Here is a 57,671-nt window from a genome sequence, read left to right as displayed (position 1 = left end):
ATGCCGTGGGGTTCTGGTGTGATGACTCAATTTGAAAATAGTCTCTATGCCGAGTCTTTGCCTGTTGATCAATACAATCAAAAATGGTGGGAGTTGAAGAAGAAGTATCAAGGTATCGTTCCTCCATCGGAAAGAGGAGAAGAGTATTGCGATGCGGCATCAAAAACTCATATCAACAATGACCCCGCACAGTACTATGACTATAGCTTGTCTACGGTTATCTTGTTTCAATTGCATAATTATATAGCGGAGAATATCTTGAAACAAGATCCTCGTGCTACGAACTACTATGGTTCCAAAGAAGCAGGTGCGTTCTTGCAAAATATCTTATCTAAGGGAGCTACCGAAGACTGGAGAAAGCTAATGAAAGAAAACACGGGGGAAGAAATCAGTGCCAAAGCCATGCTTAAATATTTCGAGCCGTTGATGGCTTATTTACAAGAAGTAAATGAAGGACGAGCCCATACATTAGGCGACTCACCAATGTAAGCTTCTGCATAAGGGAAAATGAACAAAGGCTACGAATTTCGTAGCCTTTGTTGTTTTATGGAATTCTAAGTTACACGAACTAAAAATCCTTTCTTATGGAACTCGGATTGCTATGGCTAATCAAGCTACTTTTGTAATTCACTCGAGCACATGGAAGAAGAAAACAATAGCCAGGCAGATTCAAATCAACATACTGCATGGTCTGAAGAACAAATCAATCAATGTATTGCGGTATTAGAATCACTTACCGTTGATACGAATCAGATCTTTGAGATCCCCAAGGCGCAGCGTTTGGCTTTATTGATGGCTGCTGGAAAACTGTCGAGACCGGATAAGGAAGAACTCCTGAAACGGAAAAAAGGAGCAAGGAAATCAATCAAAAAGAAGCAACAAGAAAAGGACAAACAGGCCCGTAAGAATACTGGAATAAGGAGTGCAAGAGAAGCGTCAATATTTGTGGCACCCAAAATGATTGCGCTAACTGGAGAAAATGAACAAGAAACGGTTTTGGAATCTCCTAGAGAATGTTATGTCTGTAAAAACAGTTACCATACACTGCATCACTTCTATGACACCATGTGCAAGTCTTGTGGTGATTTTAATTATGCCAAGCGTTTTCAATCTGCTGATATGACGGAGCAGGTGGCTTTGGTTACTGGGTCGCGACTCAAGATCGGCTATCATATTTCTTTGATGATGCTTAGGGCAGGAGCAACCGTAATAGCCACTACAAGATTCCCTAAAGATTCGGCTCTGAGATATGCCAAAGAACCAGATTTTAAGGATTGGAGTCATCGGCTCAAAATTCATGGACTAGACCTTAGGCACATTCCTAGTGTTGAAATATTTTGTAATTTCATTGAACAGCAATATGATCGATTGGATGTATTGATCAACAACGCAGCGCAAACGGTTCGGAGACCCGCCGGTTTCTATTCACATCTCATGCCTACTGAGCAGCAAGCATTTGAGGAGCTTCCTATTCACGCACAAACTTTGCTTTCTGATCATGAGCAGTGTGTGCAGGAACTAAAAGAATTGAGTGCTGATTTCAAGCAAGGTCAAAGTAGGAACATACCCGTTTCCTGGCATGGCAAACAGCTTGGGATTGGCTTAAGTGCTTCTGCACAATTGTCTCAGATTCCCTATAGCATTGACAATTCGCTCACGGTCGAAGAAGTATTCCCAGAAGGCAAACTGGATGCTGATCTGCAGCAAATAGACCTAAGGAAAACCAATAGTTGGCGTCTAAAGCTCGGTGAAGTAGATACTATCGAAATGCTTGAAGTGCAATTGGTGAACTCCGTAGCTCCCTTCGTTCTCAACAACCGACTGGTGAATTTGATGAAGAAAGAGAATACCGGAATGAAGCACATTATCAACGTATCTGCCATGGAAGGAAAATTTCATCAATTCCATAAAGAGTCACGCCACCCTCATACCAATATGGCTAAAGCGGCATTAAATATGATGACTTTGACTTCTGCGGCCGAATTGCACAAGCATGGAATTTATACCAATGCCGTTGATACCGGTTGGGTTACGGATGAAGATCCTGTAGAATTGGCCAAACGCAAAGAGGAACTACACGATTTTCAGCCGCCATTGGATATAGTAGATGGAGCTGCCAGAGTCCTTGATCCTCTATTTGAGGGTATTAATACAGGCAAGCACTGGAATGGTAAATTTTTGAAGGATTATAAACCGACTTCGTGGTAATAAAAAAGCCCCGCAAACGCGAGGCTTTCTTTGTGGAGTCGGAGGGAATCGAACCCTCGTCCAGATAAGGTCATATTGGACCGTCTACATGCATAGTTGAAACTTAGGATCTCGTAGGAGAGCTGGCGTTCAACAACCCACTTTTCCTACCAGTTACTTTAGCTTCGCTATCGGTTAGCAACTTCGCCTCAAGCTAGTCTTACTAGGTGACACCCCTTGATCCTGCTCATAAGACAAAAGCCTGGAGGGATGTGTCTGTCTTGACTCTTAGCCAAGATTAATAATTTTCGCTATCGCAAAAAATTAAGCAGCCATGGCGTAATTAGATTCGCCAAATAGAATATGAGTAAATTGATCACGTGTGCTTACTCAACACCCGACATGCAAGTACAATATCCACACTTACTGTCAAAACCGGTCGACCCCATAAATCAATGAACAACAATTAGCCATCGGCTTTTTGCGGTTGCAAACTTAGTGGATTATACGAGAATATATGATTAGGAGATGCTAGATTTTATAAATTCAAGTACTTAATAAAATCTCATGAATTGAACCTTTCAGCAAAGAATACGACTACTTATTGATGATGCGCGAAAAATCAAACCTGCTAGACGAATGGCTGGTGCTAAATGCACAGCAGGGTGATGAGATAGCTTTTCGCCACTTGGTCACCAAATGGCATAAAAAGCTGCTATATCAATCCTACATCAGAACGAACGATTGGGAACAGTCTGAAGATATTGTGCAGGATGTTTGGCAATGGTTGATAGGCAATCTGCATAAACTCAAAGATGTAAGTAAGTTCAGCGCATGGATTCGGACCATAGTAGATCGACGATCAATTGATTGGGTACGAAAGCATCAAAGAGAAAGAGCGAATCAAAAGCAATATGTAAATGGAGCTGATCAAATTGATAACATTAGTATTACAGATTTTGCAGATAGTACTTCAGCATCTAGTGAGGGCCTGATCAAAGCGATGGAAAATACCTTGGAGCAATTGAATCCGGATAGTAAACTGATTTTGGTGCTTTATTATTTAGAATCTAACTCCATCGAGTCTATTGCTGGCATCTTAAGTATACCAAAAGGAACCGTCAAATCAAGACTGTTTCATGCTCGTGAAAAATTAAAGAAATTATTAAAACCACAGAATCATGAAAAACCAGAATGAAGAGATCGATGAAATGATCAAAACGGCGCTTTCTAATGAAGAAGCTGCCTATTATGAAAATCTAAAAGAACAATCGCCATTTGAAATGATTGGCGGACTGCTCGAAGGAAAAATGAAATGGTGGACCATCGGAGGTGGTATTATCTCTCTTGGCTTTGTAGTATTATCTGTATTTTGTTTATTAAAGGTACTTGAGATCGAGGAGACCAATTCTCTTATTCGATGGAGTTTAGCTTTAATAGGGGCTATGACTGTCCCTACGATGCTGAAGTTGTGGAATTGGCATCAAATGCAGCGCAACGCTATCCTTCGCGAAATCAAAAGATTACAGCTGCTGTTGGCGCATAAAGACTAAAATGTTAGTGCACTACTTGAACGAAAGCGATATTCGTTCAAGTAGTCATTTCACTAGTATCAAATCGGGTTTTCTATTGACGGACTTTGCGGAGTAAAGGCCTCGTAGCCATTTTCGGTGATATAGAAACAATCTTCGAGTCTTACTCCAAGTTCACCATAAAGATAAATTCCCGGCTCATTCGAGAAGCACATACCTGGTTGCATAGGAGTAGTGTTGCCTTTGACAAGGTATTCCCACTCATGAAAGTCCATTCCTATGCCGTGACCAACCCTATGAAAGAAATTTTCATACCCATTGCCAAAACCATATTTATCTACAACCGCCCGTGCCGTAGCATCCAAGAGTTCGCATGGCACGCCCGCTTTGGCTTTTTCGTAAACTGCCGTTTGCGCTTCTTTCACAATATTCCAAATGTCTTGTTGGCGTTGGGTTGGTTTTCCGAAGGTTGTAGTTCTGGTAATGTCTGCCTGGTAGCCACCCAGCTTACATCCACCATCTATTAGAACCATGTCTCCCTCTTTCAATTGTTGCACCGTTTTGCTTCCATGTGGAAATGCGGTGTATTCACCAAACATAGCACCTGCCCAACCTGCTTCCGTAGCACCTAGAGCTGTACTAGCCTCTGCTACAATAGCACTCAAATCATATTGTGACATGCCTTCTTTGAGTTTTGAAAAACCAATTCTATAAGCTTCAAGTGTGATTTCATTGGCCTTTTTCATCAATGCTAACTCCTTAGTTGTTTTAATAGCTCGACATCCTGCTGTGATTGGCTTGGCGTTGATGAGAGTGGCTTGCCCTAAATAAGAGGAAATGCCATCCGATTGAAAAAATCTAACATTCTCTTCAATTCCTAAGGTGGCTGTAGCACCGCTTTTGGCCTTGAATAGTTGAGCAACTAACTCAAACGGATTTTCATGTTCTTCCCAACTGGAGACATCTCCTTCGAGCGTGATCATTTCTTCTAATCGTTCTTTTTCGAAAGCAGGCCCTATATATTGAAGTGTTCCATCAGAAAAAATGAGAACTCCTGTTAGCCGCTCACTTGGCCACCATTTAATTCCAGTAAAATACTCTAGTGAAGTACCTGATTCGATGAATATGCAATGAATTTGATGTTGCTGCATAAGTTGTGCAGCCTTTTCAATTCGTTGAATTCTATCTTCAGTATTGATATAGTCTACTCCTTCAACGATAGATTGAATTTTTACTTTTTTGTCAGTATGATCCGAAGTGGTGCATGAGGTTGAACCAATTAGCGCAAGACCCGACCCAGCCATCGCACTATTTTCTATAAATTTTCTTCTATTCACGTTTGGTATTTTCTTTAATGGAAAACCAATTTAGTGAAAATCCTAAATTTGAAGGTGAAGAGTTGATGAACGGTCAAAAAAAAATCCCGCTACGAGCGGGATCAGTATTTTTAGAAGTATACAGGACACAGTCCATCTTTCTTGCTGAACTTCAATGGTATTCTATAATTTAAGAATATTTCATGTGAACCAGCTGTGTAAGTTCCCAAGCTCCCAAATGGTATATCGTAGGCATAACCAATTCTAAAGTTTTCATTCAGCACCAATTGAGTCATTAACGAAAACGAATCTTGATAGCGATAGGAAACACCTGCATAAACAATTTCGTTGATGATGAAATTTAAGTTAACATCAAACGCGACTGGAGAGTCATCTTGCAAACGAAGCAAAACTGAAGGGCTAATCTTTAGATTACGACTTATATCTTTAACGAAACCAGCATTGATATAGTAGTATCTTGAAGCCTTGCCTTCCGATGGGATAGCGCTGTCTCCGCCACCATCAATCACGTCAGGGGTAAGAAAGTAGGGAATAGAAGCTCCTATGAAATAATCTCTATTCGCAAAGTAAATCCCCATGCCAAAGTTAGGATTAAAACTTTTTGTAAAGACTGATAAGGGATCGTCTTGTTCAAACCAGTTTATTTGATCCAAGTTCGACGTCCGCTGGTCAAAGCCTCCTTGAAGCCCCATGGCAAGGATACCTTTGCTCATTCGAATTTTGTAAGCAAAACTGCCGTAAACACTATATTGCTCATGTACACCAACTACATCTCTAACCACATTCAAGCCGACCCCAACATTCTTCTCACGGAGTGTTGTATGAGCAGTAAGTGATTGATAAACCGGTGCTCCATCAATATTAACCCATTGATTTCTGTTGGTCAATATAGCAGAGAACAAGTTTAGGCTACCTGCATACGCAGGGTTTAAAGCCAGACCATTATATGGATACGTAGAAAATACAGGTCTCTGCTGAGCCATAGTTAGCTGGCATACACAAACCAATACACCTATTAGAAGTCCCTTTACAATTTTCATTTATTACTATTTGACCAATTCTAAATATCCTTGGTATACATCTCCATCGTTGCCTTCACCTTTGTCAAAAATATAGAAATAAGTTCCAGAAGGCAAGCCATCACTTCCACCACCTACTCCAGTATTTCGTTTACCGGTGAATACATTTCCACTAACATCGTCTTCATATCCTGATGTCTTGTAAACCAAAGTACCTGATCTCGTATAGATTTTTATATTATTATTAGGGAATCTATCCGCACAGGAGATTCTAAAGTAATCATTCTTGCCATCTCCATTGTCAGATACCCCGTTAAATATTTCAATATCTGTTTCTATTGTGAAATTGGCTTGATAAGAACAATCTTGATCATCTATCACCAATACTTTGTAATCTCCCGGATTCAATCCACTCATCAATTCGTTAGTACTAATGATACTTTCAGTATCCGTTGGATCAATTGGTGTAGTGTCATCTGTTCCACTTGCTTCTGCCCAATATTGATTTTCAATACCTGAAGTAACGAACGAGGCGAATGTAAGTGATGCTTCACCATTACCTGCGTAATCGTCAGTGCCAAATTCTAATTCAGAACACGTAGACTCAGTGGTTTCAACTGTGAACTCTGGATCTACTCTTGCATCTACAATTTCGATGGATGCGGCATCTGATACACATTCTGAAACTAAGTCAGTGGCTCTTACAGTGTAAGTGCCCAAGTCTAAACCAGCTGCACCGAATGTAGAACTAATGGTCGCACCGCTATTATCCGTCCACTCAAATGTGTAGCCAGATACAGTTCCTGATGAATCAATGGCTGCAGTTACTGCTCCATTTGGAGTAATACAGTTGGTCACATCGCTGATAAGATCAACAAGCGGTGTTGGTACAAGCTCGATGTCTGAGTTAATAGTAATGGACTCAGAAATTGAACAACCTGTGATTCTATCAATCATTTCCACTGTATAAGTTTGTCCTAACAATTCGTGTAGTGTAAGCGTAGAGTCCATTACTGCATCAGACAAGCTGGCACCGTCGTGCCAGTATATAGTATATCTGGAGGCACTTTCTGGACCAGGAGTCACAGTAGCTTGTCCATCTGCTCTTACATTTTGAAAATCACATTTAGTCAATGGATGGTCTTCAACAATGGTCATTTGCATGTCATCTTTATCGGATCCGATAGTAATAAAGGTTGGTTCTGAGAAACAGCCTCCATCAGTATCCTCAACCATCACTGTATAGTCACCATCTACAATGTCATCAGCAAAGTTTCCAGCCATCTGATCGGTTGGATCAAATGGGAGAGGAGAAGAGTCGCTTCCATCGATTAGATAGTATTCAAATACGGCCGTAGGGTTCAATGAATTTAGAACATTAATAGCCAGTGCTCCATTTGGATCTATACAATTTTCATTTGGAATAGTGGTGATACTTAGAACCAATGGGTTATTAGTGTCATTGATCATTCCATAAGTCTCAGACGTAGTACAAAGTGTTGTCAAATCTTGTACTTCAACCGTGTAGGAACCAGCATCTAAATCTGTGTATAGTGGATTGGTACCAGGTCCAGGTATGCCAGAAGCACTTGTCCAATCGAAGCTATAATCACCCAAGTTAGTAGACCCATCTGCCGTAACAGAAAGGAAACCATTACCATTGCCTGGAGTTAAATCGCAATTGTTTTGTAATTCGAAGTCAACCAGTGCAACTACTGGATTCACACTTTCATCTTCAACGATAAACTCAAAGACTTTCGAAGTACAACCAGAATTTCCATTGGTGGCTTCAACATAATAGGTGTCAGCTGCAAGTCCAGTTTCATTGGCAGTGGCTCCGCCTGTCCAAGCAGTGTGGCCAGTAGCATCATAAGAACCCTGATACCAAGTATAGGTATAGTCTCCAGGTGTGTCAGGTGAAATATTAGTGATATTTATTGCACCATTCACATTAGCTCCACACATGGTGGTTGGTGTGACAATCACATCAGCATTAACATCAATTATTATATCCACTGGATCGAATGGTAATACATAACTATCTGTAACCGAACAGCCTGTAAGGCCATCAGTAACTGTGACAGTGTAGGTGCTTGTTGTTCCTTGATCAAGGTTCGATATCGTTTGAGTGATTTCACCTCCTGGTGCCCAAGAATAAGTAGCTCCATTAGCTAAGGTGGTCGCATCAGGTACTACCGTAATCTGCCCGTTTCCTCCGACACAATATTCATCTGAGCTATCCAGAGTAAATGAAACTGTGGGTTGTACCGTATCATCTTCAATTACAAAGTCGACTATATTACCCTCACATTGAGTGGCTGTATTGACGAAGTATACTTCATAACTGCCAGGATCCAATTGATCCACATGCCAATTAGCAACATTGTTGAAAACATAACCAGGATCATTATTCTTGGCAAATGTATAAGTGAAGTCAGCAAGTGCTCCACCGCTTATTGTTGTTATTTCGAATTCCCCATTATAGCCACCTCCAACACAGTTTGTGTTCGGATCAATGTTGAATGCTGTAACTTCATAGGTAGGGATTGTCTCAGAAAGAGTAATAGTTTGATCCACGAAACAAGTATTGTTAGGATTTGTACCATCGGTTACTCTTAAAGTATAAGTTCCACCATCTAATCCAGAAATTGTACCACTGTAGCCCGCACCTATAGTTCCAGATATTCCGACAATACCAGCTCCGGTCACCTCATTAGTACCTGGAATGGCTGTAGCACCCACATACCATTGGTAATCGTAGCTACCAGCCGGGGCGACACCACCGACTGTATTTTGAATGACCCAGTCAATAGCTCCATTACCTTCATTGACATCAGGGTCACAACTTGAATCTGTTATGTTCTCAGACAAGCTAAGGCCAGGTGCTTCTGACTGATCTTCAATTTCAAAGGCAATTTGACCTGTATTACATCCGGAAGCGATATGAGTTGCCTTGATGTAATAAGTTCCAGGAGCTAATGTGTTGATCATTGTCGTATTGGATGGTACTCCCATATCAGTTAAAGGACCATCCGAGTACCACGTGAAATTGTAATCATCAACATCACCTGAAGTGACATCAGCATCGGCGATAGTAATGGTGCCGTCGGCTCCTCCACAATCAGTAACATGTACTATGGATGCATCTATGTTAGCTTCATTTAGTGTGTGCGTGGCCGGCACATTAGTGATAGTGAAAGTAGTGGTAGAGAAACATCCGTCATTATCATCGTCAGCATCATTGTCAGTAACTAGTACGGTGTACTGTCCAGGAGAGAGGTCAGAGATTGTTTGATCGTTACCACCAGTGATCACCGCAGATCCTTGGTCAGTATTAGTAAATGCAACGGCAGTGATTTCGGTATCGGTGTCAGTTACATCAGTACCTCTGAACCATCTGAAGGAGTAGTTAGCTACGCTAGCCCCACCGACGATCTGTACAGTCAGATCACCATTACCGATGTTGGTACCTGGAGATACACAATTAGTATCAGGGTTTTTGTCAAACAACTCAGCGATAGGATCGACAGAGATGTCATCGATGGTGAAGTCAGTTAATCCGCTAGAACATCCCGTAGCATCGATAATTTGGACTTGGTAGTCACCAGGTTCCAGATCAGTAACTAAAGGATTAGAACCTACCTGTGTACCGCCATGGGCAGCGCCACCTGCTTTAGTGAAAGTGAAATCGAACCCAGTAGTATTGCCTTGAGGCACACCATTGATAGCCACATCAAAGATTTGGAATTGACCATTATATCCACCACCAGAACAGTTGTCGTTAGGTGTGTTGGTAAAATCAGCTCCATCGGTAGCGATAGAGATGGTCGGTTGCTCTTCGATGAGTTCGAAGGTCGCATCGACAAAACAATTGTCGCTAGTATTTTGTTCATCAATGACTCTCAAGGTGTAGAATCCACCATCAACGCCACTCAAAGTACCCGAAGATACAGCGGCAGCAGCCCCCACGGCTCCGTTTATAGAAGCTCCGTTGACTAGAGCCGTACCACCGGCTACAGAAGTACCTGCATACCATTGGTAAGAGTAGTTACCACCATCATCGTTAGTTATAGACCAGTTAATCTCTCCATTTCCTTCGTTTGGATCTGTATCACAGCTGGTATCAATGGTGTTAAGAGTTAAACTAAGCGTTGGTACCACCGTTTGATCTTCGATCTCGAATTCGAACAGAGAAGTCATACAACCATCGTTCGGTGTACTAGCTGTATACTCGGCTTCTACGAAGTAAGTACCAGCAGCCAGGCCAAGGAGTTCATAGTCATTGGCAGCAGTAGCGATAGGAGTAACTGCGTCATCTTCATACCAAGTGAAATCATAATCATCTCTATCTCCAGAAGTAACATGGGCATCTTGAATAGTTGCAGAACCAGTTCCTCCACAGTCTTCTACATGAGCTAAAGTGATGTCAGTAATTTCATGCACATCTGGCACATTAGTGATAGTGAAAGTAGTGGTAGAGAAACATCCGTCATTATCATCGTCAGCATCATTGTCAGTAACTAGTACGGTGTACTGTCCAGGAGAGAGGTCAGAGATTGTTTGATCGTTACCACCAGTGATCACCGCAGATCCTTGGTCAGTATTAGTAAATGCAACGGCAGTGATTTCGGTATCGGTGTCAGTTACATCAGTACCTCTGAACCATCTGAAGGAGTAGTTAGCTACGCTAGCCCCACCGACGATCTGTACAGTCAGATCACCATTACCGATGTTGGTACCTGGAGATACACAATTAGTATCAGGGTTTTTGTCAAACAACTCAGCGATAGGATCGACAGAGATGTCATCGATGGTGAAGTCAGTTAATCCGCTAGAACATCCCGTAGCATCGATAATTTGGACTTGGTAGTCACCAGGTTCCAGATCAGTAACTAAAGGATTAGAACCTACCTGTGTACCGCCATGGGCAGCGCCACCTGCTTTAGTGAAAGTGAAATCGAACCCAGTAGTATTGCCTTGAGGCACACCATTGATAGCCACATCAAAGATTTGGAATTGACCATTATATCCACCACCAGAACAGTTGTCGTTAGGTGTGTTGGTAAAATCAGCTCCATCGGTAGCGATAGAGATGGTCGGTTGCTCTTCGATGAGTTCGAAGGTCGCATCGACAAAACAATTGTCGCTAGTATTTTGTTCATCAATGACTCTCAAGGTGTAGAATCCACCATCAACGCCACTCAAAGTACCCGAAGATACAGCGGCAGCAGCCCCCACGGCTCCGTTTATAGAAGCTCCGTTGACTAGAGCCGTACCACCGGCTACAGAAGTACCTGCATACCATTGGTAAGAGTAGTTACCACCATCATCGTTAGTTATAGACCAGTTAATCTCTCCATTTCCTTCGTTTGGATCTGTATCACAGCTGGTATCAATGGTGTTAAGAGTTAAACTAAGCGTTGGTACCACCGTTTGATCTTCGATCTCGAATTCGAACAGAGAAGTCATACAACCATCGTTCGGTGTACTAGCTGTATACTCGGCTTCTACGAAGTAAGTACCAGCAGCCAGGCCAAGGAGTTCATAGTCATTGGCAGCAGTAGCGATAGGAGTAACTGCGTCATCTTCATACCAAGTGAAATCATAATCATCTCTATCTCCAGAAGTAACATGGGCATCTTGAATAGTTGCAGAACCAGTTCCTCCACAGTCTTCTACATGAGCTAAAGTGATGTCAGTAATTTCATGCACATCTGGCACATTAGTGATAGTGAAAGTAGTGGTAGAGAAACATCCGTCATTATCATCGTCAGCATCATTGTCAGTAACTAGTACGGTGTACTGTCCAGGAGAGAGGTCAGAGATTGTTTGATCGTTACCACCAGTGATCACCGCAGATCCTTGGTCAGTATTAGTAAATGCAACGGCAGTGATTTCGGTATCGGTGTCAGTTACATCAGTACCTCTGAACCATCTGAAGGAGTAGTTAGCTACGCTAGCCCCACCGACGATCTGTACAGTCAGATCACCATTACCGATGTTGGTACCTGGAGATACACAATTAGTATCAGGGTTTTTGTCAAACAACTCAGCGATAGGATCGACAGAGATGTCATCGATGGTGAAGTCAGTTAATCCGCTAGAACATCCCGTAGCATCGATAATTTGGACTTGGTAGTCACCAGGTTCCAGATCAGTAACTAAAGGATTAGAACCTACCTGTGTACCGCCATGGGCAGCGCCACCTGCTTTAGTGAAAGTGAAATCGAACCCAGTAGTATTGCCTTGAGGCACACCATTGATAGCCACATCAAAGATTTGGAATTGACCATTATATCCACCACCAGAACAGTTGTCGTTAGGTGTGTTGGTAAAATCAGCTCCATCGGTAGCGATAGAGATGGTCGGTTGCTCTTCGATGAGTTCGAAGGTCGCATCGACAAAACAATTGTCGCTAGTATTTTGTTCATCAATGACTCTCAAGGTGTAGAATCCACCATCAACGCCACTCAAAGTACCCGAAGATACAGCGGCAGCAGCCCCCACGGCTCCGTTTATAGAAGCTCCGTTGACTAGAGCCGTACCACCGGCTACAGAAGTACCTGCATACCATTGGTAAGAGTAGTTACCACCATCATCGTTAGTTATAGACCAGTTAATCTCTCCATTTCCTTCGTTTGGATCTGTATCACAGCTGGTATCAATGGTGTTAAGAGTTAAACTAAGCGTTGGTACCACCGTTTGATCTTCGATCTCGAATTCGAACAGAGAAGTCATACAACCATCGTTCGGTGTACTAGCTGTATACTCGGCTTCTACGAAGTAAGTACCAGCAGCCAGGCCAAGGAGTTCATAGTCATTGGCAGCAGTAGCGATAGGAGTAACTGCGTCATCTTCATACCAAGTGAAATCATAATCATCTCTATCTCCAGAAGTAACATGGGCATCTTGAATAGTTGCAGAACCAGTTCCTCCACAGTCTTCTACATGAGCTAAAGTGATGTCAGTAATTTCATGCACATCTGGCACATTAGTGATAGTGAAAGTAGTGGTAGAGAAACATCCGTCATTATCATCGTCAGCATCATTGTCAGTAACTAGTACGGTGTACTGTCCAGGAGAGAGGTCAGAGATTGTTTGATCGTTACCACCAGTGATCACCGCAGATCCTTGGTCAGTATTAGTAAATGCAACGGCAGTGATTTCGGTATCGGTGTCAGTTACATCAGTACCTCTGAACCATCTGAAGGAGTAGTTAGCTACGCTAGCCCCACCGACGATCTGTACAGTCAGATCACCATTACCGATGTTGGTACCTGGAGATACACAATTAGTATCAGGGTTTTTGTCAAACAACTCAGCGATAGGATCGACAGAGATGTCATCGATGGTGAAGTCAGTTAATCCGCTAGAACATCCCGTAGCATCGATAATTTGGACTTGGTAGTCACCAGGTTCCAGATCAGTAACTAAAGGATTAGAACCTACCTGTGTACCGCCATGGGCAGCGCCACCTGCTTTAGTGAAAGTGAAATCGAACCCAGTAGTATTGCCTTGAGGCACACCATTGATAGCCACATCAAAGATTTGGAATTGACCATTATATCCACCACCAGAACAGTTGTCGTTAGGTGTGTTGGTAAAATCAGCTCCATCGGTAGCGATAGAGATGGTCGGTTGCTCTTCGATGAGTTCGAAGGTCGCATCGACAAAACAATTGTCGCTAGTATTTTGTTCATCAATGACTCTCAAGGTGTAGAATCCACCATCAACGCCACTCAAAGTACCCGAAGATACAGCGGCAGCAGCCCCCACGGCTCCGTTTATAGAAGCTCCGTTGACTAGAGCCGTACCACCGGCTACAGAAGTACCTGCATACCATTGGTAAGAGTAGTTACCACCATCATCGTTAGTTATAGACCAGTTAATCTCTCCATTTCCTTCGTTTGGATCTGTATCACAGCTGGTATCAATGGTGTTAAGAGTTAAACTAAGCGTTGGTACCACCGTTTGATCTTCGATCTCGAATTCGAACAGAGAAGTCATACAACCATCGTTCGGTGTACTAGCTGTATACTCGGCTTCTACGAAGTAAGTACCAGCAGCCAGGCCAAGGAGTTCATAGTCATTGGCAGCAGTAGCGATAGGAGTAACTGCGTCATCTTCATACCAAGTGAAATCATAATCATCTCTATCTCCAGAAGTAACATGGGCATCTTGAATAGTTGCAGAACCAGTTCCTCCACAGTCTTCTACATGAGCTAAAGTGATGTCAGTAATTTCATGCACATCTGGCACATTAGTGATAGTGAAAGTAGTGGTAGAGAAACATCCGTCATTATCATCGTCAGCATCATTGTCAGTAACTAGTACGGTGTACTGTCCAGGAGAGAGGTCAGAGATTGTTTGATCGTTACCACCAGTGATCACCGCAGATCCTTGGTCAGTATTAGTAAATGCAACGGCAGTGATTTCGGTATCGGTGTCAGTTACATCAGTACCTCTGAACCATCTGAAGGAGTAGTTAGCTACGCTAGCCCCACCGACGATCTGTACAGTCAGATCACCATTACCGATGTTGGTACCTGGAGATACACAATTAGTATCAGGGTTTTTGTCAAACAACTCAGCGATAGGATCGACAGAGATGTCATCGATGGTGAAGTCGGTAGTAGTACTAGAACATCCCGTAGCATCAGTAATAATGACTTCATAATCACCAGGTTCTAAGTCAGTGATGAGTGGATTAGTACCTACCTGCGTACCTCCATGAGCGCCACCTGCTTTAGTGAAAGCGAAATCAAACCCAGTAGTATTGCCTTGAGCCACGCCATTAACAGCCACATTAGTGATTTGGAATTGACCATTATATCCACCACCAGAACAGTTGTCGTTAGGGGTGTTACTCGATCCGGCTGCGGCAATTGTGATAGTTGGAATATCTTCATCTAATTCGAAAGTAGCATCGACAAAACAATTGTCGCTAGTATTTTGTTCGTCAATGACTCTCAAGGTGTAGAATCCACCGTCAACACCACTCAAAGTACCCGAAGATACAGCGGCAGCAGCCCCCACGGCTCCGTTTATAGAAGCTCCGTTGACTAGAGCCGTACCACCGGCTACAGAAGTACCTGCATACCATTGGTAAGAGTAGTTACCACCATCATCGTTAGTGATAGACCAGTTAATTGCTCCATTTCCTTCGTTTGGATCTGTATCACAGCTTGTATCAATGGCATTAAGGGTGAGGCTAAGCGTTGGTACCACCGTTTGATCTTCGATCTCGAATTCAATCATTGGGGTGTTACAGCCAAACAATACGTGCTCAGCTTCTACAAAGTAAGTACCAGCAGCCAGACCAAGGAGTTCATAGTCATTGGCAGCTGTTGCTATAGGAGTAACCGCATCATCTTCATACCAAGTAAAGTCATAATCATCTCTATCTCCAGAAGTAACATCAGCATCTTCCACAGTAGCTGAGCCAGTTGCACCACAGTCTTCAATATGAGCAATGGAGGTCAGCGCATCAATGGTATGTTCTTGAGGGTCTGTGTTGATGGTGTAAGTTCCTTCAACGGAGCAGCCTGAATATACATAAGATGCCGGACCTGCTCCTCCAACGATTCTATAAATTTTTACGATGTAGTCTTCTGGGCCCAGATTGGATAGAGTAGAAGTGGTCTCATGCTGCTCAACCAATAATTCATCTCCAGGATAGGTTTCTGCACCTACTACAAACCATCTAAATTCAAAGTCCTCGGGACGGTCGAATGGACCATATGTGTCTTCAGCATCTTTTTTCGCGACTACAGTGATTTCACCATCTCCAGGGTCTCCATCACATACTGTGTTGTCTGTAATTGTAAAACCATCAATGAATGGTGTATAGGCACGTTGCTCAATAGTTTCCACTGCGCTTGCAGAAAAACATCTGTCAGTATTGGCAGGAGCAAAAGCAGGATTATTAATCTGTCTGGCAACTGCGGTATAATCCCCTGCTGGCAACCCTGTGAACTGAACCACATCTCCTGGATCATTATCTGCCGCGGCTCTACCTGATGATAAATTGATTAACGGATAGGTAATGCCATTAACAGTATAGTTTGCTAATGGATCTGCTGGTACACCATCCCCAGCATAGAGATAGATGTCATATTCAGATATATCATCGAAGTTGCCATCTGAATATCCTGGAGTAAGTATATCTATATCTGCAGTAGCCCCACTAAGTTGACCGGTAATACCATCTGCATCTGTAAATGAAGCAGGAGAAGAAGTGGTAGAAATTCTCATTGAGACTCCATCTGTATTATTACTCACAGTACCCGTTGCTCCACTTGGTAATGCAGCCACAGTTTCACCATCATCAAAGCTGAAACCATTTGTCGCCGTATAGGTTATGAAAATACTTTCAGAAATACCGACTTCAGCACTTCCATCGTCTGGACACTCTTCCACATGTTCAACCGCAATTGTAGTTGTAGCTTGCTGCCCAACAAATGGTAGGTCATAAACAATCTGATATCTACACTGTGTAGACCCTGTATAATCAACAATTAATGAGTACAATCCGGATTCAAGGCCAGTTAAAGTAGTAGTACCTGTATTACCGTCTGTGTTATATCCCGCAGGATTGATTGGGGATATGCCATCGATGCCATTTTGGACTTCGTCAGTATAGTCATCGGAACCTTCCCACCATTCAAAAGTAATATTCGCATCAGCTCCTAATGTGGCATCAATGGTTCCTGTAGCAGATGCACAGTCTGTAGGTAATATGCCATAGGCAATATTTACAGCTGGGGCAGCTGGAGTCAAATCATCTATAAATTGAGTAAATGGGTCACTTTTACAACCGGAATTAGTTTCAGTGGCAATAACTGTGTAATATCCAGATACTTGCCCTGTTAAAACTGGGTTTACACTATTGGCTTGTAGTACTGTACCAAACTCATCTTGTCCTTCATAGAATTCATAAGTGTAGGAAGGTGTAAAGTTAATTGGCGCTCCACCTCCATCGGAATAAGTAAGTCCTATGGCTGTTACTTCAACTTCACCGTCAGGTGTACAGTCGGTTTGATCCTGATTGACATCATAAGTCAAACTCATTATTGGTGTTGCTCTTCTAATTACGACTTGCTCCGTAGTAAAACATCCCAAGTTGTCGTGTGTTACTTTAACCGTATATGTACCATCAGGTAAGTTACTTATGATATGATCATTAGTATTTGGGCCTGCGTCTTGAGTTGCCACCGACCCTGCAATGGCCCCTGGAAGTAAATTGGCAGGCAATGTATTAGTTCCAGTAAACCATTCAATGGTAAAGCCAGTATTATCTGTTACTGGGGAACCATCATAGGTGGTGATATTCGCTGTAACCTGTCCGGTCGGAGTTGCTAAATCACAACTAAAGTCATCTTGAGTTACAGATACGGTCGGAACTATGGCAATCAAATTCTCAGTCAACTCGATAGTGACAGGAGCAGAGGTACATCCAGTAGTATTGTTGATGGCTTCTACGGTATAGAATCCGGCACTTAGGTTGGAGATGATGCTCGTAGTAGATCCAGTTACATCAATGGTAGAGACTGGAGTTTCTCCTTTCTGTGTATAGATATCGTCTGCATCGTCGATCACGTTGGCTGGATCGTTAGAAGCTCCGAAGTACCAAGTGTAGGTAAAGTCAGCGACTGGGTCATTATCAGCACCGGCTACCACATCAAGTAATTGGATGACTCCATTAGGGTCAGTAGGTCCGCCACTACAAGAAGATACTTCAGTAAGCAATACATCTGTACCAGCAGGGCCAGTGTCTGCATCGGTAATTACCGGAGTAGTAATTACTTCACCGATGATGAATTCATAAGTTTGGCTACAACCGGTTACCAGACTGGTAGCTTCGGCTGTATAAGTACCTTTGGGTAGGTTATCAATATTGGCTGTAGTTGTACCAGCATCGTTAGTCACAAGTACTTGGTCGTAATCCGCTTCGAGGTTACGAGGATTGATATCAATTTGGTTGGCCACATCAGTATTAGCTCCTACATAGAAAGTAAAGTTGAAAGTATCTCCACCGCTAGCTGCTGTGATATCAATGTTACCATTGAAGTTGTCATCACAATTGGTCTGATTGGTATTGTTGGCCTCACCCATGAGGATGGTAGCCAGACTTTCAGTCAATTCGATAGTTACCGGATCAGACACACAACCCGTGGTAGTGTTGGTCGCTTCTACGGTGTAGAAGCCTGCACTTAGGTTTTGAATGTGATTAGAAGCAGACCCTACGATATCGATGGTAGAAACCGGAGTTTCCCCTTTTTGCGTATAGATATCATCATTGTCATCGAGGACATTGGCCGGATCGTTAGAAGAGCCAAAGTACCAGGTGTAGGTAAATTGAGTGGCAGGATTACTTTCTGCTCCGGCTACTACGTCTAGCAATTGAATTGCTCCATTAGGATCAGCTGGTCCACCGCTACAAGAAGAAACCTCTGTAAGCAACACATCAGTGCCTGCCGGTCCAGTGTCAGCATCCGTGATTACAGTAGTGGTGAGTAATTCACCAATAACGAACTGATAAGTTTCACTACATCCAGTGACATTACTTACCGCCATAGCTGTATAAGTACCTTTTGGCAGGTTATCAATATTAGCAGTAGTCGTACCTGCATCATTGGTAACCACTACCTGATCGTAATTAGCTTCCAGGTTACGAGGATTGATATCAATTTGATTAGATACATCTGTATTAGCTCCTACATAGAAGAAGAAGTCGAAAGTATCTCCACCGCTAGCTGCTGTAATATCGATACTACCATTGTAGTTGGTATTACAGTTCGACTGATCAGTGTTGTTGGCTTCACCCATGAGGATGGTCGCTAGATTCTCAGTCAACTCGATAGTGACAGGAGCAGAGGTACATCCAGTAGTATTGTTGATGGCTTCTACGGTATAGAATCCGGCACTTAGGTTGGAGATGATGCTCGTAGTAGATCCAGTTACATCAATGGTAGAGACTGGAGTTTCTCCTTTCTGTGTATAGATATCGTCTGCATCGTCGATCACGTTGGCTGGATCGTTAGAAGCTCCGAAGTACCAAGTGTAGGTAAAGTCAGCGACTGGGTCATTATCAGCACCGGCTACCACATCAAGTAATTGGATGACTCCATTAGGGTCAGTAGGTCCGCCACTACAAGAAGATACTTCAGTAAGGAGTACATCGGTACCAGCAGGTCCGGTATCAGCATCAGTGATTACCGGAGTAGTGATTACTTCACCGATGATGAATTCATAAGTTTGGCTACAACCGGTTACCAGACTGGTAGCTTCGGCTGTATAAGTACCTTTGGGTAGGTTATCAATATTGGCTGTAGTTGTACCAGCATCGTTAGTCACAAGTACTTGGTCGTAATCCGCTTCGAGGTTACGAGGATTGATATCAATTTGGTTGGCCACATCAGTATTAGCTCCTACATAGAAAGTAAAGTTGAAAGTATCTCCACCGCTAGCTGCTGTGATATCAATGTTACCATTGAAGTTGTCATCACAATTGGTCTGATTGGTATTGTTGGCCTCACCCATGAGGATGGTAGCCAGACTTTCAGTCAATTCGATAGTTACCGGATCAGACACACAACCCGTGGTAGTGTTGGTCGCTTCTACGGTGTAGAAGCCTGCACTTAGGTTTTGAATGTGATTAGAAGCAGACCCTACGATATCGATGGTAGAAACCGGAGTTTCCCCTTTTTGCGTATAGATATCATCATTGTCATCGAGGACATTGGCCGGATCGTTAGAAGAGCCAAAGTACCAGGTGTAGGTAAATTGAGTGGCAGGATTACTTTCTGCTCCGGCTACTACGTCTAGCAATTGAATTGCTCCATTAGGATCAGCTGGTCCACCGCTACAAGAAGAAACCTCTGTAAGCAACACATCAGTGCCTGCCGGTCCAGTGTCAGCATCCGTGATTACAGTAGTGGTGAGTAATTCACCAATAACGAACTGATAAGTTTCACTACATCCAGTGACATTACTTACCGCCATAGCTGTATAAGTACCTTTTGGCAGGTTATCAATATTAGCAGTAGTCGTACCTGCATCATTGGTAACCACTACCTGATCGTAATTAGCTTCCAGGTTACGAGGATTGATATCAATTTGATTAGATACATCTGTATTAGCTCCTACATAGAAGAAGAAGTCGAAAGTATCTCCACCGCTAGCTGCTGTAATATCGATACTACCATTGTAGTTGGTATTACAGTTCGATTGATCGGTATTGTTGGCTTCACCCATGGTGATGGTAGCCAGATTCTCAGTCAATTCGATAGTAACAGGAGCAGAGGTACATCCGGTCGTATTGTTGATAGCTTCTACGGTATAGAATCCAGCACTTAAGTTAGAGATGGTACTGGTAGTAGATCCAGTTACATCAATGGTAGATACTGGTGTTTCCCCTTTCTGAGTATAAATATCATCTGCATCATCGATCACATTGGCCGGATCATTAGAAGCTCCGAAGTACCAGGTGTAGTTAAAGTCAGCGACTGGGTCATTATCAGCACCGGCTACCACATCAAGTAATTGGATGACTCCATTAGGGTCAGTAGGTCCGCCACTACAAGAAGATACTTCAGTAAGGAGTACATCGGTACCAGCAGGTCCGGTATCAGCATCAGTGATTACCGGAGTAGTGATTACTTCACCGATGATGAATTCATAAGTTTGGCTACAACCGGTTACCAGACTGGTAGCTTCGGCTGTATAAGTACCTTTGGGTAGGTTATCAATATTGGCTGTAGTTGTACCAGCATCGTTAGTCACAAGTACTTGGTCGTAATCCGCTTCGAGGTTACGAGGATTGATATCAATTTGGTTGGCCACATCAGTATTAGCTCCTACATAGAAAGTAAAGTTGAAAGTATCTCCACCGCTAGCTGCTGTGATATCAATGTTACCATTGAAGTTGTCATCACAATTGGTCTGATTGGTATTGTTGGCCTCACCCATGAGGATGGTAGCCAGACTTTCAGTCAATTCGATAGTTACCGGATCAGACACACAACCCGTGGTAGTGTTGGTCGCTTCTACGGTGTAGAAGCCTGCACTTAGGTTTTGAATGTGATTAGAAGCAGACCCTACGATATCGATGGTAGAAACCGGAGTTTCCCCTTTTTGCGTATAGATATCATCATTGTCATCGAGGACATTGGCCGGATCGTTAGAAGAGCCAAAGTACCAGGTGTAGGTAAATTGAGTGGCAGGATTACTTTCTGCTCCGGCTACTACGTCTAGCAATTGAATTGCTCCATTAGGATCAGCTGGTCCACCGCTACAAGAAGAAACCTCTGTAAGCAACACATCAGTGCCTGCCGGTCCAGTGTCAGCATCCGTGATTACAGTAGTGGTGAGTAATTCACCAATAACGAACTGATAAGTTTCACTACATCCAGTGACATTACTTACCGCCATAGCTGTATAAGTACCTTTTGGCAGGTTATCAATATTAGCAGTAGTCGTACCTGCATCATTGGTAACCACTACCTGATCGTAATTAGCTTCCAGGTTACGAGGATTGATATCAATTTGATTAGATACATCTGTATTAGCTCCTACATAGAAGAAGAAGTCGAAAGTATCTCCACCGCTAGCTGCTGTAATATCGATACTACCATTGTAGTTGGTATTACAGTTCGATTGATCGGTATTGTTGGCTTCACCCATGGTGATGGTAGCCAGATTCTCAGTCAATTCGATAGTAACAGGAGCAGAGGTACATCCGGTCGTATTGTTGATAGCTTCTACGGTATAGAATCCAGCACTTAAGTTAGAGATGGTACTGGTAGTAGATCCAGTTACATCAATGGTAGATACTGGTGTTTCCCCTTTCTGAGTATAAATATCATCTGCATCATCGATCACATTGGCCGGATCATTAGAAGCTCCGAAGTACCAGGTGTAGTTAAAGTCAGCGACCGGATCATTATCCGCACCGGCTACCACATCAAGTAATTGGATGACTCCATTAGGGTCTGTTGGTCCACCGCTACAAGAAGTGACTTCAGTAAGGAGTACATCGGTACCAGCAGGTCCGGTATCAGCATCAGTGATTACCGGAGTAGTGATTACTTCACCGATGATGAATTCATAAGTTTCGCTACAACCAGTGGTGTTGCTCACCGCTTCGGCGGTATAAGTACCTTTCGGTAGGTCTTCGATAGTCGCCAGATTGGTGTTTACATCACCAGAGATGGTCACTTGATCGTAATCCGCTTCAGCATTGCGAGGAGCGATATCGATTTGGTTGGCCGCATCGGTATTAGCTCCAACAAAGAAGGTGTAGACGAACGTTTCTCCTGCACCAGTGGCAGAGATTTCGATACTACCATTGAAGTTGTCATCACAATTGGTTTGGTTGGTATTGTTAGCCTCACCCATAGTGATGGTGGCTAAGCTTTCAGTCAATTCGATGGTTACCGGATCAGACACACAACCCGTGGTAGTGTTGGTCGCCTCTACGGTGTAGAAGCCAGCACTTAGATTTTGGATTGTACTAGAAGTAGAACCGACTATATCAATAGTAGATACAGGTGTTTCTCCTTTTTGCGTATAGATATCATCATTGTCATCGAGGACATTGGCCGGGTCATTAGAAGAGCCAAAGTACCAAGTGTAGGTAAATTGAGTAGCAGGATTGTTTTCTGCACCGGCTACCACATCAAGTAGTTGGATAGCACCATTAGGATCAGCTGGTCCACCGCTACAAGAAGACACTTCAGTAAGTAATACATCAGTACCAGCAGGTCCGGTATCGGCATCAGTAATTACTGTAGTAGTAAATGTTTCCCCAATAACGAACTGATAAGTATCACTACATCCAGTCGTGTTACTTACTGCCATGGCCGTATAAGTACCTTTAGGTAGGTTATCGATATTGGCAGTATTGGTACCCACATCGTTAGTTACGCTTACCTGATCGTAATTCGCTTCTGCGTTACGAGGTGCCACATCGATTTGATTAGACACATCCGTATTGGCACCCACATAGAAAGTAAAGTCGAAGGTTTCACCAGCACTGTTGGCATCAATATCAATGCTACCGTTGTAGTTTGTATTACAGTTCGATTGATCGGTATTGTTGGCTTCACCCATGGTGATGGTAGCCAGATTCTCAGTCAATTCGATAGTAACAGGAGCAGAGGTACATCCGGTCGTATTGTTGATAGCTTCTACGGTATAGAATCCAGCACTTAAGTTAGAGATGGTACTGGTAGTAGATCCAGTTACATCAATGGTAGATACTGGTGTTTCCCCTTTCTGAGTATAAATATCATCTGCATCATCGATCACATTGGCCGGATCATTAGAAGCTCCGAAGTACCAGGTGTAGTTAAAGTCAGCGACCGGATCATTATCCGCACCGGCTACCACATCAAGTAATTGGATGACTCCATTAGGGTCTGTTGGTCCACCGCTACAAGAAGTGACTTCAGTAAGGAGTACATCGGTACCAGCAGGTCCGGTATCAGCATCAGTGATTACCGGAGTAGTGATTACTTCACCGATGATGAATTCATAAGTTTCGCTACAACCAGTGGTGTTGCTCACCGCTTCGGCGGTATAAGTACCTTTCGGTAGGTCTTCGATAGTCGCCAGATTGGTGTTTACATCACCAGAGATGGTCACTTGATCGTAATCCGCTTCAGCATTGCGAGGAGCGATATCGATTTGGTTGGCCGCATCGGTATTAGCTCCAACAAAGAAGGTGTAGACGAACGTTTCTCCTGCACCAGTGGCAGAGATTTCGATACTACCATTGAAGTTGTCATCACAATTGGTTTGGTTGGTATTGTTAGCCTCACCCATAGTGATGGTGGCTAAGCTTTCAGTCAATTCGATGGTTACCGGATCAGACACACAACCCGTGGTAGTGTTGGTCGCCTCTACGGTGTAGAAGCCTGTGTTCAGGCCAACAATATGGTTGGTAGCTGGAGCACCTGTGAATGAAACATTAACCGCAGTTGCAGCTTCTCCTTTCAGTGTGCCAATATTATCGCCATCGTTAATCACATTAGATGGATCGTTTGAAGAACCAAAGTACCAAACATACGAGAAGTCGTCAGATGCATTGGTAAATCCTGTATCTGTTACATCAGTTAACTCAATTTGCCCTTCAGGGTAGTTGACTCCCCCCGGACATGATTCAACTTCTGTTATAACAACATCTCCTGGATCTGTACTATCAATAACTGGAGTTGTTGGATTATTACCCAAAGTAATAGTAGCAGTATTTGCACAACCATCAGCATTTGTTATTCTAACTGTGTACTCGTTGTCGCTTACAGGAGCATTTAACCCATCTACAATATGATCAGCACCTCCGGAGAACACAGGTAAAGAGTTGTTGCCAGGATCAACACCATCGACTAATTGTGTACCCAAGTCATCGGGCCCTAAAAACCACTCCACAGTGTATCCAATAGGGTCTATTGCACCTGCTCCTTCATTGACCAAAGCTTTTATGGATCCATTACCTACACCACTACAAACAGTATTTTCTGTTTCTTCAGATAAAATGATGGTAGGGAAGTTGCCTGACGGATCGTCGATGACATCACTACTCTGAAACCCAGTCGTACATCCGGTCACCTTGTGAGTGGCTGATACTTTGAAAGTTCCAGCCGATAAGTTATCCAGGAGATTGGCGGTTCCATCAACTGCTCCATCAATATTGGTTTTTATTGGATTGTCTGCGTTATCAGTCCATGACCAGTAAAAATCTTCTTTAGACTCTCCAAATACATTGGCAATAATCTGTCCATTGGCGCCACCAGAACAAGATGTATTGTTATTTACAATGAAGTTAGAGAAAGAAGGTACTTCTGAGTCATCCAATATGGTTATATCCGTAAAACCACGACATTCATTGTCTCTACTTACAACAACCACACGGTAAGTGTCGTCCTCCAGATTTGTAAAAGTGTAATCTCCATCAGGATCAACAAATGGTCCTGAATAAGGTGCCACTGTGGTATCTGTCCCTGCGTAAATCTCATATCGGTATCCATTAGTTGGATCACCACTTTCTGTAGAGGCCGTGATTCTCTGAGTTCCATTTCCATCAACACAATACTCATCCCCAGTTTTTAGCTGTCTAACTAATAATGGCTCTTGCTCATTAAAGTTGATGATGATTGGAATATCATCTGTAGGACAACCTGTGATATTGTTTACAATAGATAAGGTATATGTTCCTTCGTCAAGGTTTTCAAAAAGACCAGTGGTGTTTTCTGCTAGAGGACTTCCCGATGAGTTGCTACCTGCATATAGCTGAAAATAATAAGGTGCGACTTCAAAAACAATTCCATCTAAGAAGTTACCAACAGTGGCTCCACCCGCAGCACTAATGGCTTCGAAAGAGAATCTAGTAATGGTTTGACCATCAGGGATGGTATATTCTCCAGAATATACTTGCCAAGCCGTATTATCTGTAGATGCTGTTTCAATTGTTGTAGGAGTACCAGCTGCAGGATCATCTATTTTAAGCGCTACAACGTCAGTACCGTTTCTACCTCTATGGGCAAAAGACCAAACCATTCTCACACCTGGTTTGGTTACAACGTCGAAATAAAAGGCTCCGAAGCCATCAGAGTTAATTTCCGCAAATTGTTCTCCTTCATATGCTGGAACACCCTGAAACCCATCATCCCAGTATTCAAGATTTCCAGAAGGGTTGGTCGTAGACCATCCCAAGGCAGCTGATTGATCTAACAAAGTCCAGCTTCCTGGTTTGTTGTAGGGAGCTACAGAAATGTTTGGTACCTCAAAACTACCGTTAACAACCGCTTCAAACTCATCAGTATCTACTGCAGCCATATTGACTCCTGAAGCATCAACTGAACCATCTCCTTGTCCAAGACCGTTACAAGACGTGACATCCAAAACAGCTATTTCATTAAAAGGAGGAGTGGAAGGATTCGTGATATTATCTACAATGGTAAAATATGCACGTCCAACACAACCTGTTGATATTTCTTCGGCAGTTACTAAATAATTTCCAGCTGACAACAACTGAGCAACTTCTCCTTGTGTACCACTGGTTGTTGAAACTTGATTAGCTGGTATAGAATTTGAGCCTTCATAATAGGTAAAGGTGTAATCGGTTAATATACCTCCATTGATCTCAGCAGTAGCTAATCCATTTCCATTATCTGTACATGATGAGTTTGCTCCAAGTGTCATAACAATATCTGGAGACGCCGAGTTATCTTCTACCTGAATTGTAATTGAACCAGAGAAACATTTAGATGAGTTTTCTTGAACTTCAACCGTATAAAATCCCGCTTCCAGGTTGTCGTAGGTGGCTCCAGAAGTTCCAGAATCAGTATAATCTGGTGTGGCTTTTACCTCAGATCCGTTGTACCAGTTAAATGTATAGTCTGAAGCCGGACCATCCGAACTCACCGTGATAGAACCACTTTCGAAATCAATACAGTCAGTGACATGGGATACATTGTCCTGGAAAATACCAGGTGTAGTCTGATTGGTGTCGACGGTTTCAGAAAGGGTTGATTCGCAACCAGAGGCCTCATTTGTAACTACAACTGAATAAGTTCTGGCTTCCAGGTTGATGGCAGTAGGACCAACAGCAACCACTGTAGTAAAGTCGTTACCAATATACCACGCAAAATCGTATCCAGAGGTGACTTGAAGCCCATTTTCAATAGCATAAGCATCCAAAATTCCATTAGGTGTGGCACAATCTGTAAGATCTTGTGTTTTTGTAATGCCAACAACGGGCAATTCTTCCACTCTATTGATTGTAATGTCTTCTACATTGGAAGTACATGAATTGCTTTGAGAACTTCCCACCACTTGATAGTTACCTTCTGGAAGGGCTGTATATCTGTTTCCAGTAAAAATGGTATCATTAAAGTTGTTGTTTTGGAACCAATGAAAATCAAATCCTGCAGTGATTTCGCCACTTTGTGCATCTTTTACTCCTTCAATGGTAGCATTATCGATGTAATAGAATTCGTCATTGGAGTTGTTCTGAACTCTCGCAACAAATCTGATTTGATTCCCTGTGATTCCACTAGCAGTAGCTGTATAGGTTCCAAAATTTCCTTTGAATTTGGTAGAGTTCATTTGCTGCAGACTGCCTCCGTCTACCTGATAGTATAATTTCAGATAATCATTGCTTTTATCACATTTTGCGCTAGATCGTATATCGACAGAGACATTGGCTGACTCATAAGTCGAAAAAGTAACATATTCCGATATCCATTCTGCTTCACCATCTACATCGGCAAAGAAAAGCTCGTTTGTTGAGCCTGTAAATGACACATCAAGATTGTCTGCATCAGAGGGAGTAGGCTGAGTAAATGACCAAGCAGTGGAACCATTGTCTTCGTCCGTTCCAACAGCCAAGTCTTGAAAATCCTCTTTCCAAAGTTCGTCTACTGTTTCGGAGATTGTACCAAAATAGAAAACCCTAGCATCGCCATTGTCAGGTTTAGTAGGATCACATTTTACATTATGACTTACAATTTCATGTTGAAGGTCAAATGGATCTGCCACCACTCCAGTGAATGTTAAATTATTTGAGTCATCACATTCTGGTACTGGTCGGATGAAATTCGTAACAGGAGGATTTTGAGATCCATCATCATTCACAGAAACATAAAGGTCAAAGTCGCCTCCGCTGCCTTCAACGAAGGTATTGATATCCATACTTTCATTCACAGCCAGATCTTGCAAGGTGGCTGAAACTGTATTTAGTTTGGTTGAAGTGGCCTCATCTGGAGATCCATTATAAAAGGTAACCGGAACTGAACCCGTGAGTTCTATATCACCAGTATTTTCAATGGTTACAGTAATGTCGAAGCTTCCTTCAGGACATTGTGCGGCTCCAACACCACTAACCTGAACTAATTCTATATCTGGTGAAACATAAGAAGGGCACCCTGTTTCGTTCAAATAAGGTGCCTGATTAAGAAATGCATTTAATGGTCTGTTCGGTCCGGTCGTACAGACGTTGGTTGAAAATATTTTCCCAGGATCCTGCATGTTGGTCGGAATGGTAAGGTCATCATTTACGTTGACATTAAAATATCCATGCTGATTCCAAATGGGTCTTGATGGCTGCCAGTTTTCACCGCCATCGGCTTCAAAAACTCTAATTTGGGCATAACGACCATTACTATAAGGTGTAAATGGGGTGTTGTCGTCAGTAGAACAAGACACACATATTTCACTTGCTCCATCACCGTCAACATCGGCTACTACGGGGTATTCTTCAAAAGTCCTGGACGTACACTTAATTTGTTTAAGGGATGTACCGGTCGTACCATCAATAATATGTACATATTTTTCCCCTCGATAAATGATCTCAGCAGCTTTGTCGTCATTAAAGTCAAAAACGGTACATCCGGTAAATCCTGAGGAACCCTCATTAATGTCTTTGTATCCTGTACCGCTACCTTCAAACCAAGTGGATAGGGGAGTTAGGTTCTCATCAAGTGCATATAATCTTTGTTTCGAAACAAAAGTACAATTCATCTTACCATCACCATCAATATCTGCAATATTGATTCTGCCTGTACCTGCAGAGTGGTTTTGAGGAACCACATAACTGGTAGCACTAAAGTTTTCGACATCCCAGAAAAAAACTGCTGTCTTAATGGAACCACTTACATATTGTCCACCGCTTAGTAGTACATCGATGGTTCCGTCTTGATTATAGTCGGCCACACTGGCTGTATTGAAATTCCAGCCCCATCCGTTTTTGATGGCAAATTCTGAACCGGCAGGAAGAATATCGTTGATATCTCTTTCAACCGTTCTGGTTTGTGTCGCGATGTCAACTGAATAAATTTTTCCAGCAGCTACAATTTCCAGTCCCTCACAATTCGCACAATCACCATCATCCAATATGTCAATAGCGACGGTTCCGTGAAGTTCGTCATCTTGAAAGTCACCCAAACCGGCGATAATGACAGAGCCGTCATGTGCATTTCTTATTTCATTACCGTGTAAAAGTTCTACTACACCATCTCCATTGAAATCGGCAAGAGAGATAAGGCTTACTTTAGCCCCTGTATTTGTATTAACTGACCAAATTTCATTGAGTTCACAATCGTACATTCTGAGATTGTTATTCTTGAAACCTCTTACAAAAATTTCGGCACAATCATCATCATCCAAATTTGCTATAGCTACGGTTTTGGCGATATCGAATCCTACATTCAAGGGGCCATGTTCTGTGTTGCCAGTAGCACCATCTAGAATAGTTACAGTGTTGTCCTGTCTGTTGGTAGATACAACTTCCGGAATTCCATCTCCATCAATATCTCCAATGGCTGGAGTTACTGAGTTGAACGCTGTTCTGTCTGCAGACGCCCATTGAAGTTTGATTTGGAAGACGGGGTTTTGTGTGGCGGGGTCGTCACAGACTACTGAGTTACCAAAGTAGAAGTCAGAACAAGCGGCATCACCTGAACATGCACTGTCATAACAATCCACAAACCCGTTGTTATCGTTATCGATGCCATCGTCGCAAATCTCTTGAGCAAGAAGGAGATTGGGTACAATACACAGGATAAGGATAAAAATCTTTCTATAGCTATTCATACGATTGAAAAAAAGTTCTACTTTTTAATGCCCTTGTTGAGGTAAAAGTAACCAATAGACATTTATGCTGTTTTGGTTTCATTTTCGGGTTCAACATGGCCAATTTTGCTTTAAAGGTATATTAAATAAAATATCGTGTACTATTTTTATAAAAAATGTCACTTAAAGAAGGTGGTTTTTCGATGAATTTACGGATATCCCCTATGGATTAGGTAAAAAAAACGCCCATTATCTGGCCATAAATATCGATCCGTTACTTTCATTTCCACTATCCGAGCAGCTAATGAAATAATAATACATACCATCAGGTAGGGCAGAACCATTAGATTTAGTGCCATCCCAAACACAATCATCGGCTCCTCCGTCAGGACTAAACGAAAGTTCTCTGATTCGTCTTCCTTTGCTATCAAAAATCACAACCTGGCAATCGGTACCACCAATATTTGATACTTCCCAACAATCACCGATACCATCTCCATTGGGTGTGAAGCTTTTTGCGGCGTTTACACCTGGAAAAACTAAAGTGACCGAATCTTTTTCTTGGCAACCTAGGTTGTCAATTCCATAAACTGATATAAGCTGTTTGTTTGAAACTGAAACGACAACTGAGAGGGCAGTAGTATCGTCGATGTACAAAGCTGGTTCCCATGCCGGTTCTGTAGCATTATTTACAGAAATTGTAATGCTAGACTGGCCCTCATCCATATTAATTATTCTGCCCAAATCTTGATCATCCTCTACGGTTTTGGAATCGGCCGAAATCGTAATTCCTCCTGTTGTATAATTGGATACTGTTACAGCGTCTGTACTATATATACATTTGATACTATCAGATAAAGTAACAAAAACATCCGCTTCAACAGTAACTTCTGCTATCGAAATTTGACTGATAGTATCCGTGCCAATTCGCCAAGCATAGGTTTCATATATATCCTCAAGTCTCAACGTGAGCGCGGTATCACTACATTTTTCAAAATTATTTGAATCACTATTATCAGATATAATCAGATCAACATCTGTAGGAGGTGCGACTACCGTCAAAGTGGAGTCCACGGGTGCATACGTACAGTCAGCATCGGCTATGCCATCATACTTGGCTGTAAGGGTTACAGCGTAAGTGCCCGCGGTTGCAAAAGCATGTGTAAGAGCATCGCCTGTTTCAGTACTACTCCCGTCCTTGAAATCCCAATGGTTAACAATACTTAGTTCACTTGCTCCAGTTGAGGTTGCGTTGAATGTGACTTCCACCTCTTCACAAATGGTAGTGTCAGAAGGAGTGAAAGCTGAAGTGGGAGAGGCTACCGTGGTTAATGTTCTGGTTGCACTCGTATAAGAACACCCGGACCCCGTAATAGTGACGCTGTAATCACCAGCAGCATTTGCTGTGTATCCACTGGGATCAGTTTCTCCAGTACTCACATTATTTAGTTTCCAATCATAGGTATAATCTACCCCGAAATCATTCGTGGTTAATTCCAATGAACTAGAGCTACAGAAAAAGTCAGGTTTTATATTGTTGACAGCAACAACGGGGATTGACGTTACTGTTACAACTAAAACATTGGATTTAAATTGGCATCCTGCTGTGCTTGATGTAGCAGTTACATAATATTCGCCCGAACCAGCAGAGGTGACTTCTGCCAAAGTTGGGTTTTGGTTTGTACTTGTAAATCCGTTAGGTCCGCTCCATAAATAGGCACTAGTAGCACCACCCGGAGTGGTTGTGAAAGTTATATCGTCTCCTCCACAGGGTGTAGAATCATCTACAATTATAGCTGGTTGTGTATAGCCATCGGTTGGGGTAGAAACAGTAATTGCAGCAGACTCTACTTGACATCCGGCGTTGTCTAAAATAGTTACTGTGTAATTGCCAGCGGTATTGATACCGACAAGAGAATTGGTAGCACCACCAGTAGTAGAACCATTTAATTCCCAAGCATAAGAATATCCACTTGTTGGTGCAATTAGATCTACAGTTTGACCAGTACAAAGAATAGTTGAACCTGATGGTCTGATTACCGGCTCAAAACATATTTCGTTCAGTCGCGTACCTAAATTACCATTGGCCGTAGATTTTGAGTTATTAGTATATGCGAAATCAGGGCGACCATCATTATCAAAATCTGCTACTTTTATGTTTCTAGCGTTATTTAGATTGGACTCTGCGACTAGGCCGACACTATAACTTGATGCAGCAATAGACGAAGGGTTTGTGTTCATTACGGTGTAAAATCCATTTTCAATTTCTGATCCTACTATAATATCTAAATCACCATCTCCATCAATGTCACCTAAGTCTACTCCCCAGCTTTGTCTAATCCCTAAGATGGATATAGGTGCTTTCATGCTGATGTCGCTGCCCGCAGAAGATGTGCTATTCTCTGAAATTTCAATAACGTTACTACTACTAATATCCGAATTGGTTAGAACTACATCAGCAAAACCATCATTGTTTAGATCTCCGGTTATTAAGGTTCTAATACTGCTATTTGTATTAACAAACAATGGATCTCTGAATGTTATAGTATTTGGCTGGCTGTTGTTTTGAAATACATAGTATCCCAATTCGGTAAAATTGGATGTGATAATTTCTGGTAGACCATCATTGTTGAGATCGGCAACATCAAGACCGCCAAGTCCAGCGGTACCTGAGTTTTCAGTTGCGGATAGTGCTACCGGTGTACTATTAAAGTCGATGTCTACGGCGGTACTAGTATTTTCGAAATAATAGACCTTATTGTCATCTTCGGTAGCGACTATGATTTCCGGAAGACCGTCCAAATCCAAATCGGCGATAGCGATACGCCCAGGCTTTCTGAATAAACCGCCGTTAGTTGGGAGTGTCCACTCTTCGCCAATGTCAAAATTACCCGCTCCATCATTAAGATAAGTAAAGAGGCTTCCTTCATTTCCTAGCTCATTGCCCAGTAAATCGGAAAAACCATCTCCATTTAAATCATCACAGACCACATTGGTCATGGTAAAGCGACTTTCTATCACAACCGCTGCATCAAAATTAGCATCTCCCACGGTAGAAGAATTCTTGAACCAAATCAATCCATCTGTACTTCCTGCATTGGTAATTGCTATGTCAAGAAGATTATCTCCGTCCAAATCACAAGTACACAAGTCTTGTGTTTGAGTTCTTGATGTCGTAAAAATTTCTTGATCTCCCATGTTTCCCAAAACCGTTGAACCATCTGTTACAGATTTGCCATCAAAAGTCGGAGTAAATTTTTCCATGGAATATCCGATGCCATTGGTAGTACGCACAGAAATTTGATCAAAAGTTGCTCCGAAAGGTACTGTAGCAGTAACTAGGCCAGCTCCTGCATTACTCAAGTCTACTGTTCCAGATTCAACGCCACCGAAAAATACCGTAGCTCCAGTAAGATTGCTTCCTGTAATGTTCACAACTTGTCCAACTCCTGCAGACGTAGGGCTGATGCTATTGATGTATGGTGCCTGAGCAATTGCATTTACTGATGCAGCTAAGGCTATAGCAAGGGCTATTATATATTTAGTCATTTGATTAGTCTTTCTCATTTCTGATTATTCCACCACATTTAAAATGTACACATGATTCAGGTTTTTCCGCTTACTCCACCTTTCTTGCTCTTCCTTGGCAATACCCATCGTAGCTCCTTTATGTACAACCACTACATATTTTTTGTCTTCAAGAGATTCTAAGTGACCTACTAGTGATCCATGGAATCCCATTTCAAAGATTTTATCACTATAGTCTTCCGCCTCTTCATAAGATTCAAATTCTCCAGCTATTACATGGTGACCAGCGGGTAATTCCAAAATGTTTCCTGGTACTCGACGATGTGTGTTCGGAGGCAATTCAGCATGATCTGGGGTATCGGTTAAGGCATCGTGCCATTTGAGTTCCTTAGTTTTGGTGCTGTCAGCTCGTGTCTGAATGTAGGTAGCACCAATCTCCCAAATGCCTTTATCAGTCGTTCGGTGCTGAAGTGGCGTATCATGATCGATGGTCTCACTCACTACTGCAGCTTGTGATTCACCAGCTCCGGCGGAAACATCCGCTGTAGTTTGTTCTGTAGGGTCTGGCGTAGTTTCTGTTGCTTGTTGTGTGGTTTGAGCTGCTGCAGCTGTGGCGGCGGCAGTAGCAGCGGCCGCTTGTTGCGCTCTTCTCTGCTCTGCTGCTTTAGCCCTTTGTTGAGCCAAGTATTGACTTCGTGATGAGCTTTTTGATTTTTCGTGTTTTGACTTTTTGAAGTTGTGTATAAAAGACACTGCCTGACGTTGATTTTTCTTTTTGTCACCAATTTGTAATCCTATACTTACTTCAAAAGTGCCCGAAGTTGCACCATCTAATTCAGACTTTCCATATTCATAGGCAAAACCAATGGCGCCTTTTTCTTGTATTTTAATTCCAAAAAGGGCTCCGGCTCCGTAATCCTGTCTATAATTCAAACCTGCCCAGATAACATGGCCGATATGTGCGATAACGGCCGCTTCGTATTGAGATAGGTTTTCAGCAGAGAACCTATAGATGAGGTGTGGCTCTATGGAAAAGTCTTTGTTTACTAAATGACGATAATTGGCTTGAAGTGTGAGGTCTTTATATGGCTCTACCTGTATCTCACTAAAACCATTGGAATCTACAACATCACGTCCGATCAGATTAGGAATAGAAAGCGCGACATTAAAATTCTCATAATAATAGGACACTCCTAAATCAGCCATAATAAAAGAAGTGTTGGACAAGGCAAGTAGGGTAGGATCTACACCTGCATCTACGTCGTAAGAAGTATAGCCACCCCCAATAGACATGCCGAATCGGATGAATTGTTTTCGGTCCAACTCTAATAAGTAGCCTCCAGTCACTTTTGCACCTGAAGTGACAATAGCATTTTCATTATTGTTAAAAGCCATAGCGCCAAAAGAAATATTGTTTTCTAATGGTGTGCTAAAACTAATATGTGAATAAGCTGGCGCCCCTTCTAATCCCAGCCATTGTTGCCGGTGTACACCAAATACTGTAGTATAACCAGTAGACCCAGCGTAGGCTGGGTTGATGACATAAGGGTTCATGAAAAATTGACTGTAAATTTTTTGGTCTTGTGCTAAAAGACCCTGACCTGCAAAGTATGCTGACAGCAGGAATACTAATATAATTTTTTTCATAGGTTATACCTGATAGCTAAAGTAAAAGACTATTTATTTAGTTCTTTTATTTTGACATTTGTACGATTCAAATCTAATTGAAAATTAACAAACTATAGAAATTAGATTACACTCAATACAATAATTGAAAAAAAACGATATTATTATCAAAACATGAATAATTTTTGTGCAATCGACTGCATGACTAATGATATTGATATAAATATTGTATTTTGCAAATCTTGATACAAACAGGTGATCACTTAAGATAGAAATGAAAAGATTATTGTTATTAGTGTTAATGTTGGTTTCGTTTTCCAGTCAGGCTCAATTTTGGTTTGGACCTAAAATTGGAGGACAAATTATTGTGCCGCAATATCAAGCTGAATCAAGAAGAGATTCTTTCAAAATTTCCAACAAAGTGAATTGGCATGCAGGAATTGGCATGGATTATTCTACTGAAGGGCATTTTGAAGTGCATACCGAGCTGATGTATATGCGGGTAAATAATAGAACACAAGCAAAGGATATCTTTCAGGATCAAACCCTCGATAGTAAAACGGTGAATCACTTTCTTACGGCTCCCCTCATGGCTCGTGTGGTGTTTATGAAAAACAGCCGATTCAAGGTGTTTGTTGAAGCTGGGCCGAGATTAAGTTGGTGGCTTGGGGGAAAGGGGACTATTATTTCTGATGAAACAGAGGAAAATGCATCTGAACCAGGAACTCCTGTAAAATTCAATGTGCAATTTGTGAAAGAGGAACTTGATGAAATTAATGTTGGTGATTACAACGATAAGCTTATAGTAACTAAACCAAACCGGCTGCAATATGCGCTTGACTTTGGCGTGGGTTGGTTGTTTGATATTACGCCATCACAACGAGCTATAGTAGACGCCAAAATAAGCTGGGCTCATTCAAATATGGCCTTCAATGATGGGACGACTTTCTCAAATATTAATAACTATGAAGAAGACCTAGAGTATCGATCTCATATGTTTGTTGTTTCCGTAGCCTATATGTTCGGATATAATCCAGCTTTGACCACAAAAGGAAAAAGTACCTCAAATGTGGGCGGGAAGAAAGCTAAAAAATACAAGAGGTAATAAATAAAGGCTTATTTCTTTTTGCGAGGCATCAAGTGCTCGTCCACAATACTTCTCAAGAATGTTTTACTCGTATTGATCGTAGGGTCACTATATACGTAAGCTGACAAGTCTGCAATTACTCCAGGTTTGTAGCCTAATTTAAGCGCGATTTTTTCGCAAAAGTCAATTTCGGATTGGAATACCTTGCCATCTACCTTCATGAGCTGTACAATATTGAATAGGTACTCAAACTTAGTGTCTGGGTGCAAATCATGCAATTCAGGAATAGGCATTGGGTTATCAATAATAGTCTCAATGTCATCTTCAGTAAGTCCGTGCAAATTGCCTAGATAGTGAATCATTTTTGATTCAGGTTCTGCAATAAAATTATCAACCTTTGACAGGTGGACAAGCAAACTCAACTGCTGCTTTACATCTAACTCTGATGACATATATATATTGATTTAGGCTGTGTTTCTATCTTTAAAGAAAGTACAAGTTCAGTAATTTGTTTCTAATTTTCAAATTAAATCAATTTTTGAAATATATAACTATTAATCTCGCTTGAGGGAAAATTATTTTTCAAAAACTTGAATATAATTTTGCTTCTGGTGAAATCCTGAAATATAATTGCAACAATGAAAATGATAAACAACAATACGAACTGGTGGTGGAGCATTTTGCAAGCGAAATGTGATCGGACCTAGTATGTATTGAAAAACATAAATAACAAAGCCCCGATCATCGGGGCTTTTTTTTTGCCAAAATTTGACATGAAACAATTTAAAATCTATTCGAAGACACGTGAAATACTTGGAGATATATTGACTCCGGTAAGTATTTACTTAAAAATAAGGGACCAATTCCCAAATTCTTTCTTGCTGGAAAGTTCAGATTACCATGCGAAAGAGAATAGTATTTCTTATATCGCATTTTCCCCTCTGGCCGAATTTAAAGTGGAAAAGGGGCATGTGATCCAGCAGTTACCTGGCGAATCGGCCGAATTCTCAAACCTGATAGATATAAATGCATTAGATGCATTTCAGCAATTCTTAGGGAGCTTCCAAACGAAGAAGGATGAGAATGTTCGGTATACCAAAGCTGGTTTGTTTGGCTTTACAGCGTATGAGGGAGTTCAGCTATTTGAGAATATTACATTCGATTCTCAAAAGATCAAGGACTTTGAGATTCCATTGATGCAATACTTTTTCTTTGAATACGTCATTGCCTTTGATCATTTCTCTAACAAGATATTTATTACGCACAATGCCCTTGAAGACGAAAGTCAGGGTTTTAAATTGGATGAAATAGAAATGCTCATCTCATCCAATAATACTCCCGAGTACTCCTTTCAGTCAAATGGGGTGGTGGAATCCAACATGACGGATGCAGAATACAGAGCCAGTGTACTGAAGGCCATAGAGCACTGCCAAAGGGGAGACACATTTCAAATGGTTTTGTCTCGAAGTTTTAGTACCCAGTTCAGAGGAGATGAATTTTTGCTTTATCGAGCATTACGGAGTATAAACCCTTCCCCTTATTTATTCTATTTTGATTATGGATCGTTCAAAATTTTTGGTTCATCGCCAGAGGCTCAGTTGGAAGTGAACGATGGGCAGGCAGCAATTTTCCCAATAGCCGGAACCTACAAGCGAACAGGAGATGATGAACAAGATGCTGTGGCGGCAAAGGCGTTGTCCGAGGACGAAAAAGAGACTTCAGAGCACGTAATGCTGGTAGACCTAGCAAGAAATGATTTGAGTAAATCTGGAGATCGAGTAACCGTAGAGAAATTTAAGGAGATTCAGTTCTTTTCACATGTCATCCATTTGGTGTCAAAAGTGTCTACTTATCTAAAAAAAGGAAAAACGGCTGTTGATTTGGCTACGGATACTTTTCCTGCGGGGACACTTTCTGGAGCTCCCAAACATAGAGCGATGCAATTGATTGATGAATATGAAAGCTCTCAAAGAGGTTATTATGGAGGAATGATTGGTTTGATGGATTTCCATGGCAATTTCAATCACGCCATTTTGATTCGCTCATTCTTGAGCCAGAATAACAAATTACATTTTAGAGCTGGCGCAGGAGTGGTAGCGAAATCGGACCCTGATAGCGAGGTTCAAGAGGTTTATAACAAAGTAGGTGCATTGGAATCAGCTATTAGAAAGGCGGATAGCATCAATAAAAAATTAGAAGCACAGCAATAATGAAGACATTAGTTTTAGATAATTACGATTCGTTCACCTACAACCTGGTGCACATTCTTAGGGAGTTAGAAGGAGACGAAAGCATGGATGTTTTTCGCAACGATGAGATCTCTCTTGAGGCAGTTGGCAAATATGACCGGATCTTGCTTTCGCCTGGTCCTGGTTTGCCAGCAGAAAGTGGGATTTTGCTAGATGTGATCAAAAAGTACGCGAAGGATAAATCCATTTTTGGAGTGTGTTTAGGTCATCAGGCGATAGGCGAAGTGTTTGGTGCCAAGCTTTACAATTTACCTACCGTATTGCATGGTATAGCTACGAATGTGAAGGTTCAGGCAAAAGATCCTTTGTTTCAAGATATTCCAGAAAATTTCAAGGTATGTCGTTATCACAGTTGGGCGATAGACCCAAAGCAAGCTGGAGATTTGAATGTGACGGCTGTTGATGATAATGGTGAAATCATGGCCGTAGCGCATAAAGAATATGCGGTAAGAGGAGTGCAGTTTCACCCTGAATCTATTCTTACCGAACACGGGATTAAACTCATGGAAAACTGGATTAATGCTTAATCAGATGAAAGAGATTTTACAAAAACTTACGAATAACTATATCTTGACTCAGCAGGAAGCCAAGGATACTTTGATTGAACTCGCCAATGGGGCGTACAATGAAAGTCAGATGGCTGCTTTCATGACCGTTTATCTTATGAGAAGTATTCGTACGCACGAATTAGCGGGATTCAAAGAAGCTATGCTAGACCTGTGTAAACCTATCAATTTGAAAGGTTATGATGCCATGGATATGTGCGGAACAGGTGGTGATGGAAAAGACACTTTCAATATATCCACTACTTCATGTTTTGTCGTGGCTGGTGCAGGACAAAATGTGGCCAAACATGGGAATAATGGAGTTTCTTCTATGTGCGGGTCTTCGAATTTATTGGTACACCTTGGGTATGAATTCAAAGCGGAAGAAGAAGAATTAAGGAAAAGTTTGGATGAAGCCGGTATCTGTTTTCTTCATGCACCATTGTTTCATCCAGCCATGAAAAATGTAGCTCCAGTACGTAGGGATTTAAGTTTAAAGACATTTTTCAATATGCTCGGGCCGCAGGTTAACCCAAGTCGACCAGAAAAACAGCTGATTGGTGTTTACAATCTTGAATTAGCTCGATTGTACCAATACCTTCATCAAAATGAGAAGCGTGATTGTGCTATTGTACACGCCTTAGATGGATATGACGAGATTTCACTTACGGGCGCTTTCAAAGTAATTACCAATCAAACCGAAACAGTATACAATCCAAATGATCTTGGGTTGAGCCAAACGAGTCAATCATCAATTAATGGAGGAGAGACCATTGAGGATTCGGCCAATATTTTTCTGAATGTTTTGAAGGGAGAAGCTACACAGTCGCAGACTGAGGTGGTTTTGGCTAATGCAGGATTGGCGCTAACGATAGGTAAAGGGCTCTCTGATATCAAAGAAGGTGTAGCGCTGGCTAAGGAGTCGATAGATTCAGGAGCAGCCTACGAATGCTTCAAAACATTTTTAAACCCAAGCAAAACTCAAATGCCAGTAACATAACCATGAATGTATTAGATAAAATAGTTCAAACCAAGAAGGAAGAGTTGGCTTACCAGAAGTCGGTGATTTCCATTGATGACTTGATCAAATCGAGTTATTTCGATAGAGATTGCCACTCTACGGTAAAAAACTTAGAAGAAGCCGCTCCTTATGGAATTATATCAGAATTCAAAAGGCAGTCACCTTCCAAAGGAATAATCAATAATAAGGCGGATGTAGCAGAAGTAGCTAAAGGCTATTGCCAGGCCGGAGCATCGGCAATATCCATTCTTACTGATCAGGATTATTTTGGAGGAAGTATTGAGGATCTTCAACGGGCTCGAAAACATATGTCTTGTCCAGTGCTTAGAAAAGATTTTATCATTGATGAATATCAGGTGTATAAAACGAAAGCTATAGGGGCAGATTTAATGCTTTTGATAGCAGCTATTCTGACCAAGGAAGAAATAGTAAGGTTTACTGACCTGGCTCATCAATTGGGGTTAGAGGTATTGTTTGAAATTCACAATGAAGAAGAATTTCACGAAGGATATTATGATGCAGTAGATATTTTAGGTGTAAATAATAGGGATTTGAAGCGATTCAAAACCACAATTCAGAATTCCATTGATTTGGCCAAAATCTTACCGAAAGAGCAGTTGAAAATATCAGAAAGCGGTATATCCTCCACAAAGGAGATGGATATTCTGGCTGCTGAAGGCTATAAGGGATTTCTAATCGGAGAGCAGTTTATGAAACATGAAGATCCTGCCAATGAGCTTAGAAAGTTTATGTCTACTCAAATGGCAAAGGGATGAAAATCAAAGTTTGCGGCATCAGAAATCAAGATAATCTGACATTTCTCAATGCTTCAGAAGTGGATTTTATTGGATTCATTTTTTATAATAAATCCAAAAGAAATTTTGATGACGGAGATTTGAATCAGACTATCAAATCCGACAAACTCAAGGTGGGGGTATTTGTTAATGAGCGTATCGAAAAAGTAGAAATTATTGCCCAAACTCATCATCTAGACTATTTGCAGCTTCATGGTGATGAGAGTCCAGCCTATTGCCAAGCGCTGAAGGAAAAGGGATTTAGGCTTTTTAAAGCATTTTCGATCCATGATGTATTGCCTACCGATTTAAAATCCTATGAGGATGTGGTGGACTACTTTCTATTTGATACCAAAGGGGCTGCTTATGGTGGGAACGGTACTCAATTTGATTGGAGTGTTTTGAAGCAATACAAATTGAGCAGGCCTTTTATTTTAAGTGGGGGTATTGGTCTGGAAGATGTAGCCGTAATTAAGAAGCTGGATCATCCAAAACTGTTTGCAGTGGATGTGAATAGCCGATTTGAAGTGAGTCCTGGTCAAAAGGATGAGAAAGCATTAAAAGAATTTATAGAAGAATTAAAGCAATAATTGATAGATGGAAACCAAGTTGAAACCTGATGAAAGGGGCTATTTTGGAAGTTTTGGAGGCGCATTCATTCCAGAAATGATGCAGGCCAATGTGACTGAATTAAGAGAGAATTACGAGCAGATCATGTCCAGTGAGGAGTTTAAGCAGGAGTTTGAAAAACTGCTTTCAGACTATGTAGGGCGTCCTTCTCCTCTCTATTTAGCCACTAGGCTTTCAGGAAAGTATGGTGTCAATATTTATCTCAAAAGAGAAGATCTTAACCATACGGGATCGCACAAAATCAACAATGCGTTAGGGCAAATCATTCTGGCTAAAAAACTAGGCAAGAAAAAGATTATAGCTGAGACAGGAGCTGGACAGCATGGGGTGGCTACAGCTACCGCCTGCGCGCTCATGGGTATAGAATGTGTTGTGTTTATGGGAGAGGTGGATGTAGCCAGACAAGCACCTAACGTAGGAAGAATGAAGATGCTTGGCGCGACTGTGGTGCCTGTGTCATCAGGTAGTAAAACGCTTAAGGACGCTACTAATGAAGCCATGCGCTATTGGATTAGTAATCCATTCGATACGCACTACATCATTGGTTCTGTGGTAGGCCCACACCCATATCCTGATATGGTGGCGAGATTCCAGTCGGTAATTAGCGAGGAGATTAAAAAGCAGCTTAAAACTGCCATAGGAACTGAATTTCCAGATCGAGTGATTGCTTGCGTTGGTGGTGGTAGTAATGCTTCAGGAGCCTTTTTCCATTTTATCGAAGACGATCAAGTGGAGCTCATTGCTGCTGAAGCAGCAGGGAAAGGTCTAGAGTCTGGGTTTACTGCAGCAGCTACTTTCAAAGGTAAGAGCGGGATACTGCACGGTAGCAAAACCTTGTTTATGCAAACAGACGATGGGCAGGTGGTAGAACCTCATTCAATCTCGGCGGGTCTGGATTACCCAGGCATAGGACCTGCTTTGGCTCATTGGTTTGAGTCTGGTAGAGTGAAGTATGAAGCGGTGACAGATGACGATGCATTGAAGGCCGGAAAGGAATTGTGTTTGTTGGAAGGAATTATACCAGCAGTGGAATCGGCTCATGCTTTAGCCACATTAGATAAAATTAAGATTGTTCCTGGAGAAACAATTGTTGTGAATCTATCAGGAAGAGGGGATAAGGATCTTGAAACTTATCTGAATAGCATTTAACAATTTATCTCAAAATAGAATAAAGTTCTGTAATGGAAAATAGAATAAATAACTTAATTAATACAAAGAATAATATCCTGTCAATCTACTTTACCGCAGGTTATCCCGAGCTCAATGATACGGTGGATGTTATCAATGAGTTGGTAGAGAACGGCGCAGATTTGCTAGAGATAGGAGTACCCTTTTCCGATCCCGTCGCTGATGGTCCTACTATCCAGCAAAGCAACACGAAGGCCATTGAAAATGGCATGACTGTGAAGTTACTTTTTGATCAATTGAAGGACATTAGAAAGTCGGTTTCCGTGCCACTCATTATGATGAGTTCTCTGAACCCCATCATGCAATATGGCTTTGAAAATTTTTGCAAGAAATGTAAAGAGATTGATGTTGACGGCTTGATCATTCCGGATCTTCCAGTAGAAGAATATATCTCAAATTACAAGTCAACGGTAGAAGCAAATGGCTTGCGTAATATCATACTTGTGACGCCGGCATCTACTGATGAAAGAATCAGATTGGTAGATGAGAATACTGATGGATTTATCTACATGGTTTCATCTTCAAGCACGACAGGTGAGAACAAAAATTTCACCTCAGATTTTGAGAGTTTTGCAGGAAGACTAAAGGCTATGAATTTGAAGAATGCTTTGATTACTGGGTTTGGAATTAAAGATAAAAAGTCATTTGAACAGGTGTGCCAATTCTCAAAAGGAGGTATTATCGGGAGTGCTTTTGTGAAAGCAATAGGGGAGTCTTCAGATGTTCGTGAGAATATAAGAAAATTCATGTCCCAGTTCGAATAAAAGTAGTGTTTAGAGTTTTAGCCTCGTCTAAAAAATATCACTTAACTACCTATTTATCAGTATATTTATAATGTTAAATCTAACTAAAAGGTTTGCTAAATATTGAGCGATAGCTTAGTGTAGCATATTCAGGCTAATTAAGTGTTTTCGGTAATGGAAATTACCGATTTAAATAGTTTTTTCTAGAGGTTTTTCAACGAATTAATGCCGAGGCGAAGGTGTTTCTTGCCGATATATGTTCTGATACTTTCTTGACCAACGTATGCAATTAAACTGACCATTCATTTGATTTAAAATTATTCTTTTTATTTTGGCGATTCGATCTATATCAAACAACATCCAAAATTGAGTAACCTTATCAGATTCAATCCAATTAAAATTTGCTTTCTAAGGCGAGCTGTGTCATGGCAAACCCTGGTTTAGCAAGTAGAAGATTAGTCTGTTATTGAAGTAAGGAGAGTTGAGAATTTAAGTTGTTGGTAGAGGCGTTTTTGAATTAGAATTCTTTAAATCAATATGGAAGACAGGCAAGAAATTTTTGGACACCCTAAGGGACTTTACATTTGTTTTCTCACTGAAATGTGGGAGCGATTTTCATTCTATGGAATGAAATTTTTACTGCTCCTGTATCTGACAAAATATCACTTATTTACTGACGGTGCCGGCTACGATGTCTTAGGTGCCTACGCCGGATTGGTGTATGCCTTGCCTGTAGTGGGTGGTATACTTGCTGACCGGTATCTAGGTATGAGAAAGGCTGTGATTTTTGGAGGAATCATGTTGTGTTTTGGTCACTTGGGATTAGCCTTCGAGGGTAATCAGGCAACCCTGATTGATGGAGTAGCGGTACAAGATGAATTTGCTTTAAAAATATTCTATTTTTCACTGGCATTAATCATAGTTGGAGTCGGTTTTCTGAAACCGAATATTTCAACTATTGTGGGTAAACTCTATGAAGTAGGAGATAAACGAAGAGACTCAGGTTTTACCATTTTCTATATGGGTATTAATCTGGGTTCGTTCACAGCCACTTTGCTTTGCGGATACTTGGGAGAAAATTTCGGATGGGGGTACGGATTCGGTGCAGCTGGTATCGGTATGTTGCTAGGCTTAGTTGTTTTTCTATGGGGCCAAAAATTCCTACATGGACATGCAGAACCGGACAATCCTGAAGTACTCAAAGAGAAAGTGTTTTTGGGATTAAATAAAGAGTTGACCATCTATCTGGGGTCATTGATTAGTGTGCCATTTATCTGGTTTTTAGTGCAGTCCAACAGTATCGTTCATGACTCATTAAATTTTATGGCTTTCGCAGTCTTGGTATGGCTTGTATGGTTTTTGTTCAAAGAATGTAATGCACAAGAAAGAGGTCGTATGACGGTTTTGGCCTCACTTACTCTTTTCACCGTTGTGTTTTGGGCCTTGTTTGAGCAGTCCGCCGGCTCTATGACCTTATATGCCGACAGGGTCATTGATCGAGTATTAATCGACTTACATTTCATGCCCAATGAAACGAGTAGTCTTTACATATTAGGAGTAATATTATTCATTCTACCAATAGCGGTAGGGTATATAGGCAAGGATAAGTTCATGGCAATGAACGATTCCGAGAAGAAAATCACAGGTTCAGTTTTTGCACTATTAGGAGCTACATTGGTTTATTATGGCATAGGTAACTTTCTGTTTGCCTCGGAGGTAGCTAGTTCTACTAATGGTTTACCCATGCGTTGGGAGGTAACTGCTGTACAAACTGGTTCTTTGAATGCGATGTTTATCTTTTTACTAGCTCCGGGTTTTGCTTGGTTGTGGACATTCTTAAGTAAGCACAATATGGAACCAGGAACACCAATGAAATTCGGTCTGGGTATTTTACAAGCCGGACTCGGTTTTGGTGCTTTGGTTTTAGGTGCCACGATGCCTGATGCTTCAGGAAAGGTAGCATACATCTGGATTGTATTGGCTTATTTGCTCCACACCACTGGAGAATTGTGTTTGTCACCAGTAGGGCTTTCTGCAGTTACAAAACTATCCGTACCTAAAGTGGTCGGTTTTATGATGGGTGTTTGGTTCTTGGCTACAGCATACTCCGAGCTGGTTGCTGCGCAAATTGGAAAATTTGCGGCCATGGATACTGCTGGAGGTGTAGTCACAGATGTAGGAGCGGCTGGTGCCGTATATGCAGATTTCTTTTCTTCTTTGATGTGGGTAGGTGTAGCTATCAGTGTGGTGCTGTTTGTCCTTACTCCATTGATGAAAAAAGGAATGCATGGTGTGAAATAAGAAATGCAATAAAATATGAGAACCATCTCGATCTGTCGGGATGGTTTTTTTGTGCAAAAATTACCCCATTCAACTGGTATTTAAGCCGTCAGTCTTCAGACGACAAGTCAAATAGTTCATTCTTATTATATTCGTCAAATTTTTAAGATTGAATATATGAATGCAAAACAACAACCCGAACTATTCGGGCACCCAAAAGGACTTTTCTATTTATTCTTTGCTGAACTGTGGGAACGCTTTAGTTTCTATGGGATGCGTGCTCTCCTTACCTTATATATGGTTAATGAGATGTTTAGCGCATCCTCAGAGCGAGATAGTATAGCTTTTGGAATCTATGCCGCTTATGGTATGTTGGTGTATGCCACACCGGCATTGGGAGGAGTTGTAGCTGACAAGCTATTGGGATTCAGACGAGCAGTCATGTTAGGTGCTGTGTTTTTTACGGCAGGCCATTTCATATTGGCTATCGAGCATCCGATTGCTTTTTATACTGCATTAGGGTTGTTGATCGTAGGTAATGGTTTTTTCAAACCTAATATTTCTTCATTTGTAGGGACACTCTATGAAAAAGGAGATGTTCGTAGAGATTCCGGATTCACTATTTTTTACATGGGGATCAACGTGGGTGCTGCTGCTGCGCCGATTCTTTGTGGATGGCTTGGAGCTACATATGGTTGGCATTATGGTTTTGGAGCAGCTGGTATCGGTATGCTTACTGGATTGATCGTGTTTTGGAAAGGAACACAAAACGGAGTGTTTGGTGACCATGGATTGCCAGCATCAGAAGAGGCCCTTCACGAAAAAGTATTTGGCTTAAAGAAAAAAGATTGGGTGCCTTTGGTTGCTGTGTTACTGGTTCCTGTTATAGCTTATCTAATTCAATTTGGAGACTTCGCGCTTCAGGCGTTTGGAAGTATTCTGTTTGAAGGTACCATCGTTTCATTTATTTTCAATATTCTCGTATTGGGTGTCCTGGGTTATTTGATTTTTACTTTTACTAAAGTATCTGGCAAGGAGAGGGGGCAACTCTTTATGGTTTTATATATGACTGTTCTAATGACTGTTTTCTGGGCATTTTATGAACTGACAGGCAGTTTGCTAACACTTTTCGCTGATAGAAATGTGGAATTGGTAGGGTTTACAGCTGCTGGTACTAATGGTATTACGGCCATTTTTGTAGTGTTGTTGGCCATTCCATTCTCTGCGATGTGGATTGCAATGAAAAAGAAAAATTTGAATCCGAGAACCCCGTATAAGTTTGCTTTTGGCTTATTGCTAATTGGTATTGGTTTTTATGTCATGGCATTTAGCGGTGGATTTGCCAATGCTGAAGGGAAGGTGCCTATGATATTTTTGGTGGTGGCTTATTTCTTATTAGTCGTAGGTGAATTGAACATGTCTCCGGTTGGGTTGTCAAAAATCACAGAGTTGACACCTAAGAAGTTAGTGGGTTTTATGATGGGCATATGGTTTATGGCAGTAGCTTATGCCTTCAATATAGGCGGATGGATAGGTAGAAGTATGGCTATCAATTCAGATGACATAGAATCTGCCTCAGGTATGGAATCGCTTGCTGTCTATGTGGATGGGTTCGAACAGATTGGAACTTTTGGATTAGGCTTAGGATTGGTGGCTTTGATACTTGCACCATTTTTAAAGAAACTGATGCACGAAGTGCATTAACAGAATCAATTCATTGGAAATTATTGAATATTTGCCTGAGTAAGTTTTATTTGATTATTTTTAATTAAAACTAAATCAATAAAATATTGCAATAATCAATGAAGCTGTTGTTTTTTGCTGCTTTGAATTCTCAACCTTAAAATTATTTAAATATGAAAAAATTATTAGTTCTATCTGCAATCTTTATAGCCTCTTTTACCACAGTCAATGCGCAAGAATTGGGTATTAGGTTTGGTGATGTATTAGGAAATGATGTCGCTATTGATGGGGTGTTTTCTTTAGGGGAATTCAGTAGAATACATGCTGATGTTAGTTTTGGTGACAATGTTGGGGTTGAGGTGCTCTACGACTTTTTCTACAAACCACTAGGTGATGTACAAGGGCTTGACTGGTATATTGGTGTGGGGCCTTCTTTATATTTCTCTGATCCTTTCTTTCTAGGGGCTAGTGGCGAAATAGGTTTAGAATATCACTTTGACTTTCCGCTGGCACTGGGCTTTGACTGGAGACCTACTTTCTGGATCATTGAAGAAACAGATTTTAGAGCAGATAGCTTTGGTTTCAACGCTCGATATGTATTTGGTAAATAAGTAGTGCAATACACTAAAAAAATAACAAAAAAGGCTGATTCGATTGAATCAGCCTTTTTTGTTGCAATTATAATCTTAAGAAAAATCAACTTTACCAGAATCCAAATTGTAATAAGCGGTTACAATTTTCACACCATCTGAAGCTACCGCATTAGAAATGATATCCGATTGGGAAGTTAAGGTACTTGCTGAAACATTGGCGTTTTCTTTAATGATATCAACCATATCCGCATCCTTTCCTAATTTTTCAACAGCCGGTTGGATATAACTAACAAGTTTATTTAAGTTCGGTCCATTATCACCACCAGCTACAGCAGCTCCAACCGCTCCACAGCTTTGGTGTCCCATTACTACAATTAATTTCGTGCCCAAATGAGCTACGGCATATTCAATACTAGCGATAGTAGAAGTATTAGCCACGTTACCTGCTACACGCAACACGAATACTTCACCAATTCCAGTATCAAAAGCCAATTCAGGAGCCACTCGGCTATCTGCACAAGAAAGTATAATCGCATATGGCGATTGTCCGTCTGTGTGACGTTTTATTTCAGCGGCATCAGAGACTGCAGTGTCTCTTTTTGCGCTGGTAAATCTTCCATTACCATCTTTTAGTCTTTGAAGTGCGTCTTTCCAGTTCATATCTAAAGTTTATTATTTAATTCAAAATAGTGTTAGACAAATATGCATCATTATCTATGAACTAAACAATCCGTATTTTCTGCAATTTGTTTGTTTAGTGATTATGCACATAAGGAGTTTTTGATTTGAGTTTTCTTATTGCAACTTGCAGTATCATTTGTAAGACAAAAGTGATTTTGAAAATAATTGCAAGAAACTCATGAACTATGTATACAGCTTCGCTCAGTGAATTGAAGAAAGAACTCAAGCAATTGTCAGAGGAAGACTTATTGGCCGTTTGTCTACGACTAGCCAGATATAAAAAGGATAATAAAGAATTGCTTCATTACCTTCTTCTGGAGTCAGCCAATGAACCTTTTTACATAGAGCAAGTCAAGGATGATATCGCGGAAGCTTTTTCAACCATCAACCCATCTAGTCTTTACTTAGCGAAGAAAACGATAAGAAAAGCATTGCGACTGGCTACAAAACAGATTCGATTTTCTGGAAATAAACAGACTGAAGTTGAGATTTTGCTTTTCTTCTGTCAGAAAATGACTGAATTGAATATTGGATGGAGGGATAGTAAGGTATTAGTGAATATGTTGCTCAATCAAGTAAAGAAGATTGATAAGGTACTGGCTTCATTACATGAGGATTTGCAGTATGATTATCAGGAGCACTTGGAAAGAATAAGAACGGTATGTTCATAAAAAAAAGACAGCCTAAGCGAGACTGTCTTTTCACTCAACAAAACATAATGATATTTTAATTGGCAGTATAGGCCTCGTCGTTAACGCTCAAATTGAGCATCACACCTTTACTGGCTCTTAGTGATTTTCCTTTCAATATTACTGCTTTGGCGTTTGGAGCTGCGTCTTCTGCAACTGAAACAACCATCACTCTGTTGACCATAGGATCCAGACCATTTTCGAATGTTACGGTAACTCCTTCAGGAAGAGTTGAATCAATCAACAAGTCAATCTCCGTCTTTTTATAAGATTTAGAGCGGTTAAGCGTCACAAAATACTTTTTAGTTTCACCTGGTTGCAATGCAATGCTTTTGTCAGATACCGAAATGGTAAATTCCTTTTTAGGAATGTCTTGAGCGATAGTAGCCAATGATGATAGCACAGCTACAGTAAGGATTAGTGCAAATTTTTTCATGATTTAGATATTTAGAACAAATTGGTTAAACGTTCGAATTTCAATCAAAATAAAATCCCTTTCGGGAGTTATTTGCAAAGTTAAACGATGATTCGAACAAAAGGTTTGTTTGTTCGAAAAATATTTTAGTTTTTTCTTATTCCATCTAGGATTAACCCAATCGCATAAAGTATCTGTTCACGGATGTGAGTCCAATCTTCCTCAGTTGGATAACTGTGTAAGAACATGCTCAATTGATCGTATTGGATAGAAAATTTAATTAGGAAGAGCGCCTCTGCTACTTTTTCTACTTCACAATCCTTAAAATCTCCATTGGCAATCCCTTCATTGATTGCACTCACATAAAAGCTAATACCCCCTCTGTTGATTTTATTGACAAATGAACGGTAAAGATTCCTGGTTTCGATTAGCGCCTTGACGGGAATCTTATGTTCGATTACTACTTTTTCATAGTAGTTGAGAGATTGCGTAATGTAGGTGAGAATTTTGTCCGTGGCATTACTCTCTTTGTTGGCTTCGGTTTCAAACATTTTGAATTTCTCTTCCCAATCATTTCTGAATGAACACATGAAGAGATCTTCTTTATTCTTAAAGTAATAGTAAAGGGAGGATTTACGCATGCCTACTGCCTGTGAAATGTCATCTACACTCGTTTTAGCATAACCTTGCCTGTTGAAAAGCAACTTGGCTGCGTCTAATATTTGATCCTTTTTTGCCATCTATTAATAATACTATTTTTCTCAGTTAAATAAAAAGGGAATGATTCAATTGAATCATTCCCTTTATTAATTTTTTACTTAGCTAGGAAAGCATATTTCTTTCCATAATCAAGCATTTGCTGGGTAAAATCCATCGGGTAGTTCACTGAAATATCAGTGATATTTCCTGCTTCATCCATTACTGGTACAAGCTCAGGATTGATGAACCCTCCATAAGGAGCGCCTTTCAATTTAGAGGCTCTATCCAATACTTCCTGATGTAATTCAGCTTCTACTTTTACGCCATAACCTTCTACTAGGGCCTTGGCTGCCTCGTAATCACCTTCAGATTTAATCCGTTGGGTCTCTCGTAGTAATCGGCCAAATATTTCTCTGAGCTTTACATAATCATTCACTACAAAGTAGGTTTTACCATCCTTTTGCTTTCTCTCGATTACATTATCCGCTTGGCCTTGCTCAAATGACCAGGCTGATACCCATGCTCTGTTTCTCATATGTGCTTCTTCGATGTCTTCTCCGAGCTGAAGTCTTCTTAGCTGCGTCATCATGCCATTTCTTATATAGCCGTCATATTCCTCTTTGCCAACTTCCAAGCTTTCAATTAGACCAAGTTCCACCAACTTTGGATCCATCAAATAGTATAGTCCTACTAAATCCGCTCGTCCTTCTTCGATTGTAGAAGCATAGTTTTTAAGTGTTTCCTTGGGTGTGCCTACGCTAGGGTTCAATCTACCGGAAGCATGGCCAATGACTTCATGTAAGGCAGTATGCATTTTATCTCCGATTTCGCCGTGCTTTCGGGCTCTATCCATTTCAGCTTCGTCAAAGGCAAATTCTGCTAAGAACCCTGAGGTTCCCGCTTTGTCATAAGCATCTATGATGTTGCCCAAGCTCACTGATTTAGAACCATGCTTTGCTCTGATCCAGTTGGCGTTTGGCAAGTTTACACCAATAGGTGTAGAAGGAGAGGCGTCACCAGATTCACCAGCCACGTTCACTACTTTGTAGCTTACACCCACAACATTTTCCTTTTTGTGTTCATCCATGATTGGAGAGTTGTCTTCAAACCATTGGGCGTTTTCTGACAATACTTTCATTCTTTCTGAAGCTTCGAAGTCATTGATTTGAATGATCGCTTCGTAAGATCCTCTGTAGCCTTTAGGATCGTTATACACTTCGATAAAACCTAAAATGTAATCGATGTCACCTTTGGTAGCTGCCGCCCAAACTACATTGTATTCGTCCCATGTTTTAAGTGACCCGGTTTTGAAATACTCGATCAATAATTCGAATCCTCTTTTTTGCTCTGGGTTTTCCGCAACTGTTGTCGCTTTTTCTAACCAGCCAATCATTTCATCAATGGCCGAGCCATACATGCCGCCAGATTTCCAAACTTCCTCTTTCAGTTGTCCATTTTCATCTCTTATCAGTTTAGAATTTAACCCATACGAGATAGGCTCTTCTGCATTTCTGTCAGTGATCTGAGTATAAAATTCGTCTACCTCTTCAGCGGTAATATCAGGGTCGTAGAAATTGGTGGCAGAACCTACCATTAGTCCTTTTTCAGGGTCCAGGTTGACTTTTTTCGCATCTGTAGAAAGATCGAAAATTGTATTTAGTGCCTCTTCAGCTAATGTAGTATTGGTCGCATCTAGCAAACCTTGGAAATACTCTTGATTGAATCCAGGCTCAATTTTGGCCATAGAATAGTGATGGTGAATACCATTAGAGAACCAAACTCTTTTGGTGTAGGTCATGAAGGCCTTCCATTCTTCACTCGATTGATCACCATCATAGTTGTTGATGATATTTTCAAGTGCCGAGCGAATGGCCAAATTATGACGGTAATTCTGGTCCCAAATAATGTCTCTACCTGCTAGACCTGCTTGTGTCAAATAATAGGCAAGCTTCTTTTGATCCAAGGTGAGTTTTTCAAATCCAGGGATCTGATATCTGATTATTTTTAAATCAGCAAACTGTTCAGTTTTCCAAACGAATTCCTCTTCGGCAGCTGGCTGTTGTACCTCTGTGGTAGAGGGAGTACAGGCCCATGCCAATGGTATTAATAACAAAAGTGTTAACTGTTTTCTCATATTATAATAGTGTGTGTTGTTTAAAGAATCTCGCAATTTAACACGCTTGGGTTAAATGTCAATAACAATGTGATAAGAGGGATAAATGTAGGGTGACTAGCTAAATAGTCCATGCAATTCTACATCGATCTTCGAAACGATGGTAGAGAAGTCATCCAGGTTCTTTACAAAGTCAATATCATTGACATCTATAATCAAGAGTTTTCCCTCTTTATAATTGGCTATCCAATCATTGTAATGGGAATTAAGACCCTGGAGATAGTCTATTCGAATCGCACTTTCATAGTCTCGTCCTCTGGTTTCGATATTGCGAACCAATTTATCGATGTCGGACTTAAGGTAAATAAGCAAGTCAGGTGCTTCAACAAATTTGATCATGGAATCAAACAGTGTTAGATAGTTTTTATAATCTCTATCGTTGAAATATCCTTGATGGTGTAAGCTTTTGGCAAAGATGTAAGCATCCTCGTAGATCGTACGATCCTGGATGACTGTCTTTTTTCCATTTCGAACCTTGTTGACTTGCTCAAAGCGGCTGTTGAGAAAGTAAACCTGTAAATGAAAAGACCATTTACTCATGTCTCCATAAAAATCCGCCAAATAGGGGTTGTCGTCTACGTCTTCAAATTCCGCTTGCCACCCATAGTGCTTGGCCAACATGGCTGTGAGCGTAGTTTTGCCAGCACCGATATTACCTGAAACTGCTATGTGTTTTGGATGAATGCCCATAGGGACAAAGGTAAGCGCTCAGTGGTTTTTTCAAAGGATGAAATTTAGATTGTGGATAAATTCTTTGGGTCTACCAGATGTATCATTTTTGTATATATTTTTGAATCAAATTCTACAAAGCAGTTTACCATTGGATTTTATAAAGAAGGACATTCAGGACTACTCAGCCAAACATACCACGGCAGCTAGTTCACTATTGGAGAAAATAGATCGAGAGACGAATCTGAATGTGCTAAGGCCTCGAATGTTGTCTGGCCATGTACAGGGGCGTATTCTGTCGATGATTGCCCATATGATTAAACCGCAACATGTTTTAGAGATTGGAACTTATACCGGCTATTCCGCACTTTGCATGGCCGAAGGACTTCCTGAAGATGGTAAGTTGTATACTATCGATATCAACGAAGAGTTGGAGCCCATTGTGCAGCAATATTTTAATGAGTCGGATTATACAGATCAGTTACAGTACCTGATTGGGAATGCCATGGATTTGATCCCGACGATAGACGAGCAATTTGACCTAGTCTTTATCGATGCGGATAAGGTGAATTATCTGAATTACTACGAACAAGTAATAGGAAAAATGAACGCTGGCGGCTTTATCATCGCAGACAATATCTTGTGGAGCGGCAAGGTGACGGCTAGCCCAAAGCCTAATGACAAAGACACCAAAGCACTAATCGAATTCAATCAAAAGGTCCACGATGATCCTAGAGTAGAGAATGTCTTATTGCCTGTAAGGGATGGCCTAATGATATTGCGAGTAATATGAGAAGTCTCTTAGTTTTCTTTATTTGCTTGTGCTCAATGGTGGCTACTGCTGACGATAATGTAGGCAGGGTGCGAGTGCCTTCAGAAATCACGTTGGGGGATATGAAACTCAAAATTTCTGATGCCTGTCGAAGAAACATTCAAAAGGATGTGGATGCTTTGACTAAGAGCCCAAAGTTCATGGAGATCAAAGCGGATCGGGCACGCATTTACTTTCCGATTATAGAAAAGATTTTCAAAGAAGAGGGAGTTCCAGAAGACTTTAAGTTTTTGGCCCTACAGGAGAGCGCTCTAATCTCCGATGCGGTTTCGTCGGCTAATGCCGTTGGGTTTTGGCAGTTCAAGGACTTCACTGGGCGAGAGGTAGGCTTGAGAATTGACCGGAGCGTAGATGAAAGGTTGAATATCGTGGCGTCTACCCACGGAGCTGCCAAATACTTCAAACGGCATAATTTCTATTTCGACAATTGGGTCTACACCATATTGGCTCACATGACAGGTAGAGGTGGAGCTGGTAAATATGTAGAGACGAGCAATTTTGGAAAGAAGCGAATGACCTTAGATGGAAAAACGCATTGGTATGTCGTGCGTTTTTTGGCACATAAGATCGCTTATGAGGGAATTACTGGTGGTCCTAATAGTGAAGGTTTAAGACTGGTGGAGTACAAAAAAGGCAAAGGCAAGACTTTGTCAGCTATTGCTAAAGAGACCAAAGTAAACGAAGAGGAACTAAAAAAATATAACAAGTGGCTGAAGGCCAATAAAGTACCTGGAGAGAAAACCTATTCAGTCATGTTGCCCGTGAGAGGAAAGGCGCCTAAAATAAAAGAAAACGATACGCCAGATAAGAACAAAACTGATGATGAAGGAGTGGATGACGGTTTGATCTCTGTGAAGGTATACCCTACAATTGACAAAGACCTCAATGTATCAGGTACCATCTATATCAAAATCAATGGGATTCCTTCTATACTCGCTAAACGCGGAGATGGTATTAATGTATTGGCTAAAAAGGCCAATCTGACACCAGAAAAGTTTGCGAAATACAATGATCTCAAAATGACCAGTATCATCAAAGAAGGAGAGATCTATTATATGAAGCCTAAAAGGAATAGAGGAAAAATCTATTTCTATACTGTACAACCGAATGAAACCCTTTGGGATGTCTCGCAGAAGTTTGGAGTCAAGTTGGTGAAACTAGCTAAACTTAATCGCATGGCGACGATTGATGAAATCAAACCGGGACGAGTGCTTTGGTTGCATAAAAAACGCCCGGCAAATATGCCGATTGAATATCGAGAGCTTCCAAGGATGCCTGTGGATGAAGTGATACCGCTTAAAGTAGTGCCAAAACCAGTTATAGTAGAAAGTGAAACAGAAGAGGAAATACAGGAGGAACTATTAGAAGAAGAAGTTGAAGAAGCGGCTGTTGCCAATAATGAGGTGACTGAGGAGATTTCTGAATTGGACGAACCGATTGCTATTACTACTCACAAAGTGATCAAAGGAGAAACGCTATATGGAATTGCTCAAGCTACGGGAGTTTCGGTTTCGGACCTGATAGAGTGGAATGATTTGTATGATACCTCCCTTAAAGTAGGTCAAAGTTTAATTATCCATGGTTCTGTCGAAGAAAACTTAGAAACTCCTGAAACCAATGAGGTCAACTTCCACGTGGTAGAGCCAGGAGATACGATGTATGGGATCTCTAAGAAGTATGGTTTAGAAGTAGAAGAGATCTTAAAACTTAATCAAAAGGAGAACTTCAATTTAGATGTTGGGGAGCGGTTGCGGGTGAAGTAAAACTATGTTATTGACTGTATTGTTAAAGTTGCCTCAAGTAGTCTGTCCATAACAAAAAGTTATCTGTCTGATTTTTCTTTAATATCCATGGTCGCGTTTTTTTTCATTTATTTAAAAAATCAAATTTGCAGGGATTAACAGCTAGTCAAATTTATCAGTCATTGAATTTTATATAGTTTTTATGAAGTTAGGATTCTTTCGTCTTTTAACGTTTGTGATATTAATTCCACTTTTAAACTGCCAGCAAGACAATACCTCTAATATCTCTAACAGAATTGTTATAACTGGACAGATGGAGGGAGCTAATATTGATACTTATCCTGTAATAGCTTTCGATAAGATTTTTTCAGGGTACGAGGAGGCTACACCTATTTTTTTTGAAAAGGGTAATTTTAGATTTGATTTAGAATCAGATGTTCCTTTTGACTTGTTGTTTATTTATGAGTCAGCCACGCGCATTTTAATCTACCCAGGTGATAGTATAAACATTTTAATTCATTCTGATAAGACGCTTACATTTAGTGGAGACAGGACTGAGGAGAATCAAAATATCCAAGCTTTCCTTGAGCTATTTGAGCCAATAGATCAGAACTACTCTGAGCTCAGAAAAATAGGTTTCAAACAATCTCAAGAAGACTTTCTCAATACAGTGGATTCTTTGAAAAGTCAGTCTAATAAACTTTTAGATCTATTCATCGATACACATGAGATAGACAATGTTGATATAACCACATGGTTGAATAATCACATTCTAACCTCATATTATAGTTTTTTAATAGGCTATATCAATGCAAATTCATCTAGCAAATTAGAAAAGGTAAAAGAGGCATTAGATACAAAATTTCCAATAGATAAAGAAGGTTTTATTAACAATCATGCCCTAAATAGATTTAAGTATGAATACCTCTATGAGAAAATATTGGAAGAAATTATAGATGAGGTAAACGAAGATAATTATCACGCCCAGTTACTCAATGCCATCTGTAATTTCAAAAATGATGATCTCATGCGTCAATTGTTTTTCATAGAAATTGTGAGCCCTCAATTGGGAGCGAACAATGTGGCTCTACTAGAAGAATTTATGGAAGCCAAAGACTCGATTATTACTGATCCTTACCTGAATTCCAAACTGGAATCAATGTATAAGGAAGTTAAATCTAGGATAGTAATAGCTCAAACCAGGGAAGGTGTGTTTATCAGCGATTCTCTTAAGAGCACAAAATCATTGATAGATTCAATTTTGATCCAAAATAGAGGGAAAGTAATTTATCTCGATTTGTGGGCCACGTGGTGTCGTCCATGTCAGCAAGAATTTAAAAATCAAGAATCATTTAAAAAGGCACTTGAAGGAAAGAATGTTCAATTCATCTACATCTGTGCCTCTTCTTCTGATATAAGCGCTTGGAAGGCAACGGTCGATCAATACGATCTAGATGGAATTAACATCTATTTCAATGAAGCACAATTCGAAGAATTTAAAGAAAATTATAATTTCTCTGGTTTTCCAACCTACTTGCTTTTTGATAAATACGGTAATCTTGATACCGAAAATTTTCATTGGAGACCCTCGTTGCCAAAGACCTTAGAAAAGCTTAATTCTATGCTGTGATTTTTTTGGTTTGAGTTTCCGCGAATCTTACAGCCAAAAATCCAAGCCCATAGTATTGTTCGTATATTGATTATATTTATCCATAGGCTATTAAATGCCTAGCGTAGATAATCACAACCAGCGAATGATACCTCCAGAATTACCTAAGGACGAAGCTTTACGACAGAAAGCTGTCGAAAAATACCAGCTCCTCGATACGATCCCTGAAGAAAGCTATGATAATATCACGGCGATGATGGCGTACATCTGTGATGTACCCATTTCTCTAATTACTTTATTAGACCAGGATCGTAACTTTTTGAAATCTCATCATGGCGTAGATATCAGTGAGTCTCCAAGGGAGATCTCCTTTTGCGGTCATGCCATCAATGCAGAAGAGGATATCACAGTAATCGAAGATGCAAGAGAAGATGAGCGTTTTCAAGGTAATCCTTTGGTGACGGACTTTCAAGCTATTTTTTATGCGGGAGTGCCCTTGGTTGATCCTTCTGGTTTCAAGCTCGGAACTATTTGCGTCTATGATCATAA

31 protein-coding genes and 1 other RNA gene (2 of these 32 only partly in view) are annotated in these 57,671 nt (G+C 41.0%); 20 read left to right on the top strand and 12 right to left on the bottom strand.

Annotation, left to right across the window (positions count from 1 at the left end):
* A protein-coding gene (locus tag R8N23_RS12860) for a M2 family metallopeptidase (RefSeq protein WP_318172010.1) crosses the window boundary here: on the top strand, window positions 1–489 show its final stretch. Its footprint begins 1,308 nt before the window's first position; only the last 489 of its 1,797 coding nucleotides appear in the window; the start codon falls outside the window, past its left edge; its stop codon occupies window positions 487–489.
* Window positions 490–639: 150 nt separating this feature from the next.
* Entirely contained in the window at window positions 640–2,208 is a 1,569-nt protein-coding gene (locus R8N23_RS12855) for an SDR family oxidoreductase (RefSeq protein WP_318172009.1), read from the top strand.
* Window positions 2,209–2,238: 30 nt separating this feature from the next.
* Here the strand turns inward: R8N23_RS12855 and ssrA are convergent.
* Window positions 2,239–2,634: a transfer-messenger RNA gene (gene ssrA / locus R8N23_RS12850) on the bottom strand.
* A 160-nt stretch (window positions 2,635–2,794) separates the two neighbouring features.
* Here ssrA and R8N23_RS12845 point away from each other — a divergent pair.
* Entirely contained in the window at window positions 2,795–3,385 is a 591-nt protein-coding gene (locus R8N23_RS12845) for an RNA polymerase sigma factor (RefSeq protein WP_318172008.1), read from the top strand.
* Window positions 3,369–3,740: a DUF6768 family protein gene (locus tag R8N23_RS12840; protein WP_318172007.1), complete on the top strand. Its 372-nt coding sequence runs from the start codon at window positions 3,369–3,371 to the stop codon at window positions 3,738–3,740. The genes R8N23_RS12845 and R8N23_RS12840 overlap by 17 nt, the downstream gene beginning before the upstream one ends.
* Window positions 3,741–3,799: 59 nt before the next feature.
* Here R8N23_RS12840 and R8N23_RS12835 read toward each other — a convergent pair whose 3' ends face one another.
* The 5 genes from R8N23_RS12835 to R8N23_RS12815 form a co-directional block, all read right to left on the bottom strand.
* The gene (locus tag R8N23_RS12835) at window positions 3,800–5,056 is read right to left on the bottom strand and encodes a Xaa-Pro peptidase family protein (protein ID WP_318172006.1); all 1,257 of its coding nucleotides are present in this window, start codon (window positions 5,054–5,056) and stop codon (window positions 3,800–3,802) included.
* A gap of 110 nt (window positions 5,057–5,166) precedes the next feature.
* Window positions 5,167–6,096, bottom strand: a complete 930-nt coding sequence (locus R8N23_RS12830) for a type IX secretion system membrane protein PorP/SprF (protein ID WP_318172005.1) — start codon at window positions 6,094–6,096, stop codon at window positions 5,167–5,169.
* Between the two features lie 6 nt (window positions 6,097–6,102).
* A complete protein-coding gene (locus R8N23_RS12825) occupies window positions 6,103–29,667 on the bottom strand; it encodes a gliding motility-associated C-terminal domain-containing protein (RefSeq protein WP_318172004.1) in 23,565 nt (7,854 codons plus the stop codon).
* A gap of 228 nt (window positions 29,668–29,895) precedes the next feature.
* Window positions 29,896–33,195, bottom strand: coding sequence for an FG-GAP-like repeat-containing protein (locus tag R8N23_RS12820; protein ID WP_318172003.1), 3,300 nt, complete (start codon window positions 33,193–33,195; stop codon window positions 29,896–29,898).
* A gap of 24 nt (window positions 33,196–33,219) precedes the next feature.
* A complete protein-coding gene (locus R8N23_RS12815; RefSeq protein WP_318172002.1) occupies window positions 33,220–34,821 on the bottom strand; it encodes a type IX secretion system membrane protein PorP/SprF in 1,602 nt (533 codons plus the stop codon).
* Window positions 34,822–35,074: 253 nt separating this feature from the next.
* Between R8N23_RS12815 and R8N23_RS12810 the strand changes: the two genes are divergently transcribed.
* Complete coding sequence (locus R8N23_RS12810; RefSeq protein ID WP_318172001.1) at window positions 35,075–35,905, top strand: outer membrane beta-barrel protein; 831 nt, start codon at window positions 35,075–35,077, stop codon at window positions 35,903–35,905.
* 11 nt (window positions 35,906–35,916) lie between these two features.
* Here R8N23_RS12810 and R8N23_RS12805 read toward each other — a convergent pair whose 3' ends face one another.
* Complete coding sequence (locus tag R8N23_RS12805; RefSeq protein ID WP_318172000.1) at window positions 35,917–36,339, bottom strand: TerB family tellurite resistance protein; 423 nt, start codon at window positions 36,337–36,339, stop codon at window positions 35,917–35,919.
* 321 nt (window positions 36,340–36,660) lie between these two features.
* Here R8N23_RS12805 and R8N23_RS12800 point away from each other — a divergent pair, with 321 nt between their 5' ends.
* The 10 genes from R8N23_RS12800 (at window position 36,661) to R8N23_RS12755 (ending at window position 47,631) form a co-directional block, all read left to right on the top strand.
* Window positions 36,661–38,097 carry an anthranilate synthase component I family protein gene (locus tag R8N23_RS12800; protein ID WP_318171999.1) on the top strand — a complete coding sequence of 479 codons (1,437 nt, stop codon included), beginning with the start codon at window positions 36,661–36,663 and terminating at the stop codon, window positions 38,095–38,097.
* Complete coding sequence (locus R8N23_RS12795) at window positions 38,097–38,663, top strand: aminodeoxychorismate/anthranilate synthase component II (protein WP_318171998.1); 567 nt, start codon at window positions 38,097–38,099, stop codon at window positions 38,661–38,663. Before R8N23_RS12800 ends, R8N23_RS12795 begins: the two co-directional genes overlap by 1 nt.
* A 4-nt stretch (window positions 38,664–38,667) precedes the next feature.
* A complete protein-coding gene (gene trpD / locus R8N23_RS12790; RefSeq protein WP_318171997.1) occupies window positions 38,668–39,681 on the top strand; it encodes an anthranilate phosphoribosyltransferase in 1,014 nt (337 codons plus the stop codon).
* 2 nt (window positions 39,682–39,683) lie between these two features.
* Window positions 39,684–40,478, top strand: a complete 795-nt coding sequence (trpC, locus tag R8N23_RS12785; protein WP_318171996.1) for an indole-3-glycerol phosphate synthase TrpC — start codon at window positions 39,684–39,686, stop codon at window positions 40,476–40,478.
* Window positions 40,475–41,086, top strand: a complete 612-nt coding sequence (locus tag R8N23_RS12780) for a phosphoribosylanthranilate isomerase (RefSeq protein ID WP_318171995.1) — start codon at window positions 40,475–40,477, stop codon at window positions 41,084–41,086. The genes trpC and R8N23_RS12780 overlap by 4 nt, the downstream gene beginning before the upstream one ends.
* A 7-nt stretch (window positions 41,087–41,093) precedes the next feature.
* Window positions 41,094–42,275: a tryptophan synthase subunit beta gene (trpB, locus tag R8N23_RS12775; protein WP_318171994.1), complete on the top strand. Its 1,182-nt coding sequence runs from the start codon at window positions 41,094–41,096 to the stop codon at window positions 42,273–42,275.
* 32 nt (window positions 42,276–42,307) lie between these two features.
* Window positions 42,308–43,078 carry a tryptophan synthase subunit alpha gene (gene trpA / locus R8N23_RS12770; RefSeq protein ID WP_318171993.1) on the top strand — a complete coding sequence of 257 codons (771 nt, stop codon included), beginning with the start codon at window positions 42,308–42,310 and terminating at the stop codon, window positions 43,076–43,078.
* A gap of 516 nt (window positions 43,079–43,594) precedes the next feature.
* A complete protein-coding gene (locus R8N23_RS12765) occupies window positions 43,595–45,358 on the top strand; it encodes a peptide MFS transporter (RefSeq protein ID WP_318171992.1) in 1,764 nt (587 codons plus the stop codon).
* 156 nt (window positions 45,359–45,514) lie between these two features.
* On the top strand, window positions 45,515–47,041 hold the full coding sequence (locus R8N23_RS12760) for an oligopeptide:H+ symporter (protein ID WP_318171991.1): 1,527 nt from the start codon (window positions 45,515–45,517) through the stop codon (window positions 47,039–47,041).
* Between the two features lie 152 nt (window positions 47,042–47,193).
* Window positions 47,194–47,631, top strand: coding sequence for an outer membrane insertion C- signal (locus R8N23_RS12755; RefSeq protein WP_318171990.1), 438 nt, complete (start codon window positions 47,194–47,196; stop codon window positions 47,629–47,631).
* A gap of 75 nt (window positions 47,632–47,706) precedes the next feature.
* On the opposite strand, the gene R8N23_RS12750 is transcribed toward R8N23_RS12755, so the two are convergent.
* Window positions 47,707–48,273 carry a carbonic anhydrase gene (locus R8N23_RS12750; protein WP_318171989.1) on the bottom strand — a complete coding sequence of 189 codons (567 nt, stop codon included), beginning with the start codon at window positions 48,271–48,273 and terminating at the stop codon, window positions 47,707–47,709.
* A gap of 206 nt (window positions 48,274–48,479) precedes the next feature.
* Between R8N23_RS12750 and R8N23_RS12745 the strand changes: the two genes are divergently transcribed.
* Entirely contained in the window at window positions 48,480–48,965 is a 486-nt protein-coding gene (locus tag R8N23_RS12745) for a hypothetical protein (protein ID WP_318171988.1), read from the top strand.
* A 55-nt stretch (window positions 48,966–49,020) separates the two neighbouring features.
* Here R8N23_RS12745 and R8N23_RS12740 read toward each other — a convergent pair whose 3' ends face one another.
* The 4 genes from R8N23_RS12740 to R8N23_RS12725 all read right to left on the bottom strand — a co-directional run bounded on the left by R8N23_RS12740 (window position 49,021) and on the right by R8N23_RS12725 (window position 52,960).
* Complete coding sequence (locus tag R8N23_RS12740) at window positions 49,021–49,419, bottom strand: hypothetical protein (RefSeq protein WP_318171987.1); 399 nt, start codon at window positions 49,417–49,419, stop codon at window positions 49,021–49,023.
* A 125-nt stretch (window positions 49,420–49,544) separates the two neighbouring features.
* Entirely contained in the window at window positions 49,545–50,138 is a 594-nt protein-coding gene (locus R8N23_RS12735) for a TetR/AcrR family transcriptional regulator (protein ID WP_318171986.1), read from the bottom strand.
* A 74-nt stretch (window positions 50,139–50,212) separates the two neighbouring features.
* The gene (locus R8N23_RS12730; RefSeq protein ID WP_318171985.1) at window positions 50,213–52,231 is read right to left on the bottom strand and encodes a dipeptidyl-peptidase 3 family protein; all 2,019 of its coding nucleotides are present in this window, start codon (window positions 52,229–52,231) and stop codon (window positions 50,213–50,215) included.
* A gap of 96 nt (window positions 52,232–52,327) precedes the next feature.
* Entirely contained in the window at window positions 52,328–52,960 is a 633-nt protein-coding gene (locus tag R8N23_RS12725) for a deoxynucleoside kinase (RefSeq protein ID WP_318171984.1), read from the bottom strand.
* Window positions 52,961–53,090: 130 nt separating this feature from the next.
* Here R8N23_RS12725 and R8N23_RS12720 point away from each other — a divergent pair, with 130 nt between their 5' ends.
* The 4 genes from R8N23_RS12720 to R8N23_RS12705 form a co-directional block, all read left to right on the top strand.
* Window positions 53,091–53,732: an O-methyltransferase gene (locus R8N23_RS12720; protein WP_318173575.1), complete on the top strand. Its 642-nt coding sequence runs from the start codon at window positions 53,091–53,093 to the stop codon at window positions 53,730–53,732.
* On the top strand, window positions 53,729–55,534 hold the full coding sequence (locus R8N23_RS12715; RefSeq protein WP_318171983.1) for a LysM peptidoglycan-binding domain-containing protein: 1,806 nt from the start codon (window positions 53,729–53,731) through the stop codon (window positions 55,532–55,534). The genes R8N23_RS12720 and R8N23_RS12715 overlap by 4 nt, the downstream gene beginning before the upstream one ends.
* Window positions 55,535–55,826: 292 nt before the next feature.
* Window positions 55,827–57,143, top strand: a complete 1,317-nt coding sequence (locus R8N23_RS12710) for a TlpA disulfide reductase family protein (RefSeq protein ID WP_318171982.1) — start codon at window positions 55,827–55,829, stop codon at window positions 57,141–57,143.
* A gap of 94 nt (window positions 57,144–57,237) precedes the next feature.
* Window positions 57,238–57,671 carry the start of a GAF domain-containing sensor histidine kinase gene (locus R8N23_RS12705; protein WP_318171981.1) on the top strand. Its footprint extends 799 nt past the window's final position, so only the first 434 of its 1,233 coding nucleotides appear in the window; the start codon lies at window positions 57,238–57,240; its stop codon lies off the right edge, out of view.

This window comes from Reichenbachiella sp. (assembly GCF_033344935.1).
Taxonomy (GTDB): Bacteria; Bacteroidota; Bacteroidia; order Cytophagales; family Cyclobacteriaceae; genus Reichenbachiella.
This window is presented reverse-complemented; position numbering and strand designations above follow the sequence as displayed.

Coding starts and splice junctions, on each gene's coding strand:
- R8N23_RS12730 (WP_318171985.1), bottom strand. CDS start 52,231: ATGAGAAAACAGTTAACACTTTTGTTATTAATACCATTGGCATGGGCC.
- trpD (WP_318171997.1), top strand. CDS start 38,668: ATGAAAGAGATTTTACAAAAACTTACGAATAACTATATCTTGACTCAG.
- R8N23_RS12780 (WP_318171995.1), top strand. CDS start 40,475: ATGAAAATCAAAGTTTGCGGCATCAGAAATCAAGATAATCTGACATTT.
- trpB (WP_318171994.1), top strand. CDS start 41,094: ATGGAAACCAAGTTGAAACCTGATGAAAGGGGCTATTTTGGAAGTTTT.
- R8N23_RS12755 (WP_318171990.1), top strand. CDS start 47,194: ATGAAAAAATTATTAGTTCTATCTGCAATCTTTATAGCCTCTTTTACC.
- R8N23_RS12710 (WP_318171982.1), top strand. CDS start 55,827: ATGGAGGGAGCTAATATTGATACTTATCCTGTAATAGCTTTCGATAAG.
- R8N23_RS12810 (WP_318172001.1), top strand. CDS start 35,075: ATGAAAAGATTATTGTTATTAGTGTTAATGTTGGTTTCGTTTTCCAGT.
- R8N23_RS12815 (WP_318172002.1), bottom strand. CDS start 34,821: ATGAAAAAAATTATATTAGTATTCCTGCTGTCAGCATACTTTGCAGGT.
- R8N23_RS12805 (WP_318172000.1), bottom strand. CDS start 36,339: ATGTCATCAGAGTTAGATGTAAAGCAGCAGTTGAGTTTGCTTGTCCAC.
- R8N23_RS12745 (WP_318171988.1), top strand. CDS start 48,480: ATGTATACAGCTTCGCTCAGTGAATTGAAGAAAGAACTCAAGCAATTG.
- trpA (WP_318171993.1), top strand. CDS start 42,308: ATGGAAAATAGAATAAATAACTTAATTAATACAAAGAATAATATCCTG.
- R8N23_RS12800 (WP_318171999.1), top strand. CDS start 36,661: ATGAAACAATTTAAAATCTATTCGAAGACACGTGAAATACTTGGAGAT.
- R8N23_RS12840 (WP_318172007.1), top strand. CDS start 3,369: ATGAAAAACCAGAATGAAGAGATCGATGAAATGATCAAAACGGCGCTT.
- R8N23_RS12760 (WP_318171991.1), top strand. CDS start 45,515: ATGAATGCAAAACAACAACCCGAACTATTCGGGCACCCAAAAGGACTT.
- R8N23_RS12820 (WP_318172003.1), bottom strand. CDS start 33,195: ATGACTAAATATATAATAGCCCTTGCTATAGCCTTAGCTGCATCAGTA.
- R8N23_RS12715 (WP_318171983.1), top strand. CDS start 53,729: ATGAGAAGTCTCTTAGTTTTCTTTATTTGCTTGTGCTCAATGGTGGCT.
- R8N23_RS12765 (WP_318171992.1), top strand. CDS start 43,595: ATGGAAGACAGGCAAGAAATTTTTGGACACCCTAAGGGACTTTACATT.
- R8N23_RS12825 (WP_318172004.1), bottom strand. CDS start 29,667: ATGAATAGCTATAGAAAGATTTTTATCCTTATCCTGTGTATTGTACCC.
- R8N23_RS12750 (WP_318171989.1), bottom strand. CDS start 48,273: ATGAACTGGAAAGACGCACTTCAAAGACTAAAAGATGGTAATGGAAGA.
- R8N23_RS12795 (WP_318171998.1), top strand. CDS start 38,097: ATGAAGACATTAGTTTTAGATAATTACGATTCGTTCACCTACAACCTG.
- R8N23_RS12830 (WP_318172005.1), bottom strand. CDS start 6,096: ATGAAAATTGTAAAGGGACTTCTAATAGGTGTATTGGTTTGTGTATGC.
- R8N23_RS12740 (WP_318171987.1), bottom strand. CDS start 49,419: ATGAAAAAATTTGCACTAATCCTTACTGTAGCTGTGCTATCATCATTG.
- R8N23_RS12855 (WP_318172009.1), top strand. CDS start 640: ATGGAAGAAGAAAACAATAGCCAGGCAGATTCAAATCAACATACTGCA.
- R8N23_RS12725 (WP_318171984.1), bottom strand. CDS start 52,960: ATGGGCATTCATCCAAAACACATAGCAGTTTCAGGTAATATCGGTGCT.
- R8N23_RS12735 (WP_318171986.1), bottom strand. CDS start 50,138: ATGGCAAAAAAGGATCAAATATTAGACGCAGCCAAGTTGCTTTTCAAC.
- trpC (WP_318171996.1), top strand. CDS start 39,684: ATGAATGTATTAGATAAAATAGTTCAAACCAAGAAGGAAGAGTTGGCT.
- R8N23_RS12845 (WP_318172008.1), top strand. CDS start 2,795: ATGATGCGCGAAAAATCAAACCTGCTAGACGAATGGCTGGTGCTAAAT.